Raw genomic sequence first — 55,745 nt, 5'->3', positions numbered from 1 at the left:
GCGCGACGATCTCGTCGTGGTAGACGGTCGCGTAGATGATGCCGTCGACCTGCCGGTCGAGGAACGCCTGCACCTGACCGGACGGGACCTCGGGATCGGGGTTGAGCTCGGAGTTGATGATCGCCAGCGTCAGGTTGTGGCGACTCGCCTCTTCCTGGGCGCCGAGGATGATGCGACCGGCGTGGGGGGTCGTGGCGATCTCTTCCGTGAGGAGCCCGATCATCTCGGATGCCTGGGTGCGCAGGCCGCGGGCGAGACGGTTGGGGCGGTAGCCGAGTTCCTCCGCGGCGGCACGCACACGGGCGGCGGTGTCCTCGCTGACCCGCGTGTGCGGGGTGGCGTTCAGCACGTGCGAGACCGTCGTCTGCGAGACGCCCGCGCGCGCGGCGACGTCACGGATCCCGGCCGTCTTCTCCGTCAGCCGCGTCTCGGACATCGTCACCCCCCTCACGTTCGTACCATTTTCTGCGCCGCGGTGGTGGTGTGCGAGGGCCGGATGGCGGGAGTGAAGCGGACGGCGTTGCGTTCGAGGTCGGCATCCACTTCGCCCTCGGTCCCGGAGTCGAGCACGGTGTTGCCATCGGCGCCGGCGTCGATGCGCACCGTCGTCACCGGCAACGGTCGAGCGTCGGCCGTGGACAGGAGCGCCTCCACCTGCGCTTCGAACGCCGAGTCCTGGGCCGCGGGATCCACGTCGGAGGCGACGACGTGGTTGTCGGAGATGCGGTTGCCCGTCCCCGCGGTCACCCGCACGATCACCGGCGGCGTCCCCGCGGGGCGCACGCGCGACGCGGCCACCACCTCGGAGAAGTGGTTGCCGATGATCGAGTTGCCGTCGCCGTGGACGTTCACGAGACCGAACGCGTCGTCGTGGCGCCCATCGACGCCGAGGAAGGGGGTCCAGGGCTCGTGATCGCGCAGGAAGTGATTGGATGCCACGAGGTTCTCGGAGCTCCCGGCCGACAGCACCACGATCCCGGGGTAGAACGAGTGGAGGCGGTTGTTCGTCACGCTCGAGCGCGTCACCCCGTGCAAGTGCACGCTGCTCGCCCCCCGGGGGAAGACGTTGTTGGCCGTGATCAGCAGACCGCCGTGGTTCTCGGCGTAGATCGAGTGACCGGCGAACCCGGCGCCGATCAGGTTGTCGGTGATCTTGGACGCCTGCCCCCACCCGCGCAACTCGACGCAGCTCCCGCATTCGGCGATGAAGTTGTCGTGGATCGACAGGGCATCGGCGTGGTAGATCGTCAGGGCGTTCTCGAGGTACACGAAGCCCATCTCGTTGACGCGGAACGAGTCGTTGGCATCCTCGACGTAGATCCCGGTCTTGCCGTTGACGTACGAGTTCTCGGCGTTGTCATCAGGACCGGGCGCCGTGAAGTGCAGCCCGTCGATGCAGAACCCGCTGAACTCCACCGAGCTGATGCGCGGGCTGCCCTTCCGCTGCACGAGGAACGCCGCGCCGGATGCCTCGTCCCCCGCGTCGACGTCGGCGAGGTCGACCATGACGCGGCTCCCGCCGGGCCACAGCTCGTGCAGATCGGCCCATTCGGCCTCGGGCACGTTGAACCGGATGCTCGACGAGGTGAAGCCATGACCGGCGCCCTCGATCCGGAGGAAGCTGATGTCGATGACGACCTGCGTGCGCAGCCGGTAGTCGCCCGGCGGGATGTACACCACCGCGCCGGGGCGTCCGCCGTCTTCGACGTCGGTGGTGCGCTGACGTTCCTTGACGTCACGGAGGATGTCGTTGATGACCGCGCCGATGTCGTGCGCGGCGTCTCCGTGGGGCCACTGCGTCACGTCGTAGTGGTTGCTGCGATGAGCCATCGGGGAGTTCTCCAAATCTGCGGATGCCACGTCAGCCCTTGACGGCGCCCAGGGTGAGGCCGGCGACGATGTGCCGCTGCAGGAACAGGGTGAGCAGGATCACCGGCACCGAGTAGACGGTCGCGAGAGCCGTCATCCCGCCCCAATCGAGACCGAACTGCGTCTGGAAGTTCGCGATGACGACCGGGGTGGTCTGCGCGCGGACCGAGGTCAGCAGGAGGGCGAAGAGGAACTCGTTCCACGAGGCGAGGAACGCGAAGATCGCCGTCACCGCCAGCCCTCCCGAGACCACGGGGAGCACGACACGCACCATCGCCTGCAGGCGGGAGCAGCCGTCGACCTCGGCCGCCTCACCCAGCTCGTCGGGCACGGCCTCGAAGAAGCTGGCCATGAGCCAGATCGACAGGGGCAGCGAGATGGTCGTGTGCGCGAGAGCGAGCCCCAGCGACGTGTCGGTCAGACCGATCGATCGCATGACCTCGATCAGCGGCGCCCCCACCGCGATGGTCGGGACCATGCGGGTCACCAGCGCCGCGAGGATGAATACGCGACCGCTCGGGGTGCGGAAGCGCGTGATCGCGTAGGCCGCGGGCACGGCGAGCACGAGGGACAGCGCCGTGGAGAGCACCGCGGTGACGACGCTGTTGATGAGCGCTGCCGGGACGCCCTCGCGCGACAGTGCCGAGACGTAGTTGTCGAGCGTCCACACACCGGGGAGCACCTTGGGCGGCACCGCGATGGCATCCAGGGGGGTCTTGAACGACGTCAGCAGCAGGTACAGGAAGGGGAAGCCGTACAGGACGACGGCGGCGACGAGCAGCGCCCACAGCACCACTCGGCTGCGGCCGACCGTTTCGAGGGGATTCATCGCGCGCTACCTCCCGGTCGCCAGATGAGCAGGACGGCCGCGATCGCGACGGCGAGCATGGCGACGAGGTACACCGTGCCCATGGCACTCGCCAGCCCCGGGTCGCCGAACCGCGTCATGGTGCGGTAGATGAGCAGACTGAGCGTCGTGGTGCTGTTCTGCGGCCCGCCGTCGGTCTGGATGAGGATGATGTCGAACGCGCGGGCCGCGTCGATCCCGCGGACGATGAGCGCGACGGCGATGACCGGGCGCAGCAGCGGCAGGATGATGCTGAACAGGATGCGGGGGTAGCGCGCCCCGTCGATCCGCGCCGCCTCGATCACGTCGCCCGGGATGTTTTGCAGCCCGGCGAAGAGCACCAGGGTGATGAACGAGGTCGTCAGCCAGATGTCGGGCACCGCGACCGAGAACAGGGCGATGCGCGGATCGCTCAACCACGCGATCTGGCTGGGGTCGGACAGGATGCCGGCACGGGCGAGGAGCTCGTTGACGATGCCGAAGTTGTCGATGAGGAGGAAGCGCCACAGGAGCCCCGCGACGACCGGGGCGATCATCAACGGATACATGAAGATCGTGCGGAACACCGCCGATCGACGGCCCAGCGCCGTGAAGAGGAGGGCGACGGCGAGACCGAGGACGAACTCGGCCGCCACCACCACGATCGTGTAGACCACCGTGCGCACAGACGCCGACTGGAACGTCTCGGATCCGAACGCCGCGGCGTAGTTGGCGAGCCCCACGAATGTGCGGCCGGCACCCGCGAACGGCGAGATCTCGAAGAAGCTGTCGTAGACGAAGCGCACGAGGGGCCACAGGACGAACGCGGCGAGGAACAGCGCGGCCGGGGCCATGAGGGCCAGGGCGAAGCGGCGGTCTCCGGCGTCTTTGCTGCGGCGGCGGCGCGCGGGCGGCGGCGCGCCCCGCGACGGGGCGGCCGGGGCCGCCCCGTCGCGGGCGGGAGGAGCGATGGTCTCCACGGGGTGCTTTCGAGCGGGATCGTCAGGGGACGATCGACTGGATCTGGGTCTTGGCGTCGGTGAGCAGCTGAGCGGTGTCGGCGCCCGGTTCGACGGCCTTCTGAAGCATCGGCACGAGCACCGAGTCGACGATCTCCTGCCACTCCGGCGTCGCGGGGCGGGGAGCGGATGCCGGCGCCTCGAGCGTCTCGACGAGAGCGGCGTAGTTCTCGAACCCGGGCACGTCGGCCTTGGACTCGAACGCGCTCTTGCGGGCGACGAGACCGAGCGACGTGTCGGCGGCGAGCTCGTTGTGCTCGTAGGCGAAGGCGACGAAGTCCTTCGCGGCATCCTGCTGGGTTCCCGAAGCGGGAACGGACAGGTACCACGCGCCGGGCACGCCGGCCACGCCGCCCGGGCCACCGATCATGGGGGCGACGCCGATGGCGTCCTTGATCGGCGAGTCGGCGGGGGTCTGACGGTACGCGTGGCCCCAGAACCGCATCATCGCGAGGTTGCCCTGGTAGAAGAGGTTCTGCGCCCCCGCCCAGTCGAGCTGAGCGGCACCGGACGGCGCGTACGGCAGCAGGCTGACGTAGAAGTCGAGCGCCTCTTTGTGCTGCGCGTCATCGATGGTCACGTCGCCGCTCGCCGGGTCGAGGACCATCTGCTCGGCGCCGGCCTGCGACACCGTGGCGAGCCACTCGGTCTCGACCGCGCCCTTCACGTCGGTGCCGTACAGGTCGACCGTGCCGTCTCCGTCGGTGTCGCGCGTGAAGAACTCGGCGACGTCGCGGTACTGCTCCCACGTGGTCGGAGCAGCGAGGGCGTAACCGTACTTCGCCTCGAAGTCGGCCTTGTTGGTGGCGTCCTCGAACAGGTCGGTCCGGTAGAAGAGAATCTCGGAGTTCGTCCACACCGGCATGCCGATGAACGTTCCGTCCACCTGCGCCTCACCGACGAGGCCGTCGAAGAGGTCGGCCTGCACGTCGTCGGTGATCAGGTCGTCCAGCGGGGCCAGCCCCGGAGCGAAGGCGGGGAGCCAGATGGCATCCAGTGCCGCCACGTCGAACGACGGGGTGCCGGCTTGGAGCTCCGACTGGATGCGGTCGTACAGACCGTCGTACGGCAGCTCGACGAGGGTGACGGCGGTGCCCGTCTCTTCGGTGTAGAGGTCGGCGATCGGCTGGAGCTCGGCCTTGCCGCCCCCCTCGACGACGACCGTGAGCGAGGAACCGTCGTCGCCCGAGGCGGTACCGCCTCCGGCACCGCATCCGGTGAGCACGACGGCGGCGGCCGCCACGGCGGCGACCGGTCCCATCGCGCGCCGGACGCGACCGGCCTGTTGCTGCGTGCGAAGCTTCATCACTTCGACTCCTTCGTGAGTGATTCGGGAAAGTGTGGGCGGGAGTCTTCGCCAATACGTTTTGGCAAATCGTCTTGGCATGAAGCTAACGGCCTGTCCGGTCCCCGTCAAGCGCGGGGCGCCGCCAAAGTTTTTGGCGCTTGCCCCCTTGCGCGCCCTCGTCCTACTCTCGGCTCGATACCGGATGCCAAATCCATTTGGCTCAGAAAGGAACACATGCCCCATCTGCGACCGAAAGCGCCTCGCCCCCGCGGCGAGCGAGCGACGACGCCGTCGCCCTTCGCGCTGACCCGGCGTGGCTTCCTCGCTCTCTCGCTCGCGGCAGGCGCCGTCGGGGCGTGGGAGACGAAGACGCCCGCCGCCGCGGCTTCCCCCGTCGCCGACGCGGCCGCGTCCGCAGCCCGCCTCCCCGAGCGTCCCCACCGCACGCTGCTCGGCGTGCTCTGATCCCCCCAGCACAAGGCAAAGGAGCCGCCATGCCCTCGACGATCTACGACGTGACGACGTGGACCATCCCGTCCGCCCCCACCGTCACCGCCTTCACCGACATCGGCGCCGTGATCAACAGCATCATCGCCGACATCAAAACGAACCAGCCCTCCCAGGCATCCAAGCCCGGGGCTGTGATCTACATCCCGCCGGGCGACTACTCCCTCAAAACCCGCGCCGTCATCGACATCAGCTACCTGCAGATCAAGGGGTCGGGCCACGGCTTCACCTCCTCGAGCATCCGGTACAACGCCGGCAACACGTCCTCGTGGTGGGAGATCTTCCCCGGCGGCAGCCGCATCCGCGTCGAGAACACCGACGGCAACGCCGAAGCGTTCCTGATCCAGCGCTCGGGATCCCCCCGCCTCAGTTCGATCGAGTTCATCGACTTCTGCCTCGACGGCGTCTCCTTCACGCCGAACCAGAACAGCTACACCAACGGCAAGATCGGCATCCGCTCCACGACCGACACCGACTCGGTCCGCATCGCCGGCATGGGCATGGTCTACCTCCAGCGCGGCCTCGTCATCACGGGCGCGGACGCACTGGCGGTCACGAACAACTTCATCGCCGAGTGCGGCAGCTGCATCGAACTCGTCGGCTCGGGTCAAGCGAGCCTGGTCAGCGGCAACCTCATCGGCGCCGGCCCCACCGGCTTCTCGATCTTCGCGGAAGGACACTTCGGCCTGCTGATCTCGGGGAACAACGTCTTCCCGCGCGGCAAGAGCAGCGTGCACCTGAAGAACTGCTCGAACAACAACATCACCGGCAACCGCCTCCACAGCTTCTTCGCCGGGATGGTCACGACCGACGGCGCCTGTGACAACAACCTCATCAGCGGCAACCACTTCCTGCGCAACCGCGAGAGCTTCCCGCCGTTCCAGGGGGTCCCCGCGCCGCAGGACGACCTGTTCGGCCTCATCCACGTGCGCGGCAGCGGCAACACCATCGTCGGCAACCACTTCTCGTTCGACGTCCCCCCGGCGAACGTGCTGCCGTCGGGCGCGACCCCGACGATGGTGCTGGTGAAGTCGGGCAGCAACAACTACCTCGCCATGAACCACCACGCCGCGAACGTGGGCGTCCGCTCCGCCGTCCTCGACGGGAGCACGACCAACACCAAGGTGCTCGACTCCGGCACGGCCGCCGAGTTCCAGGCGCTGGGCGCGGCGACCTACGGCTTCCGCGCGACACCCTGACGCCGCGCTGCCTCCCGGGGTCTCCCTACCCCCGGGAGGCGGCGTCCACCGTCGGGCTCACGACCCCCGAGCGGTCGTCGACGAGGCGCCGACGGCCGATCCAGCCCGTCAGCCCACGGCCATCCGGCCACGTGAACAGCAGCACCACGGTCGCCGCCACGAGCACGAACGCCGACAGCGACCACGGGGCGGGCAGGTCGTCCAGGACGATGTAGGCCCCCGCGCCCGTCAGGAAGCGCAGCGGGCGGGCCACCCACCCGGGCAGCACCCCGTCGGTGTAGCGCACGCGGGTCGCGATGTCGCCCACCGAGCGGCCCGTCACCAGGATCACCCCGAGCCACAGGGTCGCGGCGGCGATCGTTCCCACCAGCGACGACAGCGCTCCGGTGCGGTCGGGGTCGCCCGCTACCAGTTCCAGGAGGGCCTTCGTCGTCACCGAGACCGCGAACGCGATTAGCGAGACCCCCACCAGATCGCACAGGATGCCGAGCATCCGGCGCCCTCGCGTGACGGGGCGGGGGCGCTCGGCATCCGGTGCCTTGTCCGCACCCCGATGCTTCTTCGGGACGATGAAGGCGACGACCGACCCGATCAGCGCGCCGGAGGTGTTGGCGATGAGGTCGTCGACGTCGAAGACGCGGTAGGCGCACGGGAAGACACCCCACACACCGGTCAGCTGCGTCGTCTCGATGAGCCCGCTGACCCCGAGTCCCACCAGGCCCGCCACGAGGATGCCGCGCCCGCCCAGCACGCGGAGGAAGAAGCCGAGCGGAACGAACAGGAGGACGTTCAGCGCGACCTGCAGCACGACCGGATCCGTGAGGTACCGCCCCGAGACCGCGACAGCGACGCGGATCTCGTCGTCGAACTCGAACGGCCGGAGGTTCCTGCCGACGCACCGGTAATCGTCGCTCTGCGGTACGGGGACGAGCGTGTAGGTCCAGATCGCCCAGAAGTACACCGCCGCGCCCGCCCACAGCACGGTCCGGCCGAACGACAGGCCGCCCCGCCGGCGATAGCTGATCGCCACGAACGGCACGAAAGCGAGGAAGGCCACGACAGCCCCGAGGACGACCGCCAGCAGCCCCGACCCGAAGATGTTGTGCACCCCGCGATCCTAGGGAAGTCGCGGCACCCGCACCGCGTGACATCACGGTACGGGTACAAGGGATGAACGACATGCGCGTCAGATTGCGCGCGGCCCGCGGGGGGCGTAATGTCGCGCGCCGTGACTGACGAAAGTCGCGAGCCCGGCCAACAGACGCCGATGGCCAAGCGCATCCTGATCGGCGAGCCCCTGACGTCGGAGAAACTCGACGAACAGCTCCTCCCCAAGAAGATGGCCCTCCCCATCTTCGCCTCCGACGCCCTGTCGTCCGTGGCCTACGCCCCGCAGGAGCTCCTGATGATCCTGCTCATCGGCGGGACGGCGCTGCTCACGTTCAGCCCGTGGGTCGCCGCGGCCGTCGTCGTGCTGCTGATCGTCGTCGTGCTGAGCTACCGGCAGCTGATCAAGGCGTACCCGTCGGGCGGCGGCGACTACGAGGTCGCCAGCAAGAACCTCGGCGAAGTCCCCGGGGTCGTGGTGGCGGCGGCCCTGCTGGTCGACTACGTCCTCACGGTCGCCGTGTCGGTGGCATCCGGGGTCGACAACATCATCTCGGCCCTGCCGGAGCTGAATCCGTTCCGCGTCGAGATCGCCGTCGGGTTCGTGATCCTCATCGTCATCGTCAACCTGCGCGGCGTGCGCGAGGCGTCCTCCGTCTTCGCCATTCCGACGTACATCTTCATCGGGTCGGTCGCGCTCATGATCGTCGTGGGGCTCGGCCGCGCGCTCCTCGGCGATGTGCCCCGGGCCTCCAGCGCCGACTACGCGGTGCAGGCCGAGTCGCTCACACAGGCCGCGCTGATCCTGCTCGTGCTGCGCGCCTTCTCCAGCGGCTGCTCCGCCCTCACCGGCGTCGAAGCGGTCTCGAACGGCGTCCCCGCCTTCCGCAAGCCCAAGATCCGCAACGCCCAGACGACCCTGACCCTCATGGGCGGCATCGCGATCCTGCTGTTCGTCGGCCTCACCGCCCTCGCGCTGCTCGCCGGGGTGCACTACGCCGAGAACCCCTGCAACCTGGTCGGCTTCGATTGCGCGAACAACCCGCAGCCGAGCCTCATGGCACAGGTGGCGGCGGCCACGTTCGGCATGAGCAGCATCCCGTTCTTCATCATCCAGGCCGCGACCGCGTGCGTGCTGCTCCTGGCGGCGAACACGGCGTTCAACGGCTTCCCGCTGCTCGGCGCGGTGCTCGCCCGCGACGGCTACGCACCCAAGGCCCTCAACACCCGCGGCGACCGGCTCGTGTACTCGAACGGCATGATCATCCTCGGCATCGTGGCCATCGGCGTGCTGATCGTCTACCAGGCCGATCTGACGACCCTCATCCAGCTGTACATCATCGGCGTCTTCGTGTCGTTCTCGCTGGGCCAGGTCGGCATGGTGCGGCACTGGCGTCGTACGCTCCGCGACATGCAGGCCCTCTCGCCCGCGGCGGCGCAGCAGGAGAGCGCGCGCTACGAACGCCGCTCGGCGGTCACGGGGCTGTGGATCAACTCCCTCGGTGCCTCGCTCACGGTTCTCGTGCTCATCATCGTGACGATCACGAAGTTCACGCACGGCGCGTGGCTGGTCTTCATCGCGATTCCGATCCTCGCGACCCTCATGCTCGGCGTGAACCGGTACTACCGCGACGTCGAGCACGAGATCCGCATGGATGACACCGTGCACTTCGGCTCGTCGGGCGACGTGGCGATCATCCTCGTGAACCGCCTGCAGAAGCCGGTGATGAAGGCGATCGACTACGCGCTGGCCGCCAAGCACGACAAGACCCTCGCGGTGCACGTGGCCATCTCGGAGGAGGATGCCGCGACCCTGCAGAGGGAGTGGGCCGAGCACGACATGCCCATCCCGCTGATCATCATCGAGTCGCCGTATCGCACCTACACCTCGCCGGTGACGTCGTTCATCAAGACGTACCGCGAGAAGCACGGGTCCTCGGTCGTGACGGTGTACCTGCCGCAGTTCATCGTCGGGCACTGGTGGGAGTCGATCCTCCACAACCGCCGCTCCCGCCGCCTCGCGCAGCAGCTCATGCTCGTGCACGGCGTCTCGATCACGCTCGTCCCGTGGCTGCTCGACTCCTCCGAGCTCATTTACGGCCGACGGTCGCGGCCGCTTCCCGGCCAGCAGCGCGGCGGCCAGCCGGTGGCCGAGGTGCCCGCACACCGGGGCAAGGCGCCGCACCCTCCGGCATCCTGATCCGCCCGCCGGTTCCTCGGCCGCGAGACGTCATCGCGCCGACATCTCCCTACGACCCGCGCGGGACTCGTCGGCGCCCCGCTGCCGCGCACCCCGGTTCAGTGACCAAGACACGCGGATGCCGGGCGACCCGGTCCGCGTGTCTTGGACACCGAAGCCGAGGTCAGCGCCCCGACCGCCGGAACAGCGCGGCCGCGACGAGCCACGCCACGACGAGGATCCCGGCACACCACGCCAGCGCGACCCACACGCTCGCGCCGACGGGCTGCTGTGCGAGCAGCGCGCGGATGGCATCCACGAGCGAGGTCACGGGCTGGTTCTCGGCGAACCACCGCAGCGGCCCCGGCATGGTGTCGGTGGGGGCGAACGCGGAACTGACGAACGGCAGGAAGATCAGCGGGTAGCTGAAGGCGCTGGCGCCGTCGATGGTCTTGGCCGCGAGCCCGGCGATCACCGCCACCCACGTCAGGGCGAGCGTGTACGCCATCAGGATGCCGACGACCCCCGCCCACGCGAGGACCGAGGCGCCCGACCGGAAGCCGACGGTCACCGCCACCCCGACGACGAGCGCGAGCGACACCGCATTCGCGACGAGCGACGTGAGCACGTGTCCCCACAGGACGCTCCCCGGCGCGATCGGCATCGAGTGGAGACGATCCACGATCCCTCCGCGAACGTCGAGGAACACCCGGTACGCGGTGTACGCGATCCCGGATGCCACGGTGATCAGCAAAATGCCGGGGAGCAGGAAGTCGACGTAGGACGTGCCGCCCGTGTCGACCGCGCCGCCCAGAACGTAGACGAACAGCAGCATGATGGCGACCGGCATGACAGCCGTCGTCACGATGGTGTCGGGGCTGCGCAGGATGTGCCGCAGCGAACGGCCCGTGAGGACCGCGGTGTCGGACAGGGCGTGCGTGCTCATGACTCCTCCGTGTGACGCGGGCCGGCCGAGCCGACGATGGCGAGGAAGATCTCCTCGAGGGTGGGCTGCTTCTCGACGTATTCGACGGTCGCGGGCGGGAACAGGGCACGCAGGTCGGCCAGCGTCCCCTCGGCGATGATCCGTCCGCCATGCAGGATCGCGATGCGATCCGCGAGGGTCTCGGCCTCGTCGAGGTACTGGGTGGTGAGCAGCACCGTGGTGCCCGATGCGGCGAGGGAGCGCACGGCATCCCACACCTCCAGCCGCGCCTGGGGGTCGAGCCCGGTGGTCGGTTCGTCGAGGAAGACCACCGCGGGGTCCCCGACGAGGCTCATCGCGACATCGAGACGCCGGCGCATGCCGCCGGAGTACGTGGATGCCGCCCGGCGCGCGGCATCCGTCAGGGCGAAGCGCGCGAGCAGCTCGTCGGCGACACGTCCGGGATCCGGCAGCTGACGAAGGCGTGCGACGAGCATGAGGTTCTCGCGACCGGTGAGGACCTCGTCGACCGCGGCGAATTGCCCGGTGAGGCTGATGGATTCTCGTACCTTCGCCGCCTGGGCCGCGACGTCCACCCCGTCGACGACCGCCGTTCCGCCGTCGGCGCGAAGCAGGGTCGACAGGATGCGGACGGCGGTGGTCTTTCCGGCGCCGTTGGATCCGAGGAGCGCGACGATCGTGCCGCGCGCGACGTCGAGGTCGACGCCGTCCAGGACGCGGAGATCGCCGTAGGACTTCGTGAGGTTCCGCACGTGGATGGCGGGACCGGTATCGATGGGAGACATGTTCTTCCTCTCGTGACGTTCCGGCCGCAGGGCGCACGAGGCCATCGCCCCCGGCCAGCCGGTTCCGGAGGACGCGTGCGGGTGAGGCGGGTCAGCCCTGCGAGCGGGCCGCCTCGTCGATCGAACGGGCGAGGCGCGCTCGTTCGCGTCCGATCCAACTGCCGTCGCCGTAGTTCGCCATGAACTCCTCGGCGAAGGCGGCCGGCTCCGGGCCGGTCAGATCGCGGATGGGGGTGTCGGCCGCGGCCGCCTGCTCCAGCAGGTCGGCCAGATCCGTCACCATGCGGATGAGCGCATCGCTGTCTTCCGTCGGCCCGAGGTTGAGGACGTACCGCTCGAGAGCCCGGCCCGCTTGTCGATAGGGGGCGGGGAGGGCCTCCAGGCGCCGCCGATACTCGCGCCACTGCTTCTTGGCGCTCAGGTCGCCGATGATCTTCTCGTACCAGGCCATGTCAGTTCCCTTCGTCGCGGAGCTGCTCGAGCCGGTCGGCGAGAAGACTCCAGGTGTTCCAGAATTCGGCGAGCTGCGCCCGCCCGTTGTCGTTGAGCGTGAAGACCTTGCGGGGCGGACCCTTCTCGGATGCCACCTTCTCGATGTCGACGAGACCCCGCTGCTCGATGCGGACGAGGATCGCGTAGACGGTGCCCTCGGCGAGGTCGGCGAAGCCCCGGTCGCGCAGATCGGCGGTGATCTCGTACCCGTACGCCGGTCGCCGTGCCAGCACGGCGAGGACGACGCCCTCGAGCACCCCCTTGAGCATTTCGGTGTCCTGTCGACCCATGCGCTACTCCTCAACGTTGACTACCACTACACCGTAACACTGAGTACCGGTACATAGCAAGAGTGACTACCACTCCCCGTCGTGCTCGCCCCCAGCCTCCGTCGAGTGTCCAAGACACGCGGATGCCGGGCCGCGCGAACCGCGTGTCTTGGACACTCAGCGTTTCGGACGCGGCCCCCCGCCGCGCCCGACCGCGCGCGAGCCATCGATGCCGGGGCGCGCGTAAGCGCGGCGTATGCGTGTGCGGGCGAACCGTAGGGAAAACGTAAGGACGGCGGGACGCCAGGGTGCGCGGGAGTTTCATCGACAGACGTGCCGCCCCGCGGCGCCCGCGTCACAGCAGTCGCGCGGAAGCTCCCGAACCTGGAGTCATCGTGCTCGATGTCGTCTACCTCGCCGCGATCCTCGCGCTTTTCGCGCTGGTCGCCCTCGTCGCCCAGGGGGTCGAGAAGCTGGGCCCGCAGCCCGGCGCTCCCTCCGCGCGCACCCCCGGCCGCGGCGCTCAGCCGCCTGCCTCCCCGGCTTCCGACGCCGCCGCGCCGCGAGGGGGCGACAACGCATGAGCGTTCTCGCCGCCCTTCTGGGGATCGCCGCCGTGGTGTACCTCGTGGTCGCCCTCGTCCGCCCCGAGAAGTTCTGATGGATGCCACAACCGCCTGGTCCCTCGCACTGACCAGCCTCACCCTCCTCGTCGCGCTCGGCCTGGCCTACCGTCCGGTCGGCGACTACATCGCCCGCATCTACACGGGCGACCGCGACCTCGCGGTCGAGCGGGTCATGTATCGCGCGATCGGCGTCGACCCCCGCGGCGCGCAGACCTGGCAGGCGTATCTGCGGTCGGTGCTGCTGTTCTCGGCCGTCGGTGTCGTGTTCGTCTACGCGCTCATGCGCCTGCAGCCCCTCCTGCCGTTCGCCCTCGGACTCGAGGCCCCCGGCGAAGCCCTGTCGTTCAACACCGCTGTGTCGTTCGTGACCAACACCAACTGGCAGTCGTACTCGGGCGAGACGACGCTCGGCTACACGGTGCAGTTCGCGGCCCTGACGGTGCAGAACTTCGTGTCGGCCGCCGTCGGCATCGCCGTCGCGGTGGCGCTGGTGCGCGGCTTCGCGTACCGCCGCAGCGGCGTGATCGGGAACTTCTGGGTCGACCTCGTCCGCGGCACGGTGCGCCTCCTCGCGCCGTTCGCGATCGTCGCCGCGGTCGTGCTGCTGGCGGGCGGCGTCATCCAGAACCTGAACGGATTCACGGATGCCACGACCCTCGCCGGCGCGGCCCAGTCGATCCCCGGCGGGCCGGTGGCATCCCAGGAGGCGATCAAGCTCCTGGGGACCAACGGCGGCGGTTTCTTCAACGTCAACTCCGCGCACCCGTTCGAGAACCCCGCGCCGTGGACGAACCTCTTCGAGATCTTCCTGATGCTGGTGATCCCGTTCTCGCTCCCTCGCGCGTTCGGTCGCATCGTCGGCGACGACCGTCAGGGCTACACGATCCTCGGCGTCATGGCCGCGATCTTCGTGGCATCCACGGCCCTGCTCACGTGGGCCGAAACGGCGGGGTCGGGAACGGCCCCGCAGCTCGCCGGCGGCGCCATGGAGGGCAAGGAGGTGCGCTTCGGGATCTTCGGTTCGACGCTCTTCGGCTCGACGAGCACCCTCACCTCGACCGGCGCGGTCAACTCCATGCACGACAGCTACACGGCGCTCGGCGGCATGATGCCGATGATCAACATGATGCTCGGCGAGGTCGCGCCCGGCGGCGTCGGCTCGGGGCTGTACGGCATGCTAATCCTCGCCGTCATCGCGGTGTTCGTCGGCGGCCTGCTCATCGGCCGGACGCCCGAGTACCTCGGCAAGAAGATCGGGCCGCGCGAGATCAAGCTCGCGAGCCTGTACATCCTGGTCACCCCCACGCTCGTGCTGGCGGGAACCGCGCTGAGCTTCGCGCTCCCCGGCATCCGGGACGATGTCGAGACGACCTCGATCTGGAACCCGGGGGTGCATGGCCTGAGCGAAGTGCTCTACGCCTTCACCTCGGCGGCCAACAACAACGGCTCGGCGTTCGCGGGGCTCACCGCGAACACCCCGTGGTTCAACACCGCGCTCGCGGTCGCGATGCTGCTGGGACGCTTCCTTCCGATCGTGTTCGTGCTGGCGTTGGCCGGTTCCCTCGCGGCACAGGATGCCGTCCCGGCCACGGCCGGCACTCTGCCGACGCACCGCCCGCAGTTCGCGGGCCTCCTCGCCGGCGTCGCGGTGATCGTCACCGCTCTCACCTACTTCCCGGTCCTCACCCTGGGACCCCTGGCCGAAGGACTCGTCTGACCATGTCCACGCTCACGCACGCCCCGGCACCCGCCGAGGCCCCGACCCCGGCCGCTCCACGCCGCGCGTTCAGCGCCGCGCAGATCGTCGCCGCGCTCCCGGGCGCCGCGAAGAAGCTCAACCCCGCGTCGCAGTGGCGCAACCCCGTCATGTTCCTCGTGTGGGTGGGGGCGGCCCTGACCACCCTCATCGCGATCACCGAGCCGTTCCTCGGCGGCGGGGATACGTTCCTTCCGTTCGCATTCACGTGGGGCATCGCGATCTGGCTGTGGCTCACGGTCTTCTTCGCGAACATCGCCGAGTCGGTCGCCGAGGGCCGCGGCAAGGCGCAGGCGGCCACGCTCCGGAAGACCCGGACGACCACGACGGCTCGCCGCGTCGTCGCATACTCCGCCGCAGACCCTCTGGCATCCGGGGCCGCCACGGAAGACGTGCCCTCGGGCGACCTCAGAGTCGGCGACGTCGTGCTCGTCGAGGCGGGACAGCTGATCCCCGGCGACGGCGACATCATCGCGGGCATCGCGACCGTCGACGAGTCGGCGATCACGGGCGAGTCGGCACCGGTCGTGCGCGAGTCCGGAGGCGACCGCAGCGCCGTCACCGGCGGCACGCGCGTCCTCAGCGACCGGATCGTCGTGCGCATCACCTCGAAGCCGGGAGAGACGTTCGTCGACCGCATGATCGCCCTGGTCGAAGGCGCGGCACGGCAGCGCACGCCGAACGAGATCGCGCTCAACATCCTGCTGGCGAGCCTGTCGATCGTGTTCGTCGTCGTAGTGCTCGTGCTGAACCCGATCGCCTCCTACGCCGCGTCGCCGGTGTCGATCCCGGTGCTCGTCGCGCTGCTGGTGTGCCTGATCCCCACGACGATCGGGGCGCTTCTGAGCGCGATCGGCATCGCCGGGATGGACCGGCTCGTGCAGCGCAACGTCTTGGCGATGTCGGGCCGCGCGGTCGAAGCGGCGGGCGACGTCACGACGCTGCTCCTCGACAAGACCGGCACCATCACCTACGGCAACCGCCGCGCGTCGGCCTTCGTCCCTCTCCACGGCGTCGGTGGGCCCCTCCTCGCGGAGTACGCCTCCTTGTCGTCGCAGGCAGACCCCACTCCCGAGGGCACGTCGGTGGTCGCCCTCGCCGCCGCGCAGGGGATCGTCGCCGACATGCCGCAGGGCGCCGAGCCGGTGCCGTTCACCGCCCAGACCCGCATGAGCGGCCTCGACCTCGCCGACGGCACGCGGGTGCGCAAGGGCGCCGCATCGGCCGTCACGGCCTGGCTCTCGGCATCCGGATCGCCCGTTCCCGCCGAGCTGCGCGCCCAGCTGACGCGCGAAACGGATGCCATCGCCCAGTCCGGCGGCACCCCGCTGGTGGTCGCGACCCTGTCACCCGCGGGCGAAGGGCGTGTGCTGGGCGTGATCCACCTCAAGGACGTCGTGAAGGACGGCCTGCGGGAGCGCTTCGGCGAGCTGCGGGCCATGGGCATCCGCACCGTGATGATCACGGGCGACAACCCGCTCACGGCGAAGGCCATCGCGGCCGAGGCGGGCGTCGACGACTACCTGGCCGAGGCCACGCCCGAGGACAAGCTCGCCCTCATCCGCCGCGAGCAGGAGGGCGGCAACCTCGTCGCGATGACCGGTGACGGCACGAACGACGCCCCCGCCCTCGCACAGGCCGACGTCGGCGTCGCGATGAACACCGGCACGTCGGCCGCTAAGGAGGCCGGCAACATGGTCGACCTCGACAGCGACCCGACCAAGCTGATCGACATCGTGCGCATCGGCAAGCAGCTGCTGATCACGCGCGGCGCGCTCACGACGTTCTCGCTCGCGAACGACATCGCGAAGTACTTCGCGATCATCCCCGCGATGTTCATGGGAGTCTTCCCGGGTCTCGCGGTGATCAACGTGATGCAGCTGTCATCGCCGGCATCCGCGGTGCTCAGCGCCATCATCTTCAACGCGATCGTCATCGTCGTGCTGATCCCGCTCGCGCTGCGTGGCGTGAAGTACCGCGCGGCGAGCGCCTCGAGCATCCTCAGCCGCAACCTGCTCGTCTACGGGCTCGGCGGCATCCTCGTCCCCTTCGTCGGGATCAAGCTCATCGACCTCGTCGTGAGCCTGCTCCCGGGATTCTGAAAGGCCCCGTCATGCGCACCACTCTGCGTACCGCCGGCGTCGCCGTCCGCGCGATGCTCGTCTTCACCGCGCTGCTCGGCGTCGGTTACATGCTGCTGATCACCGGGATCGGCCAGCTCGCCCTGCCAGGCCAGGCCAACGGGTCGCTCGTGCGTTCCGCCGACGGCACCGTGGTGGGCTCGTCGCTGATCGGGCAGTCGTTCCAGGATGCCGACGGCCAGGCGCTCCCGGAGTACTTCCAGTCGCGTCCGTCGGCCGCATCGTGGGATGCCGCCGCCTCGAGCGGCTCCAACTTCGGCCCCGAGAACACGGACCTGATCGCGTCGATCTCGTCGAACCGCGCGGCGTTCGAGGCGCTGAACGGCCCGGGCGCGATCCCCGCCGACGCGGTCACCGCCTCGGCCTCGGGCCTCGACCCGGACATCTCCGTCGCCCACGCGCAACGGCAGGCCGCGCGGATCGCCGAGGCCCGTGGCATCCCGGTCTCCGACGTCGAGGCGCTCGTCGCCGCCCACACCCGCGACCGTGACCTGGGATTCCTCGGCGAGCCCCGCGTCAACGTGCTCGAGCTCAACCGCGCGCTGGACGCCCGATGACGCGCGAGAATCGCTGACATGCGTCTCCTCCCGGCCTCCGCCGTCGCCCTTCCCGGGCGGCGGCGGTCCGCCGCGTTCGCGTCCGCCCCCGGTGCGGTGTCTCACGCCATGTCCGCCCACGCGCCCGCCCGCGTCCCCGCCCCCGCCCCCGTCCCCGCCCCCGGGTTGAGTGTCCAAGACACGCGGACGCCGGGCCGGGCCGTCCGCGTGTCCTGGACACTGAACCGGAAGCACCCCAGCCCCCCACCCGCACCCCACCCCCACCGCACCTTGAGTGTCCAAGACACGCGGATGCCGGGTCAGGCCGTCCGCGTGTCCTGGACACTGAAGCGACGAAGTCCGGACACCACGCACGCACGCCGCACCCCCGCACCCGAGCCCCGCCCCAACCACGCATTCGGTGTCCACAACACGCCGATGCCGGGCCGGGCCGTCCGCGTGTCCTGGACACCGAACCGGAAGCACGCGAGCCCCGCGCCGTACGCCCCCGCACCCACAGCCCACCCCGCGCCCCACCCTCACCGCACCTCGAGTGTCCACAACACGCGGATGCCGAGCCGCCCCAACCGCGTGTCTTGGACACCGAAGCAGCAGCGCGGGGGCATCGCGTGAAGCGCGGGCGCCTGCGGGTGCTGCTCGGCGCCGCACCGGGCGTCGGCAAGACGTACGAGATGCTCGAGGAGGGACGCCGCCTCGCGGCCGAAGGACACGAGGTCGTCATCGCGATCGTCGAGACGCACGGGCGTGCCGCGACCGCCGCGCAGGCCGAGGGTCTCGAGGTCATTCCGCGCCGCGAAGTGGCGCATCGGGGTGTGGCGCTCGCGGAGATGGACCTGGATGCCGTGCTCGCACGGCATCCGCGGATCGCCCTGGTCGACGAGCTCGCGCACACCAACGCCCCCGGGTCGACGAACGAGAAGCGCTGGCAGGACGTCGAGGCGATCCTCGGCGCGGGGATCGACGTCATCACGACCGTGAACGTCCAGCACATCGCCTCGCTCGGTGACGTCGTCGAGAAGATCACCGGGGTGGCGCAGCGGGAGACGGTTCCGGATGCCATCGTCCGCGCCGCGGATCAGATCGAGGTGGTCGACCTCGCGCCGCAGTCGCTGCGCGATCGTCTCGCCGCGGGTTTCGTCTACCCGGCCGAGCGCATCGACGCGGCACTGTCGAACTACTTCCGCCTCGGCAACCTCACCGCGTTGCGCGAGCTGGCGTTGCTGTGGCTGGCCGACGAGGTCGACTCGGCCCTGCAGCGCTACCGCGTCGAGCAGGGCATCGAGGGGTCGTGGCAGGCACGCGAACGAGTCGTCGTCGCCCTCACCGGCGGCGCCGAAGGCGAGACGCTCGTGCGCCGCGGCGCGCGCATCGCCGCCCGCTCGGCGGGCGGTGAGCTGCTCGCGGTGCACGTGTCGAGCCAGGACGGCCTGCGCGGCGAGGAACCCGGCGCGCTGGCCTCGCAGCGCGCGCTGGTCGAATCGCTCGGCGGCACGTACCACCAGGTCGTGGGCGAGGACGTCGCCGCGTCCCTGGTCGACTTCGCCCGCTCGGTGAACGCCTCGCAGCTGGTCATCGGCGTGAGCCGGCGCGGACGCCTCGGCGCCGCCCTCACCGGCCCCGGCATCGGGGCGACCGTCATCCGCCTGTCCGGTGACATCGACGTGCACATCGTCAACCACTCCCGCGCGGGCGGACGGTTCGCCCTCCCCCGCCTGTCGGGCCCGGCGCTGAGCGCGAAGCGGCGGATCCTCGGGTTCGTCACCGCGCTCGTCGGCGGTCCGCTGCTGTCGTGGCTGCTGATCGCCACGGGCACCGAGGATTCCATCACGACCGACGTCCTCGCGTATCAGCTGCTCGTGGTGGTCGTCTCGCTGATCGGCGGGATCTGGCCGGCCGTCTTCGCGGCGGTGCTGTCGGGTCTGACCCTCGACTTCCTCTTCATCGATCCGCTGTACACCGTCACGATCGACGACCCCGATCACGCGCTGTCGCTCGTGCTCTACGTGATCATCGCGATCCTCGTCAGTGTCGTCGTCGACCAGGCGGCGCGCCGTGCCCGTGCCGCGCGTCGCGCCGCGGCGGAGTCCGAGCTGCTGGCGACCGTGGCGGGCAGCGTGCTGCGCGGCGAGAGCGCGGTTCCCGCCCTCGTCAGCCGGGCGCGTGAGGCGTTCGGCCTGGCGGGCGTGCGACTGGTGGCATCCGACGGGTCCGTGCTGGCCACCGACGGCGAGCCGCTCCGCGACGGTCGCCGCGTCGAGCTGCCCGTCGGCGACGGACGCGCACGCCTCGAACTGCACGGCAGAGACCTGGATGCCACCGAACGCCGCCTCCTCGACGTCGTCGTCGCGCAGCTCGCCGCCGCGTTGGAACGCACCGACCTCGCCGAGACCGCGGCCGAGGCCGGGGTGCTCGCCGAGACGGACCAGGTGCGCAGCGCCCTGCTCTCGGCGGTGAGCCATGACCTTCGCCGTCCCCTCGCGGCGGCGGTCGCCGCCCTCGGCGGGCTGCGCGCCGCGGGGGACCACCTCTCCGCCGACGACCGGCGCGAGCTGCTCGAGACGGCCGACGAGAGCTTGGCCACGCTGTCGGTGCTCGTGACCGACCTGCTCGACGTCAGCCGCGTGCAGGCGGGGGTGCTCGCGATCTCGCTGGCCCCCGTCGACCCGGCGGACGTGGTGTTGGCCGCGCTCGACGAGCTCGACCTCGGGCCCGACGACGTCGAGTTGTCCCTCGACCCCGACCTTCCGCCGCTGCGCGCCGACCCGGTGCTGCTGCAGCGGGTCATGGTGAACGTCCTGAGCAACGCGGTGCGCTTCACTCCGCCCGGGGGCCGCGCGCGGGTGGCGACGAGCCGCCTCGGCGGGGTGGCCGAGATCCGCGTGATCGATCACGGTCCCGGGGTCGCACCCGAGCGGCGCGACGACATGTTCGCGCCGTTCCAGCGCCTCGGCGACACCGACAACACCGTCGGGCTGGGCCTGGGCCTCGCACTCTCGCGCGGCTTCGCCGAGGGCATGGGCGGCACCCTGACCCCGGAAGACACCCCCGGCGGCGGCCTCACCATGGTGATCGCGCTGCCGGTAGAGAACGGGGATGCCGTGGCATCCGGAATCACGAGGGAGACGCCGTGAAGGTCCTCATCGCCGACGACGACCCGCAGCTGGTGCGCGCGCTGCGCATCACCCTCGCCGCACACGGCTACGACGTCGTCGCCGCGGCCGACGGCGCCGCGGCCATCACGCTCGCCGCCCAGGCTCATCCCGACATCGTCCTCCTCGATCTCGGCATGCCGCACCTCGACGGCGTGCAGGTGATCCAGGCACTGCGCGGGTGGACGGCGGCGCCGATCATCGTCGTGTCCGGACGCACCGGATCCGCCGACAAGGTGGACGCCCTGGATGCCGGCGCCGACGACTACGTCACCAAACCGTTCCAGATCGACGAGCTGCTGGCTCGCCTGCGGGTGCACGCGCGGCGGTCGGTTCCGGCATCCGGGGAATCGATCGTGCGCTTCGGTGACGTCGAGGTCGACCTGGCCGCGAAGGCCGTCACCCGCGCCGGCGCCCGCGTGCACCTGACGCCGACGGAGTGGCGGATGCTGGAGTTCCTCGCCCGCAACCCCGGCTCGCTCGTGACGCGGCAGACGCTGCTGAAGGAGATCTGGGCGAGCGAGCAGGTCGCCGACAGCGGCTACCTGCGCCTGTACATGTCGCAGTTGCGCAAGAAGCTCGAGGCGAAACCCTCCGCGCCGGTGCACCTGCTGACCGAACAGGGCATGGGGTACCGGCTGGTGCTGTAACGCAGGTCCGCCGCGTGGCGTTGCGCGCTGTCACGCCAATTCCTCCGAGTCTCGGTGCGGACGGGTGTGCGAGCGACGCTGTGGCGCGCGGCAACGGCAATGTCCGTCCTCGGTACGCGCGGGGTGGGTGGACTATCGTTCGCCAGCGTCGGGGCAGAGCTGAAGATTGTGCGGCGCCGAAACGCGACACCGCGTGCCCGCCGGGGAGTGTGGGACCTGAAACGCATTCGTCAGCGCGACCGTCATTCGTCGGAGGGACTGGGCACCGCCGGTTCGCGGAGCGCGGCCTCGAACTCGGCTTGCACACGGGCGCAGCGGCAGGCGTAGATGACCGCGTGCAGTAGCATCAACGAACCTCGCCGACGGTGTGGCATCCCGGGCACGGGAAAGCGACGCGATCTCCCGCTCGGATATCGCCGGGCAGCGTGGCTCTCCCGACGGAACGCCCCCGAGCGTCGACGACCTCGAACGTCTCGTCGTAGGCGAAGGACACCCGCCCGAGCAGCCGCGCCTCCGTCCACATCGCGCCGAGCCCGTCAACGCGCGCGTCGAGCTGCAGCAGGCGGGGGTCGGCGACCACCACGGTCGCCACGACCACGGTTGTCGAGAGCGTCGTGGATGCCACCCCTCCCGAGGCCGGGATCACCGCGGGACCCGTGCACACGCACGGTGTGCCGCACAGGTCGGCGTACCGGCCGATCGACATGGCGCGAACGGTCACGTCGTCGAGCGTCGGCGTCGAACCGGCAGGCCAGGCTGCCGCATCGAAGGGCGCGGGGATGCTCGCGCGCAGGGTGGGGAGCAGTGCGGTGAGGGTCATGGCATCCGTTCTAGGCCGCGCACGCCTCCGCTCCTGCGCCCCCGACGCTTTCCAAACGCCCCCCGACCCGTTCCTCACGGTTCATCACCGCGGAACCCCATCGCGCCCGCAGTCGCGCCGCAGGCTGCGCGGGAGTTGTCGGCGGGATGAAGTCTCGGCGGCCGCCACGACGGCGAACCCCACCCCTGCGACCCGACCGTCACCCACCCCTGCGACCCGGCCGCCGCGTAGCCTGGAGGGGTGACACTCCCCTTCGACGTGGCCGCCGTACGCGCCGAGTTCCCGATCCTCGGCACCGAGGTCGACGGTCGGCCGCTGGTCTACCTCGATTCCGCCGCGACGAGCCAGAAGCCGCGCGCCGTTCTGGATGCCGAGCGCGACTTCCTCGAAACCGCCAATGCCGCGGTGCACCGGGGCGCGCACTTCCTCGCCGCCGAAGCGACCGAGCTCTTCGAAGACGCCCGTGCCACCGTCGCCGGTTTCGTCGGCGCCGCGCCCGAGCAGCTCGTCTGGACCTCCGGCGCCACCGCCGGCCTCAACCTCGTCGCCGGCTCCCTCGGCTATGCCGGTCGCCTGCGCGAGGGCGACGAGATCGTGGTCACCGAGGCCGAACACCACGCGAACCTCATCCCCTGGCAGCAGCTCGCCGCGCGCACCGGGGCGCGCCTGCGCCACATCCCCGTCCACGACGACGGCACCCTCGATCTCGCGATCGCGACCGATCTGATCGGCGCGCGCACGAAGGTCGTCGCCTTCCCCCACGTCTCGAACGTCCTCGGCATCGTGAACCCCGTCGCCGAGCTCGTCGCCCTCGCGCAGAGCGCGGGCGCACTGACGGTGCTCGACGCGTGCCAGTCCGCTCCTCACCTCGTGCTGGATCTGCCGAAGACCGGCGTGGACCTGGCCGTCTTCTCGGGGCACAAGATCTTCGGTCCGTACGCGATCGGTGCGCTGTGGGGCCGCGACGAGGTGCTCGACGCGCTCCCGCCCTTCACCACCGGCGGGTCCATGATCACGACGGTCACGCTCGACAAGGCCGAGTTCCTCCCGCCGCCGCAGCGCTTCGAACCGGGCACCCAGCCGGTGTCGCAAGCGGTGGCACTCGCGGCCGCCGTGCGCTGGTTCGGCGCCCTCGACCGCGACGCCGCGCACGCGCACGAGGTCGCCCTCGAGCGGCGCATGCGCGAAGGACTGCGTTCGATCGATGGCATCCGTCTGCTCGGAGACACGGATGCCGCCGAACGCGTCGCCCTGCAGGCGTTCGACGTCGAGGGGGTCCACGCCCACGACGTGGGGCAGTTCCTCGACAGCCGCGGCGTCGCCGTGCGCGTCGGCCACCACTGCGCTCAGCCGCTCCATCGCCGCTTCGGGCTGACGGCCTCGGTGCGCGCGAGCGCGGCCATCCACACGACCGAGGACGAGATCGACACCTTCCTCGACGCCGTCTCGGGCGTCCGCGCGTTCTTCGGAGTCGGCGCATGAGCGGCCTGGAATCGCTGTATCAGGAGCTGATCCTCGATCACTCGAAGAACCGGCGCGGTTTCGGTCTGGCCGAACCCGGCGCACACAGCGCCACCGTGCACCAGCGCAACCCCATCTGCGGCGACGAGGTGACCCTGCGGGTCGACGTCGACGACGACCGGGTGACGTCCGTGACGTGGGAAGGTGCGGGGTGCTCGATCTCACAGGCGTCCGCGTCGATGCTCGTCTCCCTGCTCGCCGAGGACGGCGGCGACGACGGGATGGCGAGGGCCGACGCCGAAGCGTTGATCGCGAAGTTCCGCGAGGCCCTGCGCTCGCGCGGCCAGATCCCCCTCGACGAGGAGACCTTCGGCGACGCCGCGGCTCTCTCGGGCGTCTCCAAGTACACCGCGCGCGTGAAGTGCGCGATGCTCGCGTGGGTCGCGCTCGAAGAGGGGCTTCGCCAGGCCTGATCCCGGTGCCAGCCCGGCACCGCTCAGCGATGCGCGCAACCTCCGTGGCATCCGGTCCGGCACGACGCACTTTCGGTAGATCTCTGAGCGAACGCCTCGTGCGGCGCTAGTCTGCGGTCGGGCCCACGAAAGGACGGATGCCATGGCGACAGGCGGGGCGGGATTCAGCGACGAAGAGCGCGCGGCGATGAAGCAGCGCGCCGAGGAGCTCAAGGCCATGAAGGGCCTCAAGGGCGCGGCGAAGCTCGTGAAGGAGAACGAGGCCTGCCTCGAGGCGATCGACAAGCTCGAGGGCACCGACCGCGCGATCGGCGAGCGCGTCCACGTCATCGTCATGGAGGAGGCGCCGCACCTCACGCCGAAGACGTTCTACGGCTTCCCGGCCTACGCGAAGGACGGCAAGGTCGTGGTGTTCTACCAGCCGGCATCCAAGTTCAAGACCCGCTACGGCACGGTGAGCTTCGACGAGACGGCGCAGCTGGATGACGGGCCGATGTGGCCGGTGTCGTTCGCGGTGCTCGAGGTCACGCCCGAGGTCGAGCAGAGGATCCGCGAGCTCGTACGCCGGGCGGCGCCCACGGCCTGACGCGGCACGGCGGCGCGAGGCTCCCCGCACGAGCGCGGCGCCGCGGTGTTCGCGGCGCCGCGCCGTGGCATCCGGGATCAGCCGACGAGCGCGCCCTCGAGCCGGCGGTAGCTCGCTTCCATCCCGTCGATCATGCCCGTGGCGAGCACGGCATCGCGGGTGGCGGCATCCGGGTACTCGATGAGGAGCGTCAGCAGCGTGACGCCGTCCTCTTCGTAGAGCGACAGGTCGTTCGTCGTGGAGGGGAAGTCCGTGCCGGTCATGTGCTCGGTCTGCACGACGCGGCGCGGCGCGTCGATGAGGAGCACCTCGCCGTCGAAACCGAACGCCTCCCCCTCCGTGCCGGGTTCGGGCGCCCACGCGGTGCGGTAGGGCGCACCGACGGTGTCGCCGATCTCGCACACCGTCATCTGCCACCCGTCCGGGCCGAGCAACCACTGGCGCATCAGGTCGGGGTCGGTGTGCGCGCGCCAGACCAGGTCGCGCGGGCCGTCGATGAGCCGCGTAATCCGGACGTGCTGATCGTCGAGCACCTCGAGCTGCGTGCCCTTGCCCTGGGCGTACGAGCGCAGATCCTGCAGGACGGCGTCGAGCTGGTTCATCGCCAGACGCGACCCCTCGATGGCGCCCATCGCCACGACCTGGTCGAGCGCCTCAGCGGAGGCGAAGAACGTCGTGTTCGTCAGTCGCGACCCCTCGGGCGTCGCGTCGAACGAGAACTCCATGCGCATCGACGGCATGTCGTCGTTCGGCTCGCCGTTCTCGTCGGCGAAGGCGTCGATGACCTCGAACCCGCGCGGCGGGTCGATCGAGACGAACTTCCACGCCCCGCCGTAGCGCTCGCCCTGCGGCGAGGTCATGTGGTACTTCGCCCACCCGCCGGGCGTGAAGTCGAAGACGTCGAAGGTGGCCGGGTAGCCGGGAGGCCCCCAGAACCGCTCGAGCTGACGCGGGTCGGTGAAAACCGCCCACAGCCGCTCCGGGCCCACCGGGAAATCGGCGACGAGCGTCATGGTGAGCGATTCGACATCGCTCTCGATAGAGGTGACGGGCATGAGGGACTCCTTCGTCTTTCAGTTCTCGGTGGTGGTCGGAGGATGGATGCCGGATGCCGCGGCATCCGCGTCTTCGGCGAAGAGCGCGTCGAGGCGGTCGATGCGTCCGCGCCACAGGTCTTCGTAGGAGCGGAGGAGCCGCTGCACGCGCGCGATGGTCTCGGGTTCAGCGGTCACGAGACGCTCCCTCCCCTCGGCGCGCTTGCGGACGAGTCCGGCCTCGACGAGCACGCCGATGTGCTTCGAGACCGCGGCGAACGACATCGCGTACCCCGCCGCGAGCGCCGACACGGACTGCTCGGCGACGAGCGTGCGCCGCACGATGTCGCGCCGGGTCGCATCGGCTAGCGCGTGGAACACGCGGTCGATGTCGGCGTCGGCGGGGGCGATTCGTTCAACCATTTGGTTGCACGTTAGCAGCGCCTCTGGCGTCCGGCAAGACCCGGCGACCCGCTCGCATCGGCGTCGGCAGACTCAGTGCTTCTCCCGCGGCGATGCCGGCAGCGCAGCCAACGCCGTCGCACCGACAGCCCGCACCTCCTCGAGACTGCCGCCATCGCGCGCGAGCCCGGACATCCCGCGCAGAACGGCCAGGAAGTAGGTGGCGAGCGCCTCGGTGTCGGTGGCGGCGGGCAGATCTCCGTCGCGGACACCCCGATCCAGCCGCTGCCGGAGCCTCTCGTGCAGCGCCATCCGCTGGGCGGTCAGGCGCGGTTCGGTGAGCAGGAGGCAACCGGGCGGGGTCCCGGTATCGGTGTGGGCGCGAGCCGTGTCGTCGAGCACGCGCGCCAGCGCCGCCCGCGTGTCGGGAAGCGCCGCCGCAGCGTCGAACCCCTCGCACGTCCGCGCGAAGTAGACACCCGCGGCCTCTTCGAACAACGACTTCTTGTCACCGAACGCCGCGTAGAGGCTCGGCGGGTTGACCCCCGCCGCCTCGGTCAGGTCAGCGATGGAGGTGCGGTCGAACCCTTGGCGCCAGAACAACTCGACGGCCACCGCCAGTGCGGCGTCGCGGTCGAAGCTGCGCGGTCGTCCGGTCACCCGCTGAGCCTATCATTAGCGATCGTTACAGAACTCTGTTACGGTCGCTCCCATCCATAGTGATCACTACAGAAAGAGCCCACTCGTGAACATCGAAGGCCGGAACATCCTCATCACCGGAGCAAACCGCGGCATCGGAGCCGCCTTCGTCGAGGAGGCAAAGCGGCGCGGCGCCGCCACGATCTACGCGGGCGCGCGCGACGTCGACAGCATCACGGCCGGTGGCGTAGAGCGCATCCGGCTCGACGTCACCGACCCTGCGCAGGTCGCCGCAGCCGCCAATACCGCGGGTGACGTGCACGTCCTCATCAACAACGCGGGCATCTCCACCGGCACACCCTTGGTCACCGGTGACGAAGAGAGCATCCGGCGGGAGATGGACACCAACTTCTACGGCCCCCTGCGAATGATCCGCGCTTTCGCCCCGGTGCTCGCGCGGCAGGGTGGCGGTGCGATCGTCAACGTGGTGTCCGCCCTGTCCTGGTTCACGACACCGATGACCGGCGCCTACGCAGCCTCGAAGGCGGCGGCCTGGGCACTGACCGACAGCGCACGCCTCGAACTGGCGGAACAGGCCACGCACGTCGTGGCCGTCCACATGGGTCTGGTCGACACGGACATGTCCGGCGGGGTCGCCGGCCCGAAGATCACCCCGGGTTACCTGGCGGGCGCGGCTCTCGACGCGGTCGAGTCGGGCGCTCAGGAAGTGCTGGCCGACGAGTGGGCCGCTTTCGTCAAGGCCGGCCTCACCCTCGGACCCGCCCAGCGCTACGAGAAGATCTTCGGGGCACTCGGAAGCTGAGTCCCGGCACATCGCTTTGTTGCACCCCGCCCAATATCTATTCAGACGCATCCATCTCCCCGGTGCGGGCATAGGCTCGAAGGACAGGACGGACCGTCCGAGAAAAGCTCCCGGCACCGAGCCCGTCCGGGGAGTAGGCCACCCATGGCTCAGTACGACGTCGCAGAGCGCTCAGCGATCGTGACGGGAGCGGGCAGCGGCATCGGTCGCTCGACCGCTCTGATTCTGGCGCAGAACGGCGCCGCCGTGGTCGTGAACGACCTCAACGCCGACAACGCGAACAAGGTCGTCGAAGAGATCCGCGCCGCGGGCGGCACCGCTGAGGCATCCGTCGGCGATGCCACGGACAGCGCCTGGATCGCCTCGTCGATCGAGGTGGCCAACTCGCTCGCTCCGCTGCGCATTGGCGTCAACAACGCCGGCATCGGTGGCGCCGCGGCACCGACCGCCGAGTACACCGACGAGGCCTGGGACAAGGTCATCGCGATCAACCTCAACGCGGTGTTCCGCAACATGAAGGCGCAGATCCCCTCGATCCTCGCCAACGGCGGCGGCTCGGTCGTCAACATCGCGTCGATCCTCGGCAGCGTCGGATTCGCCACCTCGCCCGCGTACGTCGCGGCGAAGCACGCCGTCGTCGGCATGACGAAGACCGCCGCACTGGAGTACTCCGCGCAGGGCGTCCGCGTGAACTCCGTCGGCCCCGGGTTCATCGACACCCCGCTGCTCGACGCCGTCGGCGACGACGTCAAGGAGTTCCTGGTCAGCAAGCACCCCATTGGACGCCTCGGCCAGCCCGACGAGGTCGCCCACCTCATCGCATTCCTCGCCAGCGACGCCTCCAGCTTCGTCACGGGCAGCTACCACCTCGTCGACGGCGGCTACACCGCCCTCTGATCCCGGATGCCGCGCGCCCGGGGCCTCACACGCCCCGGGCCGCGGCGGCGCGGGGTCGACGCCGACGGGTTCGAACCCTTCGCACCGGCGCTCGCCTCACGGGGCGCAGAGCATGGACGAGTACGTTTCGATGACGCGGTTCTCGTCGGGATAGCCGGCGTCCGCGAGGGCGTCTCGCACGGCGGCGCGAACAGCCTCGCGGTGCATCGCACCTTCGAGCTCTGTTTCGGAGGGCCAATCGGTGTCGTCGAGGGAAGTGAGGGTGCTCCTCCACCCGGCGAATTCCTCCGGACCGACGCTCGCCTGCCGGAGTGCATCGCGCGCCACCTGCCACGCCTCCTCCGTTACCCCCTCGGACACGGCCGCGAGCCACCAATCGATGCGGCAGACCCCGCCCGCTGCAGCGACCTCGTCACGGCGGTCGACGACATCGGGACGGACGAAGCCGCAGCCGCTCAGACAACCCACCAACGTCGCGGTGGCGGCGAGGAACACGATCGGCCGTCGGCGCATCGCTCCACCCTACGGAGCGCCGCCCTCGTCCTCGACCACCGCGGCGAAATGCTCGCGGGCCCCGGGCGATGACCCCGCGCCGATCAACCCCTCCAGCTCCCCCTCCGGCAGGACCACCCACCCTTCGCGCCGCGCCACGTCGAGATCCTCCGGCCCGGGTCGCAAGAAGAGGCCCACCGCCGCCGCGCGCGTCGCCAGCGCCGCGATCAGCGCGTCGAACGCGTCGGCCGAGGTCGTGGCCAGCGACGCGAACGGACCGACGTGGAACCACGGCGCCCGCTCGCCCAGCGTCTCGAGCAGCATCGCCCGGCGGGTGGCATCCACCCGGTATCTCGTGGTGTCGAAACCCCAGATCCGCAGTGCGCCGCCGGGGTACACCTCGAACAGGCGTCCCTGACCCGCGCGATCGACCGGGAATCCCGCATCGGCGAGCCGCCGCAGGAGTCCGGCGCCGCGCAGCGCCGTCACGCCCAGCCGGTCGGTCGAGACGCTCAGCGGCCACCGCCCGATCCGCTCCCGCACGGCGACGTCGGTGCGGCGGTAGACCAGACCGCGCCGCCAGTCCGCTCCCCCGTCGACCGCGCCGAGCGCCGGCTCGGATCCGCTGTGATGCGCCTGGACGAAATCCACGAATGCGTCGGGCCACCCCAGCGGACAGTCGAGCCCCAGCCAGCCGTCGTCGCCCACGGATGCCACGATCGCGGCGTCCTCGACCCCGACCTCGAGCCGCGCGAGGCGGGCGGTACCCGCGCCCCAGTGGATCTCGGCGAGCGCGGTGCCGGGCACGCCAGCGGCGAGGTCGACGCCGATGGTTCTCATCCCGGCAGGGTACGCGGGATCACCGACGTCGAGGCCCTCTCCCCGCGGACCGGGGAACCTGCGAGGATCGACGCATGCCCGCCGACGACGAACTCCCCGACTCCCTCGAGCCGGGGCTGACCGTGCCGCCGCGGCCCGAGCCCCCCGCGCCGCCGACCCCGAAGGGAGATCTGCGGGTGGCATCCATCGTCGCGATCACGACCGGGACGATCGTCGTGGCGTGGCACATCTTCCTGGTGTCGGTGAGCGCCGTCGCCGAGTTCGACCGGTTTCTGTGGGTTCAGTTGGGCATCTGGGCTCTGGCCATCGTGTCGTTCGTGACGGGCATCCTCAGCCTGAACGCCCGGATGGCGCGCGAGCTGGCCGCCGCGGGGTTCATCTCGGGCGTCGCGGCGTTCCTGCTGTCGATCTCGATCGGCTTGTTCAGCAGCGCCGACTTCTTGAGCTGACACGGCCGGGGCGCGGCGCGGCGTGGCGCGGCGCGGCGTGGCGCGGCGCGGCGTGGCGCGGCGCTGCGTGGCGCGGCGCTGTCGCCGGTGCCGTCGCCGGTGCCGCGCCACGTGCTGCGCCGGTGCTGCGCCGGTGCCGCAGGTTCAGTGTCCAAGACACGCGGACGGGCCGCCGTGGCATCCGTGTGTCTTGGACACTCAACCGAGCCGCACCGCCGCCACCGGGCACGATGCCAGCTCGGCGCGGCACCGCCCCCGGTTCAGTGCCCACAACACGCCGACCCGCGGCACCGGCATCCGTGTGTCCTGGACACTCAACCGGGCCGCACCGCACCGCACCCAACCAGTGTCCAAGACACGCGGACGGGCCGCCGTGGCATCCGCGTGTCTTGGACACTCAACGGGGGCCGCACCGCCGCCACGGGCTCGACGTCAGCGGCGAGGCACCGCCTCAGGTTCAGTGTCCACAACACGCGGACGGGCCGCCCCGGCATCCGCGTGTCTTGGACACTCAACCGGGCCGCACCGCACCGGCGCGACTCACCGACGGTCACCCGGCCGGCGCCCGCGACTGAGGCGGATCAGGGCGTCTCCCACCCCCGCGCCATCTCGACCACCGCGGCCACGGCGGCGGCGGTGTCGGCGGGGGTGCCGCCGGCGCGCCCCGCGACGAGTCCCGCGACGAAGGCGCTGAGGGGGGCCGCGGGGCGAGCGACGCCGTTCGCGACGTCGCGGGCGAGGTCGAGGATGAGCGCGATGGGGATGTCCGCCTCCGCGAGGCCGAAACGCTCCGCGAGGGCGGCACTCCACTCGTTCAACGCTTCGGGCGGCAGCGTGCGGGATTCGGTCACGGCTTCTCCTCACGATCGTGGCCCGCGGATCCGCCGGCCACGCTCAGATCGTCCCACGTGTCAACGTCGCGCGACAGCGCCGCGGGGGCGTCAGCGAGCGCGATGCGCAGATCCCCGAGGAGCGTCCGCATCGCGGCATCCCGCCCGCCGTCGGGAAGAATGGATGCCGCCCTCCGCAGCGTGCGCGTCCGGTACCTGCCCACGAGCCACTGGGCTCGACCGCCTTCGCCGAGGCACACGCCGTCGTCGTCGTCCGGGATCGACGGGAGGGCGCTGATGGCCGCCGCGGGATCGACGAGGTCGCAGGCCAGCACGAGCACCTCATCGGCACCGAGCTCGGCGAGCGCTGACACGACACCGGCGACGGGCCCACCGTACGACGGTTCCTCGCGCACCCATCGCACCGGGAGCGCGGGATCGAGAACGGGTCCGGCGACGACGATCCGGTCCGCCCCCGCGTGCCGCGCGGCGGCCACCGCACGGGCGAGCAGCGTCTCGCCATGGATGCGGAACAGCGGCTTGACCGCACCGCCGACGCGCGTGCCACGGCCGCCGGCCAGCAGAATCGCGTCGAGGCTCACACGAGCCGCACTTCGACGACATCGCCGGCGACGAGGTCGGTGTCGCCGGGTGGGATCACGGCGTAGCCGTCGGCGTCGCCAAGGCCGCGGGTCGAACCGCGCGCTCCCGGCGCGGGAGGGACCGCCCTCCAGGCGGTCGCGTCGGTGCGATCGATGCGGACGGGCACGAACTGCAGACGATCGCTGCGCACGCGCCACCCGTCGGCGAGAGGAACGCGCGCGCTCACGCGGTCGTCACCGACGTCGCCCTCCAGCGCCCGCAGCGCGGGGCGGACGAACACCTCGAACGACACCGCGGCACTGACCGGGTTCCCCGGCAGGCCGAAGACGAGCGTGCCCGACGGCGTGCGCCCGAACCCCTGCGGTCGCGCGGGCTGCATCGCCACCTGCACGAACGACAGCAGGTCGCCGAGACCGTTCTTCACGACTTCGTAGGCCCCCGCGCTCACACCGCCCGAGAAGACGACGACGTCGGCTCCGAGCCGCTCGGCCTCGGCGATCATGGTGCGCGGGCCGTCTCCGTCGTCACTGATGCTCGCCCGGAGCACGACCTTCGCGCCGGCCTCTTCGGCGAGCCCGGCGAGGAGGAAGCTGTTGGACTCCGGGATCTGCCCGCGGCGAAGCGGCATCCCGGGCGCGACGAGTTCCGAGCCGGTCGAGATCACCGCGACGCGCGGCGCGCGGGCCACCGAGACCACAGGGACCCCGGATGCCGCGATCGCCGCGATGCGCGTCGCGGTGAGCCGAAGCCCCGCCGCGACGACCACCTCCCCCGCCCGGGTGTCCGAACCCCGCCGCCGGATGTGTGCACCCGACGCCCTCGGGGCGGCGAGCACCGTGGTCTCGGTCAGCGAGCCGGCGAGACCGTCGCGCGTGTGCTCGAACGGCACGATCGCCGTGGCATCCGTCGGCACCGGCGCCCCCGTCATGATGCGTGCCGCTACGCCCGGCGGGAGGGCGGGATCGTCGGGCGCCCCGGCCGGCAGATCCGCGACGACGCGCAGCGACGCGGGCGGCACCGTGACGTCGTCGTGGCGCACCGCGAACCCGTCCATGGCCGAGTTGTCGAAGCCCGGCACGTCGACCGCGGCGAGCACCGGATGCCGCAGCACGCGGCCGCGCGCCCGATCGAGCGGGCGCTCCTCCGGGGCGAGCGGATGCACGGCCGAGAGGATGTCCGCCAGGTGCGCGGACACCGCGATCACGGGACGCGTGTCGAGGGGCATGGTGTCAGCGTAGGCGGGGGATCGTGGCATCCGGCTCCGCGAGCGGACAGGCCTCGTCACGCGCGCGGCGCGCGAGTACGGTGTCGGGCATGAGCGACCTGACCTACCCCGAGATCGGGGCGACGGCGGGGGTCCTGCCGTCGGGGTACCACCACGTGCGCGCGGAACGCGTGATCGGGCGGGGTCGGATCGCGTTCGAGCAGGCGGCGGATGCACTCCTGTGCGGCGCGGTCCAGCGGAGAGCGGGAGCGACCGTGCGCATGTCGCATACACCGCTGCGCGTCGGTACCCGGATCGATATGCGGCTCGGCCCCTTCGGCATCCCGTGTCTGGTCGTCTGGGCCGAACGCGACGACGACCACGCGGGATTCGCGTACGGCTCTCTGCCCGGGCACCCCGAATGCGGCGAGGAACGCTTCGACCTGACACTGGCGGCGACCGGGGAGGTGACCTTCACGATCACGGCGTTCTCGCGTCCGGGGCGCTGGTTCACGCGGCTGGCGTGGCCGGTGAACCGGCTGGTGCAGCGGCGCATGACCGAACGCTATCTGCGCACCCTCGACTCCCCCGCCGTGCGGTAACGCCGAACCCGCGGGGTGCCCGCGCACAACTCCGGCAGAACCCCCGCCCCGGCCCACGAGCCCACGACGCCCACCGCATCCGCAGGACTTGTGCGAACCGGATGCCACTCCCCACCGCCCGCGTACAACTCCGGCAAAGCGACGGCCCCGCCCGCCGCCCGGCCCGCGACAGGCGAATCCGCAGGAGTTGTGAGGCCGATGCCAGCGCCTCGAACCAGCGCCGCACCGGATGCCACTCCCCACCGCCCGCGCACAACTCCGGCAAAACCCCCACCCCACCCGCCGCCCGGCCCACGACAGGCGAATCCGCAGGAGTTATGAGGCCGGTGCCGCCGCCTCAAGCCAGCGCCACACCAGATGTCACTCCCCACCGCCCGCGCACAACTCCGGCAATACCCCCACCCCGGCCCACAAGCCCCCGCCGCCCACCGCATCCGCGGGAGTTGTGCAGACCGGGTGTCGGCGGGGAGGAGCCGAACAGCCCCTCCCCGCCCGGGTCACTCGTCGCCCGAGTCGCCGTCCCGGCGCGGCCGCACGAGCAGTGTTACGACGACCCCGACCACGATGACCGCGACGCCGCCGACCGACAGCCCGATCACGAGACCCGAGGGTGCCGCCGCGGGGGCGGTGGCATCCGGGGTGTCCTGCGCCGTGGCGACCGACGCGCAAGGCGAGGTCTCCGCCCCGGGCGCGGAGGGCTCCCCCGCGGCGGGGGCGTAGGAGAAGACGTACGTTCCCGACACGGGGTGGCCGTCGGACGACACCGCCCGCCACGTGACTTCGTACTCGCCCTCCGGCCCGAGCTGCACCGGGGTGGTAAGCGCTGGTCCTGCCAGAGCGGTGCAGTCCGTCTCGTAGTGCCGACCGTCGGGTCCGACGACGATGACCTCGTTGCCGCCGTCGGCGCCGAGGAGGTTGGCGCTGAAGGTCAGCTCCACCTCGGATGCCGTGGACACGACCTCGTCGGCCGACGGCGTCGCCGCGACGAGGCTGTCGTGCGCCGAGGCGGCCGGAGCCCCGCCGAACGCAGCGCCCACGGCGGCCGCGACGACGAGCGCCATCATCGCGCCGCGACGGCGGGCAGGACGCGCGGACGCCGTGAGCGCGCGCACGGTCAGGCCTTCTTCGGGCGGCGGGCGAAAGCGAGCGCGCCGAGCACCGCGCCGCCGATGCCGATCACGAGCGCGGCGATGCTGAGCCCCAGCGCCGCTCCGGCGGAGCCGTCCGAAGAGGACGCCTCGGACATCGTGTGATCGTCGTCGTTCGCTGCGGTCGCGGCACCGTGCGAGGCGCCGTGGCCCGACGCCGGCGGGGCGTCATTGATGTACAGCACGGGGGCCGGCTCGAGCGTGTCGTCGGCGGCGACCTCGTCGGGGGTCGCGGCCCAGTCGACCACCTCACCGTCGGAGTACGTCTGCGCCGCGGGGAGCACGAGGTGACCGGTGTCGGGCACGGGTCCGAGCACGGCCGAGAAGATCTGGAACTGGTCCTGACCGATACCCACGCCGGGGTCGGCCTGCCAGACGATCTTCAGCGGCGCCTCGCTGATGGTGTTGCCGTCGACCTCGACGGGCGCGGGCAGAGCGCCCTTCTCGACGGTCGCCGTCCACCCGGGCACGGGCTGCACGAGCACGGCCGTCAGCGGGGTGTCGGTCGGGAGAGTCACCTCGAGCTTCACCGTGGAGGCGGTCTCCGACTCGGTGGGCACACGGAAATTCACCGTGGCGTAGCTGCCGGGGGTGGCGGTGTTGGGGTTCACGGTGACGTGCGCGGATGCCGCGAGCGGAACGCCCAGCGCGAGGGCGAGGCCGGCGGCGGCGCCCACGAGGGCGCGCGAAAGGGTACGGGACATGAAGGCTGCTTTCTGAAAATGCGCAGGCGTGATTGCACGCCGAAGCGCGAAGGATGAGTGAAGGGAACTACGCCGGAAGCGGCGGACCCCGGTGTCTCATCCCCGAGAGCACGGTCATGCCGACCGTCAGCAGCGGCGGCTCCGGACGCACGCGCGGGGTCGCGAGGGGGCGCGGCGCCGAGACGGGCATGAGAGCGCGGAACGTGTCGGACAGCAGCCCGGCGACGGCGCGCAGCGCGCGCTCCCCCGAACCGAGCGCCAGTACGGTGACCGCGGCGGCGAACGCGTGCGCGGCCCACATCCACGGTGACTCCGTCCCCGTGAGGCCATGGGCATGCCCGTATGCCGCGACCTCGGCGAGCGCGGCGGCACCACCGTGGTGCGCGGGGGCGCTGATGCCGCCGCGGAGGTCGAGAGCGAGCAACGAGTGGAAGAGCAGCTGGCTCGTCGCGATCGCGGCGGTCAGACGCCACCATGAGGCCGTGCGCCCCACCAGGGCGATGCACAGCGGGGATGCGAGGCTCAGCGCCAGCACGACGTTCAGCGTCGCGGGCAGGTCACCGGCGGCCACGGAGTGCGACAGGGTCGCGACGAAGGTCGCGAGCGCAGCCGCGGAGACCCCGCGCACCGCGCGGCGCGCGCGCCCCGCCCTCGCCGACATGGTCCTCCTCCGCACGGCATCCGTCCCTGCCATTCCACCACAGGCCCGCCGACCGACCGCAGCGCGCGCACCCTGCCGCCGCCCGTCCGCAGCGCGCGAACCCCGCCGCGGCCCCTCACCCCGGCGTACGCTCGACCCATGTCCCCCACCGCGCGCGTTCGGATCTGACGTGGGCCGCCTCACCGCCTCGCGTCGCGTCACCCGCATCACGCTCGACGGCGTCAACCGGCAGCGTCCGGATGCCATCGCCGTCGAGGAGCCGCTCGAGATCCGCGTCGCCGGGTCACCGCTGTCGGTGACGATGCGCACGCCGGGGCACGACGTCGAGCTCGCGGCCGGGTTCCTCGTCTCGGAGGGCGTGATCCACCGCGGCGATCAGTTCTCCCGCGCGATCCACTGCGGCGGCCCGGGCACCGGCGGCGAGGACGGCAACACCTACAACATCCTCGATCTCACGCTCGCCCCGGGCGTCGCGCTCCCCTCCCCCGACATCGCTCGCAACTTCTACACCACGAGTTCGTGCGGCGTGTGCGGGACGGCATCCATCGAGGCGGTGGAGAAGGTGTCGTCGTACGACGTGGCGGAGGATGGCATCCGGGTCGAGGCCGTCGACCTCGCCGCGTACCCCGACCGCCTGCGCGAGGGTCAGAAGGTGTTCGCCAAGACCGGCGGGCTGCACGCGGCGGCGCTCTTCGACGTCGAGACCGGCGCGCTGCTCGTCGTCCGCGAGGACGTCGGACGGCACAACGCCGTCGACAAGGTCGTCGGCTGGGCGCTACTGGACGACCGTCTGCCGCTGCGCGGAACCGTGCTGCAGGTGTCGGGGCGTGTGAGCTTCGAACTCGTCCAGAAGGCGGTGATGGCCGGCATCCCGATCCTGTCCGCAGTTTCGGCCCCTTCGTCGCTCGCGATCGAGCTGGCCGAGCGTGCGGGACTCACCGTCGCCGGATTCGTCCGCGGCGGCAGCATGAACGTCTACACACGCCCCGATCGCATCCGCGCACCATCCACAACCCCCGCTCCCGCGGAGACCTCGGGCGTACGCTGACCGGAGGCGAACGGTGTGTGGATGCCACCGACTCAGCGCCGGAACCATCGGAGGGTGAGCATGGGGGACGCGTTCGGGCTGATGAAGGACGCACCGCGTCAGGGCGGCCTCGGTCCCGCCGTCACCGACGACTGGGCGAGCACCGGCGAGTACACGCACCCGGCCGCGGGCTGGGGCGCCGCGCTCACGGTGGGCAAGGTTCTCCTGGAGCAGCGTCAGCCGGTCGCCGGCACCAAGGCGATGTTCACCATGAACCACCCGAAGAGCGGTTTCGACTGCCCGGGCTGCGCGTGGCCCGACGACAAGGGCGTCGCCCTCGACATCTGCGAGAACGGCATCAAGCACGTCACGTGGGAGATGACCCACAAGCGCGTGGGCAAGGAGTTCTTCGCCGAGCACTCCGTTTCCGAGCTCGCCGAGTGGACCGACTTCGCCCTCGAGGATGCCGGGCGGCTCGTCGGTCCGATGTCGTATGACCCGGTGACCGATCACTACGTGCCCATCTCGTGGAACGACGCGTTCCGCCTCATCGCCCGGCACCTGCAGGGGCTCGACAGCCCCGACGAGGCCGCCTTCTACACCTCGGGGCGGCTGAGCAACGAAGCCTCCTTCCTGTACCAGCTGTTCGCGCGAGAGCTCGGCACGAACAACCTCCCCGACTGCTCGAACATGTGTCACGAGGGCTCGGGCCGCGGGCTCACGGCATCCCTCGCCACCGGCAAGGGCACCGCCGACCTCGAGGACTGGCAGAACTGCGACGCGCTGTTCGTGCTGGGTGTCAACGCCGCCTCGAACGCGCCGCGCATGCTCACGAGCCTCGCCGAGGCCGTCGAGCGCGGAGCGCAGGTCGTGCACGTGAACCCGCTGCGCGAGGTCGCGGCGACCCGCACGATCGTGCCGCACGAGATCCTCGACATGGCCACGTTCAACGACCACCCCACGAGCACCCTCAACCTGCAGGTGCGGCCGGGCGGCGATCTCGCGCTGATCCGCGGCATGGCCAAGGTCGTGTTCGAAGCGGCCGAGACCGACCCGTCGGTGCTCGACCGAGCCTTCATCGAGGGATACACCCACGACTACGAGGCCTACCGCACGCTGGTGGAGGCGACCCCGTGGGACGCCCTCGTCACGCAGGCGGGCCTGACCGAGACCGAGATCCGCGCCGCCGCTGACATCTACCTCGCGTCGGAGCGCACCGTAATCAGCTGGTGCCTCGGCGTCAGCCAGCACGAGCACGGCGTCGACACGGTCCGCGAGATCGTGAACCTCCTGCTCCTGCGCGGCAACGTCGGACGCCTCGGCACCGGGCCCTCGCCCGTGCGCGGCCACAGCAACGTCCAGGGCAACCGCACGTGCGGCATCAACCACAAGCCGACGGAACAGTGGCTGGCGAAGCTCGACGAGGTGTGCGGCATCCGTTCGCCCCGCGATCCCGGACTCGACACCGTGCACACCGTCGCGGCCCTGCACCGCGGCGACCTCAAGGTGTTCGTCGGCATGGGCGGCAACTTCGTGCGGGCCGCCCCCGACACGAAGCTCACGGCCGAGGGCATGAGCCGCTGCGACCTGACCGTGCACGTCAGCACGAAGCTCAACCGCAGCCACCTCACGCACGGCAAAGCGGCGCTCATCCTCCCCTGCCTCGGCCGCACCGAGCGCGACGAGCAGGAGTCGGGTCCGCAGTCGATCTCGACCGAGGATGCCATGAGCTCCGTCATGCTCTCGCTCGGGTCGCGCAAGCCCGCGTCGCCGCACCTGCTCAGCGAGCCGGCGATCATCGCGCGCATGGCCCGCGCGGCGATGCCCGACTCGAAGACGCCGTGGGAGTGGTACGTCGGCGACTACGACCGCATCCGCGACACCATGGCGAAGGTGCTGCCCGGGTTCGAGGGCTTCAACGAGCTCGTCCGCCAGCACTGGGGCTTCCGCATCCCGCAGCCCGCGCGCGAGCGCGACTTCCGCACACCCTCGGGAAAGGCCGAGTTCTCCACCGCCGAGCTGCCTGATGTCATCCCCGCCGACTCCGACGTGCTGGTGCTGCAGACCATGCGCTCGCACGACCAGTGGAACACCACGATCTACTCGGCCGACGACCGCTACCGCGGCGTCCGCAACATCCGCGAACTCATCTTCATGAACCGCAAGGACATGCGCGAACGAGGCATCGCCGAGGGCGATCTCGTCGACATCGTGGCGACCTCGCGCGACGGGTCCGAGCGCAGCGTCACGGCGTTCCGCGCGCTCGAGTACGACACTCCGCGCGGAAGTGCTGCCGGGTACTTCCCCGAGATGAACGTGCTTCTCGGCCCCGACGACTACAGCCGCCAGAGCGATCAGCCGTTGATGAAGAGCCTGCGGGTGCGGGTGGCGAAGACCGGCTAGGCGAGTGGTGCAAGACCCACCGGGTGGGAAGTGTGTACGCGCCGGCTGATGCGTCCCGCGCGGTCCTTCCCCCTCGTCATCCGACCCTCGCGACCTTGTTTGCGACGTACGCGGGCGAAGCGGTCCGCACGACCGCGAACAAGCCTGCAGCCACGGCTACGAGGAGGAAGCCCGCTCCCCCCGCGATCCACAAAGGCTGTTGAGGAGTGGGATCGAGAAGTGCGGCGGTGATGAGTGGCAGGGGAGAGAGCACCCATAGGCATATCGCTAGGGAGATCGACGAGAAGCGCTGGCGGGAGTGAGCATCTCTGACGCGCTCCACCCACTGGACCGCCGCAGGATCAGCACCCAGACGCTTTCGGCGGACAGCCGAGTACGGGGCCAGGTGGCGGGACGCCCGCACAAGGCACAGCCCCGCGCCCGCACAGATCAAGAGGAACAGCCCGACCCCGAGAACGACGGCGACCTCGACACTCACGGGGATCACCCCTCTGTCAGCGACGGCGATCAACAACACGACGGGAACGGGTGAAGCCGTGAACATACTCACGGCGAGCGCGATTCTCCTCCACGCAACGCTCGCCGCGCGGGAGAAGCCCTCGACCTCGGCGCGATCCAGCGCCGACAAAGATCTCCCGTAATCACCGTCGGGCACTGTCACGAAGAGGTCTCGAACCGGGACATCGAGAGCCTCCCCGATGCGTGCGAGCGTATTCAAACTCACCTCGTTGCCCGCCTCGAGTCGTTGGATCGTGCGGACCGTCACCCCACTGACTTCCGCGAGGCGTTCCTGAGTCCAACCTCGTAGCGACCGCAACTCGGCGATCCGTGTTGTGTTCATAACGCCCACAGTAGAAAGCGCGGCATGCGAGCTCCACGACGACGACCCGTCAGCCGCCCGACACTCCCCCGCCAGCCCCCGCGTACGAGGACGATACGGCGAGAACGCGACGGGGCAGTGACGCACCAGCCCATCCGTGCCCCGGGCACCCGCCGTGCGCTGCACATCCCCAGCGATGCCGAGAACCTCAGTCGGGTTGCGGGTCGACTGACTGAGGTTGAGTGCATCGCTGAGCCGCGGCACCCGCCCGAGGCGGGGAGCCCGCCCAACTAGACTGAACCCGTTCCGGCCCCTGCGAATCTTGGAGCTCAGCCGCGTGACCACCCCGAACCCCGCCGCCCCCGCCCACCGCACGGCCCTCGCCGACACGGTCGAGAACGCGATCGCGACGCCCGAGAAGGATCAGCCGTACGGCGCCCTCGGACTGAAGGATGACGAGTACGCCAAGATCCGCGAGATCCTCGGCCGCCGCCCCACCAGCGGTGAGCTGGCGATGTACTCGGTCATGTGGAGCGAGCACTGCTCCTACAAGTCGAGCAAGATCTACCTGCGCCAGTTCGGCCAGAAGGTCAGCGACGAGATGAAGACCCGCCTCATGGTGGGCATGGGCCAGAACGCCGGCGTCGTCGACGTGGGCGACGGCTGGGCGGTCACCTTCAAGGTCGAATCGCACAACCACCCGAGCTACATCGAGCCCTTCCAGGGCGCGGCCACCGGCGTCGGCGGCATCGTCCGCGACATCATCTCGATGGGTGCCCGCCCGGTCGCCGTCATGGACCAGCTCCGCTTCGGCGCTATCGACCACCCCGACACCCCGCGCGTGGTCCACGGCGTCACCAGCGGCATCTCGTTCTACGGCAACTGCCTGGGCCTGCCGAACATCGGCGGCGAGACGGTGTTCGACTCCGTCTACCAGGGCAACCCGCTGGTGAACGCCCTCGCTGTCGGCGTCCTCCGCCACGAAGACCTCAAGCTGGCCAACGCTTCCGGTGCGGGCAACAAAGTCGTGCTGTTCGGTGCCCGCACGGGCGGCGACGGCATCGGCGGCGCGAGCATCCTGGCATCCGACACCTTCGCCGATGGCGGACCCACCAAGCGTCCCGCGGTGCAGGTGGGCGACCCGTTCGCCGAGAAGGTGCTCATCGAGTGCTGCCTCGAGCTGTACCGCGACGACCTCGTGGAGGCGATTCAAGACCTCGGGGCCGCGGGCATCTCGTGCGCCACGAGCGAGCTCGCCGCCAACGGCAACAGCGGCATGAAGGTCGAGCTGTCGAAGGTGCTGCTGCGCGACCCGTCGCTCACGCCCGAAGAGATCCTCATGTCGGAGTCGCAGGAGCGCATGATGGCGATCGTCGCGCCCGAGAAGCTCGACGCGTTCCTCGCGGTCGTCGGCAAGTGGGACGTCGAGACGAGCGTCCTCGGCGAGGTCACCGGCGACGGCCGCCTCGTCATCGACTGGTACGGCGAGCGCATCGTCGACGTCGACCCTTCGACCGTCGCGGTCGACGGCCCCGTGTACGAGCGCCCGGTCGCCTACCCGACGTGGATCGACGCGCTGAACGAGGACTCCGCGGCGAAGCTCCCCCGGGCGACGGATGCCGAGACTCTCCGCGAGCAGTTCACGACCCTCGTTGCGAGCCCGAACCTCGCCGACACGTCGTGGATCACGAACCAGTACGACTACTACGTGCTCGGCAACACCGCGCTGAGCTTCCCCGACGACGCCGGCATGATCCGCGTCGACGAGGAGACCGGGCTCGGCTTCGCCATCGCAACCGACTGCAACGGTCGCTACTGCCAGCTCGACCCCTACACCGGCGCGAAGCTGGCCCTCGCCGAGGCGTACCGCAACGTCGCCGTCACGGGCGCGGTGCCGACGGCGGTCACCGACTGCCTCAACTTCGGCAGCCCCGAGAACCCCGAGGTCATGTGGCAGTTCAGCCAGGCCGTCGAGGGTCTCTCCGATGGATGCCTCGAACTCGGCATCCCCGTCACGGGCGGCAACGTGTCGTTCTACAACCAGACCGGCGACCAGCCGATCCACCCGACCCCCGTCGTGGGCGTCATGGGCATCATCGACGACGTCGCCGCGCGCATCCCGAGCGGATGGCAGGATGCCGGCGAGAACCTGTACCTCCTCGGCGTCACGGCCGACGAGCTCGACGGCTCGCAGTGGGCCGGGACGATCCACGACCACCTCGGCGGACGTCCGCCGAAGGTCGACCTCGCGCAGGAGCGCAAGCTCGCCGAACTGCTGCAGGCCGCGGGTTCGCAGTCGCTCGTCTCCAGCGCCCACGACCTCTCGTCGGGCGGTCTCGCGCAGGCCCTCGCCGAGGGCGTGATGCGCTTCGGCGTCGGCGCGCGGGTGTGGCTCACCGAGCTCATGGAGCGCGACCGAGTGGATGCCACCGCCGCCCTGTTCAGCGAGTCCACCGGTCGCGTGCTCGTAAGCGTGCCGCGCGAGGAGGACGTGAAGTTCCGGGGCCTCTGCGACGGGCGCGGCTACCCGGTGCTGCGCATCGGCGTGACCGACGTCGAGCCGGGTACCGAGGCGAAGCTCGAGATCCAGGACGTGTTCACGGTGCCCGTGTCGGAGCTGCGGCGCCTGTCGACCGAGACGCTCCCGGCCGTGTTCGGTCCGACGGTCGCCGAGCCGGTCGCCTGAGCTCCGGCCGACCGCCGCACGAAAGGATTTCGCGATGACCGAGCCCGACGATGACATGGCGGGCTTCGACGCGCGCCGGCAGCGCCGCGTGAAGATCACCGCGTGGGTGGTCATCGCGGCGCTCATCCTCACGGGCGGCGGCGCGACGGTGCTGACGCTACTGTTCGGCTGACGCGCCGGCGCGCGAGGCGCGTGACGCGCAGAGCGTGAGGTGCCAGGATTTGTCGCCTGGGGTTCACACCAGGCGACAAATCCTGGCACCTCACGCGCGTTAGAGCAGCGCGGCGAAGCGCTCCGTACGTTCGACGGGGCCGATGACGATCAGCACGTCGCCGGCCGACACCACGGATTCGGCGCCGGCAGGGCGCCACTCGCCGTCGGCACCCTTGATCTTCACGATCGTCACGCCGTGGCGGCGCCGCACGGCAGCCTGCTGAAGTGTCATCCCGACCAGTTCCTCGGGCGCGACCGTCTTGGCGACCACGAGGTCCTTGTCGAACTCGACGTAGTCGAGCATCGCGCCGCGGACGAGGTGGGCGACGCGACGCCCCATGTCGGCCTCGGGGAAGATCACGTGCTCGATGCCCAGCTGCTCGAGGATCAACCCGTGCTGCTCGCTGATCGCTTTGGCCCAGATCGACCGCACGCCCATGCGCTTGAGCAGCGATGTCGTGAGGATGCTGGCCTGGATGTCGGTTCCGATGCCGACCACGACCCGGTCGAAATCGAGGACGCCGAGCTGCTCCAGCGCCGTCTGCTTGGTGGAGTCCGCACGCACCACATGGGTGAGGACGCCGTTGAGCGACTGAACGATCTCTTCGTCGGTGTCGATGCCGAGCACCTCGGTGCCCGAGCGGGCCAGCTCGGTGGCCAGCGCACCACCGAATCGCCCGAGGCCGATCACGGCGATGGCGGACGCGCCTCCGCGGGAGCGCCGGCGGCGGAAGAAGGGGGACGAGTTATCCAATGATCGGACGCTCCTTCGGCAGTTCGTACATGCGCTTCTGACGCGTGAGCGCCAGGGCGGTCCCGAGCAGCACCGGGCCGAGACGGCCGATGAACATCAGGACGATGAGGATGAGCTGCGCCGCGGCGGGAAGATCGGCGGTGATGCCCGTCGACAGTCCGACCGTGGCGAAGGCGGAGATCACCTCGAACAGGACCCTGTCGAGGCCGAACGGGGTCATGACCATGATCGCGAGCGTGGACCCGACGACCAGCGCCAGCGAGAGCAGCGCGACCGTGAGGGCCTCACGGTGGGTCGAGCGGGGAAGACGCTTGCCGAACATGTTGACCGCGGTGTCGCCGCGGAGTTCGGCGACGATGATGAACAGCAGAACGGCGAACGTGGTGATCTTCAGACCGCCCGCCGTACCCGCGGGGCCGCCTCCGATGAACATGAGGATGTCGGTGACATACCAGCTGGCCCCGTGCATCTGCGACACGTCGATCGAGTTGAACCCGGCGGTGCGCGGCATGACCGACATCGTGAAGCCGGCGAGGATCCGGCCCGCGGGGTCCATGGGACCGAGGGTCGCCGGGTTCGACCACTCCAGCGCCGTCAGGGCGACGGCCCCGGCGACGAGCAGGAAGGTCGTGCCCGAGACGACCGTGACGGTGTTCAGCGTCCACCGGCGCGGGAACCGGATGCGACGGCGCAGCTCCATGATGACCGGGAAGCCCATTCCCCCGAGGATGATCGCGGCGCAGATGGGCAGGCAGATCCACGGGTCCGTCGCGAACGACATCAGGTTGTCGCTGAAGAGCGCGAAACCGGCGTTGTTGAACGAGGACACCGCGTGGAACACCCCGAGCCACACGGCGCGACCGAACGGCTCGTCGTAGGCGAGCCAGAACCGGCCCGTCAGCAGGACGGCGACGACGACCTCGGTCGCCAGGGTGATGACGGCGACGCCGACCAGGACGCGGCGGACATCGCCCACGGCGACGGTGTGCGTCTCGCTGACCGCCGTGAGCCGCGTGCGCAGACCCAGCCGTCGAGCCACCAGCAGTCCGAGGAGCGTGGCCAGCGACATGACACCGAAGCCGCCGATCTGAATGAGCACCATGATGACGATCTGACCGAACGGAGACCAGAACACCGGGGTGTCCACGACGATATGGCCCGTCACGCACAGCGCACTCGTCGCCGTGAACAACGCCTCCAGGAACGTCGCGCTGCGCTCCTCGGTCGCGGCAGGAAGACTCAGCAGGGCTGTTCCCACCGCGAGCACCGACCCGAAGGCGAGGGTGATCGCCTGGCCCGGGGTGAGACGGAAGGCCGCACTCGGCACGCCGCGCCCGAGCACCGCGGTTCGGCGGAGTCTCACCCCGCAACGATCTCACATCTTCGGGGGGAGCCGTCTCCCGCGCCGTGGGGGCGACGGCATCCCCCTTCCGCCTGCGCAGGGCGTCCGGCGGCATCCGCCCCCCTGCACGACTCCCATGCCGCGACGTAGCATGAAGGAGTGGAACCGCTCCTGGCGTTGCTCGCCGAGTGGTGGTGGATCGGCCCCGCCGCGGCCGGTGCCGGCACCGTCGGCTGGATCGGCGTGCGTCGCACCCGACGCCGCGCCCTGCCCGCGGGCTCGTCGACGACGGACCGTGCCGCGCGGTCGTGGGCGAATCGCCCGCTGAGCAAGACCGCGGCTCGCCGCCTCGAACTGGACGCCGCCCTGCTGGATTTGCAGACGGCGCGCCACGCCGTCACCCGCGGTCGGGCAGAAGTGAAGATCGCGGATGCCGAGGTGATGCGCGCTCAGGCCGAGCGGGCGGCGGCCCGCGTCTCGCCCGAGGCGGTCACGTCCGCGCGCGCTCGCCTCACCGCGGCACAGCGGGAGGTCCGCGCGGCGTCGGCTGAGATCCGTGCCCGGCGTGCCGCCGTGCGAGCCGCGAAGGCGATGCTCCCCGCGATCCGCGCGGGCAACGCCCCCCTCCCCGTCGCTCGGCTCTTCGCCGAACACGACGCCGTCCTGGTCCGCTGGATGGCGTACGAGACCGACCCCGCGCTGGCGATCGATTTCCCCGCCATGAGCGACCCGGCCTCGCCCCTCCTCGCCGACTTCCTGCGCGCGCAGGAACGCGCGCAGTGGCTGCGTCCCGCCTCGACGACCACGAGGCTCGAGCCCGCGGAGTTCCTCGCGTACCGCGACGCCGTCCGAGCGCTGAACCACGCATTCGAGCGGGCCGAGCGGGCAGCGCGTCGCGGCCGAGACGACCGCCCCGACGTCGACCCCACCGACGCCTGGGGCCGCGTGGCCTCCGATTGGGCCGAACAGGCGCAGCGCGCGCTGGCCTGGTCGATGGAGAACGTGGGGCGCGCGGCATCCCGGTCCTGGAACGAGCGTCAGGCGAAGCGGACGCGGAAGAACGACCCGAACGCGTAGCGTGGCGGCGTGAACGAATTGCTCCAGTTCGCCGGGAACTACTGGTGGCTCGTCTTCCCCCTCTTCGGCATGACGATGGGTGCCATCGGGACGGTCAGCAAGCAACGCGAGCTCTCCGCCCGCCGCCGCCACCGCGAGCAGCTCGAACTCCTCCGGGCGCAGAACGGCGGGATGCCGGCATCCGCTCCCCTTCCGCCCGCTCCCGACCCGGTCGGAGACGACCTCGCCCGCGTCGAGGCGAGACACGACGAGGTGACGCATCGGTGGCTCGACTACGAGCTCGACGTCTCCAAGCTCATCTCGTACCCGGCGATGAGCGACGGGAGGCAGCCGCTCACCGCGGCGTTCCTGCGCGCGAAGAAGGTGGCGGACAACCTGCGCCCTGCGCCGGGCGAGAAGCCGACGCCCGAGCGCCTCAACGACTACCGCGACGCCGTGACCGACTACGAGGTCGCGTTCGAGCTGGCCGAGCGTGACGCGCGGCGGGTGAAGGCCGCCGCGTTCACGCCCGAGGAGCGCAAACGCCTCGACACCGCGCAACAGCTCCTGGGCGTCGCCGTCGACGAGGCCGCCACGCCGAACGAACGGCAGGTGGCCTATCGGCGTGTCCGGCAGGAACTGGACGGGCTGATCTGGCTCAGCGACGAGGCCGTCGAGAATCTCGAGAAGAAGGTCGCGCGCGAACTGCCCCGGCCGACGTCCGAGACTCCGCCCGGGCCCGCCGTCTGACGACGCCGTTCATCGCGCACGGCGGATGCGCACCGGACCGCGGGCCGTGGTCACGTCGACGACCTCGCCGCGCTGGGTGACCTCGACCTCGCCCTGGTCGGCGAGCTCACGCGCGGCATCCCGGGCCGGCTGCATGAGGTCGCGCCAGTCGTCGCCGCCGACCGCCCGCGCCGCCTCCGACGGACAGATGGTCGCGCCCTCGGCGCGCTGCGCGAGCAAAGAGCGAATGGATGCCACCAGTCGAGGATCCGCAGCAGACGAGGACGCCATGTGTCCAGTCTCCCCCCGCCCCCGGGCGCACGGGCCAGAATCCTGACGTGACCCTCGAACGACACGCCCCCGCGCTCCCCGGCCGCGCCGTCATCGAACAACGGTGGAATCGCGCCGTGTTCGTCCACTGGCGCGTCGACCCCACCGACGTGGCCCCGATGCTCCCGGCCGGCACGCACCCCGACGTGCACGACGGGTCGGCCTGGGTCGGACTGGTGCCGTTCGTGCTGAGCGACTTCCGGTTCCTGCCGCTGCCCCGGGTGCCGTTCCTCGGCACGTTCACCGAGATCAACGTGCGGACGTACGCCGTCGACGACGCCGGCCGCCGCGGCGTCGTGTTCCGCACGCTCGAGGCCGAGCATCTGGCGCCGGTGCTGGCGGCGCGGGCGCTGTTCGGGCTGCCCTACCGCTGGGCGCGCGCCGGTGTCCGCACCGACGGACAGCTCATCGAGTTCCGGTCGCGGCGCCACGGGGGGCGGCATCCGGGAACCTGCCTGCGCGCGCGGCTGGGCACCGACACCGTCGACACCCCGCTCTCGCGGTTCCTGACCGCGCGCTGGGGCTTCCACGAGCGGCACCTCGGCCGTACGATCTGGGCCGCGAACACGCATGAGCCGTGGCCTCTCGTGAATGCCGAGCTCGAGACGCTCGACGACGAGCTCGTCGCCGACGCGGGTTTCCCGCAGCTCGCCGGACGCGCCCCCGACTCCGTGCTGGCGATGCCGGCCGCGCACCCCGGCCTCCGCACCCGCTTCACCGCGGCGCGCGCGATCGCGAAAGCCCCCTCCGCCTGAATCGGTGGAGGGGGCTCGCGGGGTGCGTCAGGAGCGCTGCGTCGAGAACGCGTCGGGGTACTGCTCGAGCCACGCGTCGATGGCCTCGGCCTCACGGCCTTCGCCGTACTCGTTGACCACGAGGTCCTCGAGGGCGCCGTACTGCTCGTCGTTCAGCTGGATGCCGGCGATGAGCTCCGCGGCATCCGGGTACTGCTCGGCGAAGCCGGACGTCCCGAGGAAGTGCAGCGCCTCGGGGTCGCCCATGAGGCCCTGCGGGTCTTCGAGGTCCTTCACGTCGTACGCGTCGTTGGCCCAGAACGGACGCCACAGCGTGACCACGATGTCCTCCTGCGCCGCGATGGCGTTGTCGAGCTCGGTGAGCATGGCCGCGGTCGAGGAGGTGACGAGCTCGTACTCGGCATCCAGACCGTAGCCGGGGAGCATCGATTCCTGCGTCTGCTTCGTCAGACCCGCACCGGGCTCGATGCCGAAGATGCGGCCGTCGAAACGCGCCGCGTTTCCGGCGAGCTGGTCGATCGAGTCGATGTCGACGTAGCTGGGCACCGCGATCGTAAGCTTGGCGTTGTCGTAGTACGACCCCAGGTCCTCGATGTCGGCGCCGTACTCCTCCATGTAGTCGGCGTGCGTCAGCTCGGGCCACGCCGAGGGGTAGATGTCGATGTCGCCCTGGGCCAGTCCGGTGTACAGCGGCCCGGCCTCGGTGAGCGTCTGCATCTCGACGGTGTAGCCGAGCTTCTCGAGCTGGTCCTCGAGCAGGTAGGCGGTGCTGAGGCCGTCGGTCCACGACGGCAGGAAGCCGAGGGTGATCGTGCCCTTGTCGCCGCCGTCGCCGGCGCCTCCCTCGGCCTGGTTGCCGCTGGCACAGCCGGCGAGCGCGAGGGCGCTGACCGCGCCGAGGGCGAGGGTGCTGGTGAGGTGTCGCTTGTTCATGTGAATGCTCTCTTTCGGTTCCGTATGTCGTTTCGTTCTTGCGCGCGCGAGTCTCGGTTGCGCGAGTCTCGCTTGCGCGAGATGCCAAGATTTGTCGCCTCTGGTGCCGCATGGGCGACAAATCTTGGCGACTCGCGCCCTTCGCGGCGGGTCAGGCGGCCGTCGGGATCGGGGTGCGGGTGCGGCGCCGGGCGACGACCCCGCGCAGCGAGGACCGGTGCTCGGCGGGGCTGCCCAGGGCGGCGGTCAGCCGGTCGAGGTAGACCGCGAGGATGACGACGCTCAAGCCCGCCTCGACGCCCTTGGGCAGGTTGACGGTGGAGATCGACTGCACGACCTCCTTGCCCAGCCCGTCGGCGCCCACGATGCCGGCGACGACCGCCATCGACAGGGCGAGCATGATGACCTGGTTGATGCCCGCCATGATCGTCGGCATCGCGAGCGGCAATTGGATGCCACGGAGGATCTGGCGAGGCGTCGCACCGAAGGCGTGCCCGGCCTCGACCGTCTCGGAGTCGACGCCGCGGATCCCCAGCTCGGTCAGACGCACGCCCGGGGGGAGCGCGAAGATCACCGTCGAGACGACGCCGGGGACCACACCGATGCTGAAGAAGGTGATGGCCGGGATCAGATACACGAAGGCGGGCATCGTCTGCATGAAGTCGAGGACCGGCTTCAGGATGGCGCGGACGGTCGCATTGCGCGCCGACCAGATGCCCAGCGGCACCGAAATGGCGACGGCCACGACGGTCGCGACGAGGACGAGCGCGAGCGTCTGCATCGCGGTCACCCACTGCCCCATGGCCAGGATCAGCGTGAACCCGACGACGGCGCCGACCGCGAGCTTCCACGAGCGCAGAAGCCACGCCAGAAGAGCGGCGACGGCGATCACCACGACGATCGGATTACTGAGCAAGACGTCGCTGAGTCCCCCCACGAGGAAGCGGACCACCACGGCGACGAGGTCGAACAGACCCGACAGGTTGTCGCGGAGCCAGTCCACGCCGGCGTCGACCCACTCACCGACAGGAATGCGGAAACCCTCCATCAGCGCACCCCCTCGATTCCGGATGCCGCGGCTTCGTCGGCCAGGACGGCGTCGATCTCCGCGGAGGACACGGGCTGAGGCAGCACGGTGATCTCCTCCGTGGCGGTCGGACCGGGGCCGAGCGCCGCGAGAAGCGTGACGCGCGGGATGACACCGGTGAGGCGACCCTCGGCGTCCAGCACCGCCAGGGGAAGAGGCGACTCGATCGCCGGAACGAACAGGTTCATGAGCACCTCGTCCTCGCGGACACTGTGCGGAATCGGCTGGAGCCTGCCCAGGAGCGAGCTCTCCCCCGCGCGCACCAGCTTCACGGCATCCCGGTCGGTGATGATGCCGAGCGGTTTGCGATCGCGATCGGTGACGTACACGGCCGACATGTAGGCGTCGCGCATCTGCCGCAGGGCGGTGCGCGGGCCGGCCGAAGCGTCCACGCGGGGGCGAGGGCGCTCCATGACGTTCGCCGCGGTGAGCACCCGGGCACGGTCGACGTCCTGCACGAACTGCTCCACGTAGTCGTTCGCGGGGTCGGTGAGGATGTCCTCCGGGGTGCCGATCTGGACGATCCGTCCATCGCGCATGACCGCGATGCGGTCGCCGAGGAGCATCGCCTCGTTGAGGTCGTGGGTGATGAAGACGATGGTCTTCTGCAGCGTGCGCTGGAGCTCGAGCAGCTGCTCCTGCATCTCGCGCCGGATGAGCGGGTCGAGGGCGCTGAAGGCCTCGTCCATGAGCAGGATGTCCGTGTCGGCGGCCAGGGCACGGGCGATGCCGACGCGCTGCTTCATCCCGCCCGAGAGCGCCGAGGGGAGCTTGTCGCCCCACCCCTCGAGACCCACGAGGGCGAGGATCTCCTCGGCCTTGGCGAGCCGCTCGGCCTTGCTGACGCCGCGGATCTCGAGCGGGTACGCGACGTTCGCGGCCACCGTGCGGTGCGGCAGGAGGGCGAAGTGCTGGAACACCATCGCGATGCGCTCCCGGCGGAGGGTGCGCAGACGGGAGGGGCTGACGCCGGTGAGCGGGTCACCCTGCACCTCGACGGTGCCGGCGGTGACGTCGTGCAGGCCGTTGAGCATGCGGATGATGGTGGACTTGCCGGATCCGGACAGGCCCATGATGACGAAGATCTCGCCGGGCCGGACGTCGAAACTGGCGTCGATGACGGCGGCCGTGCCGGCGTCGTCGAGCTGATCGCGGGAAGCGCCGGCTCGGAGCTTGTCGACCGCGGTCTGGGGAGCGCGGCCGAAGACCTTGAAGAGGTTCTTGGCCGCGATGGCATGCGGGTGGGTCACTGTGTGCACCTGGGCGGCCTCGGGTGGCCGCATCGGTCACGCCCGGGTGGCAGCCGTTCAGCGCTCGTCGGGGGCGAACGCGTCGGCACCGGACGTCTGGTCCGGGCCAGGGCCGCCGACCGTACGCTCGCGGCGCGACTCCCCCGAGTCGGCACCGGCGACCGCGGACTGGTCGGGTGGGCGGCCCTTTCGGGCCTCCCCTACCGTTTCACGCTGATGGATCCCCTGGCAAACCGGCCGTCGGCTTGCGTTCCGCGGCCCGACATGGCACGCGCGGGCGCGTGGCGGTGCGCACCGGCATTGCCCTCCCATCCCGCCTCGCCGCGCGGGTCGGGCGTGTCGCGAGGACGCGACGCTCAGCCGTCGGTCGCGTCGCTCGCGGCAGAGCGATGGTGTCGGATGACCTCGGCCACGACGAAGTTGAACCACTTCTCGGCGAACGCGGGATCGAGGTCGGCCTCGGCCGCGAGGCGCTTCAGCCGGGCGATCTGCTGCTCTTCACGCGCAGGGTCGGATGCCGGCATCCCATGCTGCGCCTTGAGAACGCCGACCTGCTTCGTGCAGCGGAAGCGTTCGGCGAGCAGAAAGATGAGCGCGGCGTCGATGTTGTCGATGCTGCCGCGCAGGCCCTGCAGGATCGTCGTGGGGTCGGCGTCGGTCATGGGTCCTCCCGGATCCCGACCTTATCGCGCAGGGGCTCCGGCGACGGTGCGCCCTACAGTGTCACCATGAGCCGATCGACCCGTCCCGACCCCTCCGCCGCCGGCGCCAACGCCGGGGAGGTCACTTCGCGCGATCGTCCCGTGTGGTCCGCGATCGCACGGCCGTACGCGGCGGGTTTCTTCCTGACCCTGGGTGGGCTGACGGCGATCCTCCTGGGCCTCGCCCTGTCGAACCTCTCGACGGTGCTCATCTACATCGCGATCGCGCTCTTCGTCGCTCTCGCGCTCGACCCCCTGGTCCGGCTGCTCGTCCGCCGCGGTGTCTCCCGCGCCTGGGCCATCGTCATCGTGTTCGGCGGGCTCGCCGTCATCCTCGTGGCTGCGCTGTGGCTGCTCATCCCCCCGGTCGTGCGTCAGATCGAGCAGTTCGTCACCGACATCCCGAGCTTCGTCAACGACCTGATCAACAGCGACGCCGTGCAGTGGGTCGAGGCGAACTTCGGAGACAGCCTCGGCAGCATCCTGACGGAGGTGCAGTCGTTCTTCACGAACCCCGCCAACCTCACCGCGATCGGCGGCGGTCTGCTGCAGGTCGGCGTCAACATCGCCACCGGCATCTCGGGCGCGATCATCGTGCTGGTGCTGAGCCTGTACTTCTTGGCATCCCTGCCGTCGATGAAGAACTCGCTGGTCCGTCTCACCCCCGCCCGCAGCCGGGAGACGGTCGCGCAGATGACCGGGCAGATCACCGAATCGGTCGGTGGCTACCTCGCCGGGATGGTGGTGCTGGCCCTGTTCAACGCGGTCTTCGCCTTCATCGTGCTGACGATCCTGCAGCAGCCGTTCGCGGCGCTGCTGGCCGCCCTCGCGTTTGGGATCACCCTCATCCCCCTGGTGGGTTCGGTGCTCTTCTGGGCTACCGCCACCGTGTTGACGCTGATCGTCGACCCGGTGTCCGGTCTCATCTTCGCGGCGGTCTATCTGGTGTACATGCAGGTCGAGGCATATGTGCTGACGCCGCGAGTGATGAACCGGACGATCTCCGTCCCCGGCTCACTCGTCGTCATCGGCGCTCTGGTCGGCGGCACGTTGCTGGGGCTGCTCGGCGCCCTCGTCGCGATCCCGGTCACGGCGTCGCTCCTGCTCATCATCAAGCAGATCATCATCCCGCGGCAGGACGCGAAGAAGTAGACCTCGGCTCCTGCCGGGGCCGGCTCAGCGCATCGGAAGCAGGCGCGTCGGCGACGGGGACGCCGTGCGGTGGCGCACACGGCCTGGAACGCCCGTGCGGGCGTCGAGGGGCAGCGACACGATCTCGTCAGCGAGCTGACCGGCCACGAGCAGCGTGTCGTTGACGACGACGTGGTGGCGCGGCCAGTGCGTTCCGGCCTCGGCGAGCGCGGTGAGCTGCAGCGACTCACCCGCGCCGCGCACGGCGAGCACACCGATCGTGTCGCTGCCGCGGACGCCGGCGTACAGCGTCGAGGCGTCACGGCTGGCACACAGCTCGGCAGCGGTGTCGCCGTCGAGGGTGCCGAGGAGCGGCTCGCCCGAGATCACACGCCAGCGCCCCTCGGCATCCGGAGCGAGCACGAAGACCTCGCGGCTGAGCTCGGTCACGACGTAGAGGTGGCCGGACGGATGCCACAGCCCGTGCCGGGGTCCGCTGCCCTTCGGCAACGCCACCTCGTGCACGAGGCGCAGGCCCACCCCGGTGGAGCGCCAGAAGCGCACGAGGTCGAGGCCCATGTCGGTGGTGGCGAACAGCCCCCGGGGAAGCGCGATCGTCTGATGCGCGCGCGAGACGCGGGCGCCGGCGGCCGCCTCTTCGGACTCGGCGTCGGTCTCGGGCAGCGCGTCGTAGGCGGGGACGAGGTGCCCGAACTCCTCGCCCGCGGCGTCGCGGAGGGCCCGGGCGGCGGCCGCGAGGTCGGGGACGACAGCGCCCGACACGCGGGCGCCGGTCTCGACGACGGATGCCTCGGGCGCCCCGCCGTACGGATCGCTCGCGGCGACGGCGATCTCGGGCGCCGACGGACGGCCCGCGGCGTCCAGTGCGATGCGAACGACACGTCCATCGCCCCAGCAGCTGGCGACCAGGAAGGACCCGTCGGGCGCGACGGCGACGTGGCACACGGCCTCACCCGCGGGGACCGGTGCACCGAAGGGGGCGAGGCTCGTCTCGCCGGTACGGCGGTAGGCCTGCACCGCCCCGTCGGACTCCAGGGCGGCGTAGAGCACGTCGAGATGCGGGTGCGACGCGACCCACGACGGCGAACCGGGGGCGGCGACGGCCGTCCCGACCATGCCGAGAGGCCCCGATGCCCACACCGAGTCGGCGTCCCCCGCCTGCAGGATGCCGATGCCCTCGGCCGACCCCGCGTCAGGCGCGTAGGCGCCGACCCAGAAGCGCACGTCAGTCGATCAGGTCGTGGCGGACGATGACCTGGTCGCGCGCCGGCCCGACACCGATCACCGAGATCCGCGTTCCGCTCATCGCCTCGAGCGCGAGGACGTAGTCGCGAGCGGTCTGCGGCAGATCGTCGAACGTGCGCGCGGCGGAGATGTCTTCGCTCCAGCCGGGCAGGTACTCGTAGATCGGCTTGGCGTGGTGGAAGTCGGTCTGGTTGACCGGAAGGTCGTCGTAGCGCTCCCCATCGACGTCGTACGCCACGCACACCGGGATCTGCTCGAGGCCGCCGAGGATGTCGAGCTTGGTGAGAACGAGGTCGGTGATGCCGTTGATGCGCGTCGCGTAGCGGGTGATGGGCGCGTCGTACCACCCGACGCGGCGCGGACGACCCGTCGTCGTGCCGAACTCGAAGCCGCGCGACCGCAGCCAGTCGCCGCTCTCGTCGAACAGCTCGGTGGGGAACGGACCGGAGCCGACACGGGTCGTGTAAGCCTTCACGATGCCGACGATGCGGTCGAGGCGGTTCGGTCCGACGCCGGAACCGGTGGCGGCGCCGCCCGCGGTCGCCGACGACGACGTCACGAAGGGGTAGGTGCCGTGGTCGACGTCGAGCATCGTGGCCTGACCGCCCTCGAAGACGACGACGTCACCGGCATCCAAGGCGTCGTTCAGAAGAAGCGAGGTGTCGCTCACCATGGGGCGAACCCGCTCGGCGTAGGAGAGCAGGTCTTCCACGATCTCGTCGACCGTGATCGAACGACGGTTGAAGACCTTCACCAACAGGTGGTTCTTCTGATCGAGAGCACCTTCGACCTTCTGCCGCAGGATGTTCTCGTCGAACAGGTCTTGCACCCGGATGCCGACACGGTTGATCTTGTCGGCGTACGCGGGGCCGATGCCTCGTCCGGTCGTGCCGATCATGCGCTTGCCCAGGAACCGCTCGGTGACCTTGTCGAGCGTGCGGTGGTACTGCGTGATGATGTGCGCGTTGGCGCTGATCTTCAGCCGGCTGGTGTCGAGGCCGCGAGCGTTGAGCGCCTCGAGCTCGTTGAAGAGCACCTCGAGGTCGACGACGACGCCATTGCCGATCACGGGCGTCACACCGGGCGAGAGGATGCCACTGGGCAGCAGATGCAGCGCGTACTTCTCGTCGCCGATGACGACGGTGTGGCCGGCGTTGTTGCCGCCGTTGAACTTCACCACCCAGTCGGTGCGTTCACCGAGCAGGTCGGTGGCCTTGCCCTTGCCTTCG

The 55,745-nt window shown here is 70.4% G+C and carries 57 protein-coding genes (2 of these 57 running past the window's edge); 25 read left to right on the top strand and 32 right to left on the bottom strand.

Annotation, left to right across the window (positions count from 1 at the left end; translation table 11 throughout):
• From P5G46_RS09590 to P5G46_RS09570, 5 genes are all read right to left on the bottom strand, one after another.
• Window positions 1-436 carry the start of a LacI family DNA-binding transcriptional regulator gene (locus P5G46_RS09590; RefSeq protein ID WP_408905565.1) on the bottom strand. The gene continues 611 nt to the left of window position 1, outside the view, so the window shows 436 of its 1,047 coding nt (coding positions 1-436); the start codon lies at window positions 434-436; the stop codon falls past the left edge of the window.
• An 11-nt stretch (window positions 437-447) separates the two neighbouring features.
• The gene (locus P5G46_RS09585; RefSeq protein WP_408905564.1) at window positions 448-1,830 is read right to left on the bottom strand and encodes a NosD domain-containing protein; all 1,383 of its coding nucleotides are present in this window, start codon (window positions 1,828-1,830) and stop codon (window positions 448-450) included.
• A gap of 31 nt (window positions 1,831-1,861) precedes the next feature.
• Entirely contained in the window at window positions 1,862-2,698 is an 837-nt protein-coding gene (locus P5G46_RS09580; RefSeq protein WP_408905563.1) for a carbohydrate ABC transporter permease, read from the bottom strand.
• On the bottom strand, window positions 2,695-3,549 hold the full coding sequence (locus tag P5G46_RS09575; RefSeq protein WP_239277427.1) for a carbohydrate ABC transporter permease: 855 nt from the start codon (window positions 3,547-3,549) through the stop codon (window positions 2,695-2,697). Before P5G46_RS09575 ends, P5G46_RS09580 begins: the two co-directional genes overlap by 4 nt.
• 148 nt (window positions 3,550-3,697) lie before the next feature.
• Window positions 3,698-5,020, bottom strand: a complete 1,323-nt coding sequence (locus P5G46_RS09570) for an extracellular solute-binding protein (RefSeq protein ID WP_408905562.1) — start codon at window positions 5,018-5,020, stop codon at window positions 3,698-3,700.
• Window positions 5,021-5,236: 216 nt separating this feature from the next.
• Here P5G46_RS09570 and P5G46_RS09565 point away from each other — a divergent pair, with 216 nt between their 5' ends.
• Together P5G46_RS09565 and P5G46_RS09560 are read left to right on the top strand one after the other, a co-directional pair.
• Window positions 5,237-5,467 (top strand): hypothetical protein, encoded by a 231-nt coding sequence (locus tag P5G46_RS09565; protein WP_375094946.1) that lies wholly within the window; start codon window positions 5,237-5,239, stop codon window positions 5,465-5,467.
• Between the two features lie 29 nt (window positions 5,468-5,496).
• The gene (locus P5G46_RS09560; RefSeq protein ID WP_408905561.1) at window positions 5,497-6,708 is read left to right on the top strand and encodes a NosD domain-containing protein; all 1,212 of its coding nucleotides are present in this window, start codon (window positions 5,497-5,499) and stop codon (window positions 6,706-6,708) included.
• Between the two features lie 25 nt (window positions 6,709-6,733).
• Here P5G46_RS09560 and P5G46_RS09555 read toward each other — a convergent pair whose 3' ends face one another.
• Complete coding sequence (locus P5G46_RS09555; protein WP_408905560.1) at window positions 6,734-7,816, bottom strand: VanZ family protein; 1,083 nt, start codon at window positions 7,814-7,816, stop codon at window positions 6,734-6,736.
• Window positions 7,817-7,924: 108 nt separating this feature from the next.
• Between P5G46_RS09555 and P5G46_RS09550 the strand changes: the two genes are divergently transcribed.
• A complete protein-coding gene (locus tag P5G46_RS09550) occupies window positions 7,925-10,015 on the top strand; it encodes an APC family permease (RefSeq protein ID WP_374204615.1) in 2,091 nt (696 codons plus the stop codon).
• Between the two features lie 163 nt (window positions 10,016-10,178).
• Here the strand turns inward: P5G46_RS09550 and P5G46_RS09545 are convergent, their stop codons facing one another.
• The 4 genes from P5G46_RS09545 to P5G46_RS09530 form a co-directional block, all read right to left on the bottom strand.
• Window positions 10,179-10,940 carry an ABC transporter permease gene (locus P5G46_RS09545; RefSeq protein ID WP_408905559.1) on the bottom strand — a complete coding sequence of 254 codons (762 nt, stop codon included), beginning with the start codon at window positions 10,938-10,940 and terminating at the stop codon, window positions 10,179-10,181.
• Window positions 10,937-11,725, bottom strand: coding sequence for an ABC transporter ATP-binding protein (locus P5G46_RS09540; RefSeq protein WP_408905558.1), 789 nt, complete (start codon window positions 11,723-11,725; stop codon window positions 10,937-10,939). Before P5G46_RS09540 ends, P5G46_RS09545 begins: the two co-directional genes overlap by 4 nt.
• A 91-nt stretch (window positions 11,726-11,816) precedes the next feature.
• Window positions 11,817-12,176 carry a DUF1048 domain-containing protein gene (locus P5G46_RS09535; protein WP_239277374.1) on the bottom strand — a complete coding sequence of 120 codons (360 nt, stop codon included), beginning with the start codon at window positions 12,174-12,176 and terminating at the stop codon, window positions 11,817-11,819.
• A 1-nt stretch (window position 12,177) separates the two neighbouring features.
• Window positions 12,178-12,507 carry a PadR family transcriptional regulator gene (locus P5G46_RS09530; protein ID WP_408905557.1) on the bottom strand — a complete coding sequence of 110 codons (330 nt, stop codon included), beginning with the start codon at window positions 12,505-12,507 and terminating at the stop codon, window positions 12,178-12,180.
• A gap of 374 nt (window positions 12,508-12,881) precedes the next feature.
• Here P5G46_RS09530 and P5G46_RS09525 point away from each other — a divergent pair, with 374 nt between their 5' ends.
• The 7 genes from P5G46_RS09525 (at window position 12,882) to P5G46_RS09495 (ending at window position 21,365) form a co-directional block, all read left to right on the top strand.
• Complete coding sequence (locus tag P5G46_RS09525; protein ID WP_408905629.1) at window positions 12,882-13,070, top strand: hypothetical protein; 189 nt, start codon at window positions 12,882-12,884, stop codon at window positions 13,068-13,070.
• On the top strand, window positions 13,067-13,147 hold the full coding sequence (locus tag P5G46_RS09520; protein WP_239277419.1) for a potassium-transporting ATPase subunit F: 81 nt from the start codon (window positions 13,067-13,069) through the stop codon (window positions 13,145-13,147). The genes P5G46_RS09525 and P5G46_RS09520 overlap by 4 nt, the downstream gene beginning before the upstream one ends.
• The gene (gene kdpA / locus P5G46_RS09515; protein ID WP_408905556.1) at window positions 13,147-14,829 is read left to right on the top strand and encodes a potassium-transporting ATPase subunit KdpA; all 1,683 of its coding nucleotides are present in this window, start codon (window positions 13,147-13,149) and stop codon (window positions 14,827-14,829) included. Before P5G46_RS09520 ends, kdpA begins: the two co-directional genes overlap by 1 nt.
• Before the next feature lie 2 nt (window positions 14,830-14,831).
• Complete coding sequence (gene kdpB, locus P5G46_RS09510) at window positions 14,832-16,970, top strand: potassium-transporting ATPase subunit KdpB (protein WP_408905555.1); 2,139 nt, start codon at window positions 14,832-14,834, stop codon at window positions 16,968-16,970.
• An 11-nt stretch (window positions 16,971-16,981) separates the two neighbouring features.
• Window positions 16,982-17,566 carry a potassium-transporting ATPase subunit KdpC gene (gene kdpC, locus P5G46_RS09505; RefSeq protein ID WP_408905554.1) on the top strand — a complete coding sequence of 195 codons (585 nt, stop codon included), beginning with the start codon at window positions 16,982-16,984 and terminating at the stop codon, window positions 17,564-17,566.
• A gap of 608 nt (window positions 17,567-18,174) precedes the next feature.
• A complete protein-coding gene (locus P5G46_RS09500; protein ID WP_408905553.1) occupies window positions 18,175-20,697 on the top strand; it encodes a DUF4118 domain-containing protein in 2,523 nt (840 codons plus the stop codon).
• A complete protein-coding gene (locus P5G46_RS09495) occupies window positions 20,694-21,365 on the top strand; it encodes a response regulator (protein ID WP_239277921.1) in 672 nt (223 codons plus the stop codon). Before P5G46_RS09500 ends, P5G46_RS09495 begins: the two co-directional genes overlap by 4 nt.
• A gap of 346 nt (window positions 21,366-21,711) precedes the next feature.
• Here the strand turns inward: P5G46_RS09495 and P5G46_RS09490 are convergent, their stop codons facing one another.
• Window positions 21,712-22,185: a hypothetical protein gene (locus P5G46_RS09490; protein ID WP_239277931.1), complete on the bottom strand. Its 474-nt coding sequence runs from the start codon at window positions 22,183-22,185 to the stop codon at window positions 21,712-21,714.
• A gap of 240 nt (window positions 22,186-22,425) precedes the next feature.
• Here P5G46_RS09490 and P5G46_RS09485 point away from each other — a divergent pair, with 240 nt between their 5' ends.
• From P5G46_RS09485 to P5G46_RS09475, 3 genes are all read left to right on the top strand, one after another.
• Entirely contained in the window at window positions 22,426-23,667 is a 1,242-nt protein-coding gene (locus P5G46_RS09485) for an aminotransferase class V-fold PLP-dependent enzyme (protein WP_408905552.1), read from the top strand.
• Window positions 23,664-24,119, top strand: coding sequence for a Fe-S cluster assembly sulfur transfer protein SufU (gene sufU / locus P5G46_RS09480; protein WP_239277963.1), 456 nt, complete (start codon window positions 23,664-23,666; stop codon window positions 24,117-24,119). Before P5G46_RS09485 ends, sufU begins: the two co-directional genes overlap by 4 nt.
• A 142-nt stretch (window positions 24,120-24,261) precedes the next feature.
• Window positions 24,262-24,705, top strand: coding sequence for an iron chaperone (locus tag P5G46_RS09475; RefSeq protein ID WP_239277965.1), 444 nt, complete (start codon window positions 24,262-24,264; stop codon window positions 24,703-24,705).
• 77 nt (window positions 24,706-24,782) lie between these two features.
• Here P5G46_RS09475 and P5G46_RS09470 read toward each other — a convergent pair whose 3' ends face one another.
• The 3 genes from P5G46_RS09470 to P5G46_RS09460 all read right to left on the bottom strand — a co-directional run bounded on the left by P5G46_RS09470 (window position 24,783) and on the right by P5G46_RS09460 (window position 26,801).
• Window positions 24,783-25,760: an SRPBCC family protein gene (locus tag P5G46_RS09470; RefSeq protein ID WP_239277975.1), complete on the bottom strand. Its 978-nt coding sequence runs from the start codon at window positions 25,758-25,760 to the stop codon at window positions 24,783-24,785.
• Window positions 25,761-25,778: 18 nt separating this feature from the next.
• Entirely contained in the window at window positions 25,779-26,162 is a 384-nt protein-coding gene (locus P5G46_RS09465) for an ArsR/SmtB family transcription factor (protein WP_408905551.1), read from the bottom strand.
• A gap of 72 nt (window positions 26,163-26,234) precedes the next feature.
• Window positions 26,235-26,801, bottom strand: a complete 567-nt coding sequence (locus tag P5G46_RS09460) for a TetR/AcrR family transcriptional regulator (protein WP_239278006.1) — start codon at window positions 26,799-26,801, stop codon at window positions 26,235-26,237.
• 85 nt (window positions 26,802-26,886) lie between these two features.
• Here P5G46_RS09460 and P5G46_RS09455 point away from each other — a divergent pair, with 85 nt between their 5' ends.
• Window positions 26,887-27,603 carry an SDR family oxidoreductase gene (locus P5G46_RS09455; RefSeq protein WP_239278008.1) on the top strand — a complete coding sequence of 239 codons (717 nt, stop codon included), beginning with the start codon at window positions 26,887-26,889 and terminating at the stop codon, window positions 27,601-27,603.
• 144 nt (window positions 27,604-27,747) lie between these two features.
• Complete coding sequence (locus P5G46_RS09450) at window positions 27,748-28,500, top strand: SDR family NAD(P)-dependent oxidoreductase (protein ID WP_408905550.1); 753 nt, start codon at window positions 27,748-27,750, stop codon at window positions 28,498-28,500.
• A gap of 96 nt (window positions 28,501-28,596) precedes the next feature.
• On the opposite strand, the gene P5G46_RS09445 is transcribed toward P5G46_RS09450, so the two are convergent.
• Together P5G46_RS09445 and P5G46_RS09440 are read right to left on the bottom strand one after the other, a co-directional pair.
• Entirely contained in the window at window positions 28,597-29,013 is a 417-nt protein-coding gene (locus tag P5G46_RS09445) for a hypothetical protein (RefSeq protein ID WP_408905549.1), read from the bottom strand.
• A 9-nt stretch (window positions 29,014-29,022) separates the two neighbouring features.
• On the bottom strand, window positions 29,023-29,832 hold the full coding sequence (locus P5G46_RS09440) for a DUF429 domain-containing protein (RefSeq protein ID WP_408905548.1): 810 nt from the start codon (window positions 29,830-29,832) through the stop codon (window positions 29,023-29,025).
• A 74-nt stretch (window positions 29,833-29,906) separates the two neighbouring features.
• Here P5G46_RS09440 and P5G46_RS09435 point away from each other — a divergent pair, with 74 nt between their 5' ends.
• Window positions 29,907-30,281: a hypothetical protein gene (locus tag P5G46_RS09435; RefSeq protein WP_239278025.1), complete on the top strand. Its 375-nt coding sequence runs from the start codon at window positions 29,907-29,909 to the stop codon at window positions 30,279-30,281.
• Between the two features lie 581 nt (window positions 30,282-30,862).
• Here the strand turns inward: P5G46_RS09435 and P5G46_RS09430 are convergent.
• From P5G46_RS09430 to P5G46_RS09420, 3 genes are read right to left on the bottom strand one after another with little or no spacing between them, the layout of a single operon-like run.
• Window positions 30,863-31,132, bottom strand: a complete 270-nt coding sequence (locus tag P5G46_RS09430; protein WP_408905547.1) for a DUF6457 domain-containing protein — start codon at window positions 31,130-31,132, stop codon at window positions 30,863-30,865.
• Window positions 31,129-31,713, bottom strand: coding sequence for a molybdenum cofactor guanylyltransferase (gene mobA, locus P5G46_RS09425; RefSeq protein WP_408905546.1), 585 nt, complete (start codon window positions 31,711-31,713; stop codon window positions 31,129-31,131). Before mobA ends, P5G46_RS09430 begins: the two co-directional genes overlap by 4 nt.
• Window positions 31,710-32,939 carry a molybdopterin molybdotransferase MoeA gene (locus P5G46_RS09420; protein ID WP_408905545.1) on the bottom strand — a complete coding sequence of 410 codons (1,230 nt, stop codon included), beginning with the start codon at window positions 32,937-32,939 and terminating at the stop codon, window positions 31,710-31,712. The genes mobA and P5G46_RS09420 overlap by 4 nt, the downstream gene beginning before the upstream one ends.
• Window positions 32,940-33,028: 89 nt before the next feature.
• Between P5G46_RS09420 and P5G46_RS09415 the strand changes: the two genes are divergently transcribed.
• Window positions 33,029-33,520 carry a DUF1990 domain-containing protein gene (locus P5G46_RS09415; protein WP_239278064.1) on the top strand — a complete coding sequence of 164 codons (492 nt, stop codon included), beginning with the start codon at window positions 33,029-33,031 and terminating at the stop codon, window positions 33,518-33,520.
• Between the two features lie 497 nt (window positions 33,521-34,017).
• On the opposite strand, the gene P5G46_RS09410 is transcribed toward P5G46_RS09415, so the two are convergent.
• From P5G46_RS09410 to P5G46_RS09400, 3 genes are all read right to left on the bottom strand, one after another.
• Window positions 34,018-34,632, bottom strand: coding sequence for a copper resistance CopC family protein (locus tag P5G46_RS09410; protein ID WP_408905544.1), 615 nt, complete (start codon window positions 34,630-34,632; stop codon window positions 34,018-34,020).
• 2 nt (window positions 34,633-34,634) lie between these two features.
• Window positions 34,635-35,372: a YcnI family copper-binding membrane protein gene (locus tag P5G46_RS09405; protein WP_239279154.1), complete on the bottom strand. Its 738-nt coding sequence runs from the start codon at window positions 35,370-35,372 to the stop codon at window positions 34,635-34,637.
• A gap of 67 nt (window positions 35,373-35,439) precedes the next feature.
• On the bottom strand, window positions 35,440-36,033 hold the full coding sequence (locus P5G46_RS09400) for a hypothetical protein (RefSeq protein ID WP_408905543.1): 594 nt from the start codon (window positions 36,031-36,033) through the stop codon (window positions 35,440-35,442).
• A gap of 169 nt (window positions 36,034-36,202) precedes the next feature.
• Between P5G46_RS09400 and fdhD the strand changes: the two genes are divergently transcribed.
• Entirely contained in the window at window positions 36,203-37,081 is an 879-nt protein-coding gene (gene fdhD, locus P5G46_RS09395) for a formate dehydrogenase accessory sulfurtransferase FdhD (protein ID WP_408905542.1), read from the top strand.
• A 60-nt stretch (window positions 37,082-37,141) separates the two neighbouring features.
• Complete coding sequence (locus tag P5G46_RS09390; protein WP_408905626.1) at window positions 37,142-39,463, top strand: FdhF/YdeP family oxidoreductase; 2,322 nt, start codon at window positions 37,142-37,144, stop codon at window positions 39,461-39,463.
• Window positions 39,464-39,539: 76 nt separating this feature from the next.
• On the opposite strand, the gene P5G46_RS09385 is transcribed toward P5G46_RS09390, so the two are convergent.
• Window positions 39,540-40,304 carry a helix-turn-helix transcriptional regulator gene (locus P5G46_RS09385; protein WP_375094968.1) on the bottom strand — a complete coding sequence of 255 codons (765 nt, stop codon included), beginning with the start codon at window positions 40,302-40,304 and terminating at the stop codon, window positions 39,540-39,542.
• A gap of 316 nt (window positions 40,305-40,620) precedes the next feature.
• Between P5G46_RS09385 and purL the strand changes: the two genes are divergently transcribed.
• The gene (gene purL, locus P5G46_RS09380; protein WP_375094969.1) at window positions 40,621-42,969 is read left to right on the top strand and encodes a phosphoribosylformylglycinamidine synthase subunit PurL; all 2,349 of its coding nucleotides are present in this window, start codon (window positions 40,621-40,623) and stop codon (window positions 42,967-42,969) included.
• 34 nt (window positions 42,970-43,003) lie between these two features.
• Entirely contained in the window at window positions 43,004-43,141 is a 138-nt protein-coding gene (locus P5G46_RS09375; protein ID WP_239277764.1) for a hypothetical protein, read from the top strand.
• Window positions 43,142-43,240: 99 nt separating this feature from the next.
• Here the strand turns inward: P5G46_RS09375 and P5G46_RS09370 are convergent, their stop codons facing one another.
• Both P5G46_RS09370 and P5G46_RS09365 read right to left on the bottom strand, forming a co-directional pair.
• The gene (locus P5G46_RS09370) at window positions 43,241-43,936 is read right to left on the bottom strand and encodes a potassium channel family protein (RefSeq protein ID WP_239277762.1); all 696 of its coding nucleotides are present in this window, start codon (window positions 43,934-43,936) and stop codon (window positions 43,241-43,243) included.
• Window positions 43,929-45,299, bottom strand: a complete 1,371-nt coding sequence (locus tag P5G46_RS09365) for a TrkH family potassium uptake protein (RefSeq protein WP_408905541.1) — start codon at window positions 45,297-45,299, stop codon at window positions 43,929-43,931. The genes P5G46_RS09370 and P5G46_RS09365 overlap by 8 nt, the downstream gene beginning before the upstream one ends.
• A 138-nt stretch (window positions 45,300-45,437) precedes the next feature.
• Here P5G46_RS09365 and P5G46_RS09360 point away from each other — a divergent pair, with 138 nt between their 5' ends.
• Window positions 45,438-46,355 carry a hypothetical protein gene (locus tag P5G46_RS09360; RefSeq protein ID WP_408905540.1) on the top strand — a complete coding sequence of 306 codons (918 nt, stop codon included), beginning with the start codon at window positions 45,438-45,440 and terminating at the stop codon, window positions 46,353-46,355.
• Between the two features lie 9 nt (window positions 46,356-46,364).
• Window positions 46,365-47,084, top strand: coding sequence for a hypothetical protein (locus P5G46_RS09355; protein ID WP_375094970.1), 720 nt, complete (start codon window positions 46,365-46,367; stop codon window positions 47,082-47,084).
• A 9-nt stretch (window positions 47,085-47,093) separates the two neighbouring features.
• On the opposite strand, the gene P5G46_RS09350 is transcribed toward P5G46_RS09355, so the two are convergent.
• The gene (locus P5G46_RS09350; RefSeq protein ID WP_239277755.1) at window positions 47,094-47,354 is read right to left on the bottom strand and encodes a DUF3253 domain-containing protein; all 261 of its coding nucleotides are present in this window, start codon (window positions 47,352-47,354) and stop codon (window positions 47,094-47,096) included.
• A 47-nt stretch (window positions 47,355-47,401) separates the two neighbouring features.
• On the opposite strand from P5G46_RS09350, the gene P5G46_RS09345 reads away from it, so the two are divergent.
• Entirely contained in the window at window positions 47,402-48,148 is a 747-nt protein-coding gene (locus P5G46_RS09345; protein ID WP_408905539.1) for a YqjF family protein, read from the top strand.
• Window positions 48,149-48,175: 27 nt separating this feature from the next.
• Here the strand turns inward: P5G46_RS09345 and P5G46_RS09340 are convergent, their stop codons facing one another.
• From P5G46_RS09340 to P5G46_RS09325, 4 genes are all read right to left on the bottom strand, one after another.
• Window positions 48,176-49,081 carry a glycine betaine ABC transporter substrate-binding protein gene (locus tag P5G46_RS09340; protein ID WP_408905538.1) on the bottom strand — a complete coding sequence of 302 codons (906 nt, stop codon included), beginning with the start codon at window positions 49,079-49,081 and terminating at the stop codon, window positions 48,176-48,178.
• Window positions 49,082-49,232: 151 nt separating this feature from the next.
• Window positions 49,233-50,129, bottom strand: coding sequence for an ABC transporter permease (locus P5G46_RS09335; protein WP_408905537.1), 897 nt, complete (start codon window positions 50,127-50,129; stop codon window positions 49,233-49,235).
• Entirely contained in the window at window positions 50,129-51,451 is a 1,323-nt protein-coding gene (locus P5G46_RS09330; RefSeq protein ID WP_408905536.1) for a quaternary amine ABC transporter ATP-binding protein, read from the bottom strand. The genes P5G46_RS09335 and P5G46_RS09330 overlap by 1 nt, the downstream gene beginning before the upstream one ends.
• Window positions 51,452-51,774: 323 nt before the next feature.
• Window positions 51,775-52,080, bottom strand: a complete 306-nt coding sequence (locus P5G46_RS09325) for a chorismate mutase (RefSeq protein WP_239277744.1) — start codon at window positions 52,078-52,080, stop codon at window positions 51,775-51,777.
• A 66-nt stretch (window positions 52,081-52,146) separates the two neighbouring features.
• Between P5G46_RS09325 and P5G46_RS09320 the strand changes: the two genes are divergently transcribed.
• Window positions 52,147-53,271, top strand: coding sequence for an AI-2E family transporter (locus P5G46_RS09320; RefSeq protein ID WP_239277741.1), 1,125 nt, complete (start codon window positions 52,147-52,149; stop codon window positions 53,269-53,271).
• Between the two features lie 24 nt (window positions 53,272-53,295).
• Here P5G46_RS09320 and P5G46_RS09315 read toward each other — a convergent pair whose 3' ends face one another.
• On the bottom strand, window positions 53,296-54,495 hold the full coding sequence (locus P5G46_RS09315; RefSeq protein ID WP_408905535.1) for a lactonase family protein: 1,200 nt from the start codon (window positions 54,493-54,495) through the stop codon (window positions 53,296-53,298).
• Between the two features lies 1 nt (window position 54,496).
• Window positions 54,497-55,745, bottom strand: partial view of an adenylosuccinate synthase gene (locus tag P5G46_RS09310; protein ID WP_239277737.1) — the 3' portion only. It continues 38 nt past the right edge of the window; the window shows 1,249 of its 1,287 coding nt (coding positions 39-1,287); its start codon lies off the right edge, out of view; it ends in the stop codon at window positions 54,497-54,499.

Origin of the sequence: Microbacterium mcarthurae (genome assembly GCF_046064585.1) — a bacterium.
GTDB classification, from domain to species: Bacteria; Actinomycetota; Actinomycetes; order Actinomycetales; family Microbacteriaceae; genus Microbacterium; species Microbacterium mcarthurae.
Note: the sequence above shows the minus strand (reverse complement) of the source record. Positions and strands in the feature narration are given on the sequence as shown.

Bases quoted from the DNA above. Each gene is read 5' to 3' on its own strand.
- P5G46_RS09585 (WP_408905564.1), bottom strand. From the start codon at position 1,830: ATGGCTCATCGCAGCAACCACTACGACGTGACGCAGTGGCCCCACGGA.
- P5G46_RS09580 (WP_408905563.1), bottom strand. From the start codon at position 2,698: ATGAATCCCCTCGAAACGGTCGGCCGCAGCCGAGTGGTGCTGTGGGCG.
- P5G46_RS09575 (WP_239277427.1), bottom strand. From the start codon at position 3,549: ATGGCCCCGGCCGCGCTGTTCCTCGCCGCGTTCGTCCTGTGGCCCCTC.
- P5G46_RS09570 (WP_408905562.1), bottom strand. From the start codon at position 5,020: ATGAAGCTTCGCACGCAGCAACAGGCCGGTCGCGTCCGGCGCGCGATG.
- P5G46_RS09565 (WP_375094946.1), top strand. From the start codon at position 5,237: ATGCCCCATCTGCGACCGAAAGCGCCTCGCCCCCGCGGCGAGCGAGCG.
- P5G46_RS09560 (WP_408905561.1), top strand. From the start codon at position 5,497: ATGCCCTCGACGATCTACGACGTGACGACGTGGACCATCCCGTCCGCC.
- P5G46_RS09550 (WP_374204615.1), top strand. From the start codon at position 7,925: ATGTCGCGCGCCGTGACTGACGAAAGTCGCGAGCCCGGCCAACAGACG.
- P5G46_RS09545 (WP_408905559.1), bottom strand. From the start codon at position 10,940: ATGAGCACGCACGCCCTGTCCGACACCGCGGTCCTCACGGGCCGTTCG.
- P5G46_RS09540 (WP_408905558.1), bottom strand. From the start codon at position 11,725: ATGTCTCCCATCGATACCGGTCCCGCCATCCACGTGCGGAACCTCACG.
- P5G46_RS09535 (WP_239277374.1), bottom strand. From the start codon at position 12,176: ATGGCCTGGTACGAGAAGATCATCGGCGACCTGAGCGCCAAGAAGCAG.
- P5G46_RS09530 (WP_408905557.1), bottom strand. From the start codon at position 12,507: ATGGGTCGACAGGACACCGAAATGCTCAAGGGGGTGCTCGAGGGCGTC.
- P5G46_RS09520 (WP_239277419.1), top strand. From the start codon at position 13,067: ATGAGCGTTCTCGCCGCCCTTCTGGGGATCGCCGCCGTGGTGTACCTC.
- kdpA (WP_408905556.1), top strand. From the start codon at position 13,147: ATGGATGCCACAACCGCCTGGTCCCTCGCACTGACCAGCCTCACCCTC.
- kdpB (WP_408905555.1), top strand. From the start codon at position 14,832: ATGTCCACGCTCACGCACGCCCCGGCACCCGCCGAGGCCCCGACCCCG.
- kdpC (WP_408905554.1), top strand. From the start codon at position 16,982: ATGCGCACCACTCTGCGTACCGCCGGCGTCGCCGTCCGCGCGATGCTC.
- P5G46_RS09490 (WP_239277931.1), bottom strand. From the start codon at position 22,185: ATGACCCTCACCGCACTGCTCCCCACCCTGCGCGCGAGCATCCCCGCG.
- sufU (WP_239277963.1), top strand. From the start codon at position 23,664: ATGAGCGGCCTGGAATCGCTGTATCAGGAGCTGATCCTCGATCACTCG.
- P5G46_RS09475 (WP_239277965.1), top strand. From the start codon at position 24,262: ATGGCGACAGGCGGGGCGGGATTCAGCGACGAAGAGCGCGCGGCGATG.
- P5G46_RS09470 (WP_239277975.1), bottom strand. From the start codon at position 25,760: ATGCCCGTCACCTCTATCGAGAGCGATGTCGAATCGCTCACCATGACG.
- P5G46_RS09465 (WP_408905551.1), bottom strand. From the start codon at position 26,162: ATGGTTGAACGAATCGCCCCCGCCGACGCCGACATCGACCGCGTGTTC.
- P5G46_RS09450 (WP_408905550.1), top strand. From the start codon at position 27,748: ATGGCTCAGTACGACGTCGCAGAGCGCTCAGCGATCGTGACGGGAGCG.
- P5G46_RS09445 (WP_408905549.1), bottom strand. From the start codon at position 29,013: ATGCGCCGACGGCCGATCGTGTTCCTCGCCGCCACCGCGACGTTGGTG.
- P5G46_RS09440 (WP_408905548.1), bottom strand. From the start codon at position 29,832: ATGAGAACCATCGGCGTCGACCTCGCCGCTGGCGTGCCCGGCACCGCG.
- P5G46_RS09435 (WP_239278025.1), top strand. From the start codon at position 29,907: ATGCCCGCCGACGACGAACTCCCCGACTCCCTCGAGCCGGGGCTGACC.
- P5G46_RS09420 (WP_408905545.1), bottom strand. From the start codon at position 32,939: ATGCCCCTCGACACGCGTCCCGTGATCGCGGTGTCCGCGCACCTGGCG.
- P5G46_RS09415 (WP_239278064.1), top strand. From the start codon at position 33,029: ATGAGCGACCTGACCTACCCCGAGATCGGGGCGACGGCGGGGGTCCTG.
- P5G46_RS09405 (WP_239279154.1), bottom strand. From the start codon at position 35,372: ATGTCCCGTACCCTTTCGCGCGCCCTCGTGGGCGCCGCCGCCGGCCTC.
- P5G46_RS09400 (WP_408905543.1), bottom strand. From the start codon at position 36,033: ATGTCGGCGAGGGCGGGGCGCGCGCGCCGCGCGGTGCGCGGGGTCTCC.
- P5G46_RS09390 (WP_408905626.1), top strand. From the start codon at position 37,142: ATGGGGGACGCGTTCGGGCTGATGAAGGACGCACCGCGTCAGGGCGGC.
- P5G46_RS09385 (WP_375094968.1), bottom strand. From the start codon at position 40,304: ATGAACACAACACGGATCGCCGAGTTGCGGTCGCTACGAGGTTGGACT.
- P5G46_RS09375 (WP_239277764.1), top strand. From the start codon at position 43,004: ATGACCGAGCCCGACGATGACATGGCGGGCTTCGACGCGCGCCGGCAG.
- P5G46_RS09350 (WP_239277755.1), bottom strand. From the start codon at position 47,354: ATGGCGTCCTCGTCTGCTGCGGATCCTCGACTGGTGGCATCCATTCGC.
- P5G46_RS09340 (WP_408905538.1), bottom strand. From the start codon at position 49,081: ATGAACAAGCGACACCTCACCAGCACCCTCGCCCTCGGCGCGGTCAGC.
- P5G46_RS09335 (WP_408905537.1), bottom strand. From the start codon at position 50,129: ATGGAGGGTTTCCGCATTCCTGTCGGTGAGTGGGTCGACGCCGGCGTG.
- P5G46_RS09330 (WP_408905536.1), bottom strand. From the start codon at position 51,451: ATGCGGCCACCCGAGGCCGCCCAGGTGCACACAGTGACCCACCCGCAT.
- P5G46_RS09325 (WP_239277744.1), bottom strand. From the start codon at position 52,080: ATGACCGACGCCGACCCCACGACGATCCTGCAGGGCCTGCGCGGCAGC.
- P5G46_RS09320 (WP_239277741.1), top strand. From the start codon at position 52,147: ATGAGCCGATCGACCCGTCCCGACCCCTCCGCCGCCGGCGCCAACGCC.